The 54,088-nt window shown below is 64.4% G+C and carries 52 protein-coding genes; 24 read left to right on the top strand and 28 right to left on the bottom strand.

Going from position 1 to position 54,088, the window contains the following annotated elements:
* Positions 1-124 precede the first annotated feature (124 nt).
* Positions 125-370 (bottom strand): hypothetical protein, encoded by a 246-nt coding sequence (locus LB568_RS30305; protein WP_013892302.1) that lies wholly within the window; start codon positions 368-370, stop codon positions 125-127.
* 165 nt (positions 371-535) lie between these two features.
* Between LB568_RS30305 and gcvA the strand changes: the two genes are divergently transcribed.
* A complete protein-coding gene (gene gcvA, locus LB568_RS30300) occupies positions 536-1,468 on the top strand; it encodes a transcriptional regulator GcvA (RefSeq protein ID WP_140572935.1) in 933 nt (310 codons plus the stop codon).
* A gap of 21 nt (positions 1,469-1,489) precedes the next feature.
* Here gcvA and LB568_RS30295 read toward each other — a convergent pair whose 3' ends face one another.
* The 7 genes from LB568_RS30295 to tsaD all read right to left on the bottom strand — a co-directional run bounded on the left by LB568_RS30295 (position 1,490) and on the right by tsaD (position 6,370).
* Complete coding sequence (locus tag LB568_RS30295; protein ID WP_224732081.1) at positions 1,490-2,233, bottom strand: glycosyltransferase family 25 protein; 744 nt, start codon at positions 2,231-2,233, stop codon at positions 1,490-1,492.
* A 15-nt stretch (positions 2,234-2,248) separates the two neighbouring features.
* The gene (locus LB568_RS30290; protein ID WP_023765937.1) at positions 2,249-2,665 is read right to left on the bottom strand and encodes a DUF1761 domain-containing protein; all 417 of its coding nucleotides are present in this window, start codon (positions 2,663-2,665) and stop codon (positions 2,249-2,251) included.
* A 125-nt stretch (positions 2,666-2,790) separates the two neighbouring features.
* Positions 2,791-3,516 carry a class I SAM-dependent methyltransferase gene (locus LB568_RS30285; RefSeq protein ID WP_263497324.1) on the bottom strand — a complete coding sequence of 242 codons (726 nt, stop codon included), beginning with the start codon at positions 3,514-3,516 and terminating at the stop codon, positions 2,791-2,793.
* A complete protein-coding gene (locus LB568_RS30280; RefSeq protein WP_013892308.1) occupies positions 3,471-3,896 on the bottom strand; it encodes an EVE domain-containing protein in 426 nt (141 codons plus the stop codon). The genes LB568_RS30285 and LB568_RS30280 overlap by 46 nt, the downstream gene beginning before the upstream one ends.
* Before the next feature lie 35 nt (positions 3,897-3,931).
* Positions 3,932-4,228: a YciI-like protein gene (locus tag LB568_RS30275; RefSeq protein WP_224732079.1), complete on the bottom strand. Its 297-nt coding sequence runs from the start codon at positions 4,226-4,228 to the stop codon at positions 3,932-3,934.
* A gap of 22 nt (positions 4,229-4,250) precedes the next feature.
* Complete coding sequence (locus LB568_RS30270; protein WP_224732078.1) at positions 4,251-5,288, bottom strand: NAD(P)H-dependent glycerol-3-phosphate dehydrogenase; 1,038 nt, start codon at positions 5,286-5,288, stop codon at positions 4,251-4,253.
* Positions 5,285-6,370 carry a tRNA (adenosine(37)-N6)-threonylcarbamoyltransferase complex transferase subunit TsaD gene (gene tsaD, locus LB568_RS30265; RefSeq protein WP_224732083.1) on the bottom strand — a complete coding sequence of 362 codons (1,086 nt, stop codon included), beginning with the start codon at positions 6,368-6,370 and terminating at the stop codon, positions 5,285-5,287. The genes LB568_RS30270 and tsaD overlap by 4 nt, the downstream gene beginning before the upstream one ends.
* Before the next feature lie 156 nt (positions 6,371-6,526).
* On the opposite strand from tsaD, the gene hemC reads away from it, so the two are divergent.
* The 6 genes from hemC to LB568_RS30235 all read left to right on the top strand — a co-directional run bounded on the left by hemC (position 6,527) and on the right by LB568_RS30235 (position 12,680).
* Positions 6,527-7,453, top strand: coding sequence for a hydroxymethylbilane synthase (gene hemC / locus LB568_RS30260; protein ID WP_140572940.1), 927 nt, complete (start codon positions 6,527-6,529; stop codon positions 7,451-7,453).
* 2 nt (positions 7,454-7,455) lie between these two features.
* Positions 7,456-8,172, top strand: a complete 717-nt coding sequence (locus LB568_RS30255; RefSeq protein ID WP_224732077.1) for a uroporphyrinogen-III synthase — start codon at positions 7,456-7,458, stop codon at positions 8,170-8,172.
* 109 nt (positions 8,173-8,281) lie between these two features.
* Complete coding sequence (locus LB568_RS30250; protein WP_224732076.1) at positions 8,282-9,802, top strand: COG4223 family protein; 1,521 nt, start codon at positions 8,282-8,284, stop codon at positions 9,800-9,802.
* 10 nt (positions 9,803-9,812) lie between these two features.
* Positions 9,813-11,414 carry a heme biosynthesis protein HemY gene (locus LB568_RS30245; protein WP_224732075.1) on the top strand — a complete coding sequence of 534 codons (1,602 nt, stop codon included), beginning with the start codon at positions 9,813-9,815 and terminating at the stop codon, positions 11,412-11,414.
* Positions 11,415-11,444: 30 nt separating this feature from the next.
* Positions 11,445-11,924 (top strand): TerB family tellurite resistance protein, encoded by a 480-nt coding sequence (locus LB568_RS30240; RefSeq protein WP_023765947.1) that lies wholly within the window; start codon positions 11,445-11,447, stop codon positions 11,922-11,924.
* 18 nt (positions 11,925-11,942) lie between these two features.
* Positions 11,943-12,680 (top strand): glutamine amidotransferase, encoded by a 738-nt coding sequence (locus tag LB568_RS30235; protein WP_224732074.1) that lies wholly within the window; start codon positions 11,943-11,945, stop codon positions 12,678-12,680.
* A 176-nt stretch (positions 12,681-12,856) separates the two neighbouring features.
* Here LB568_RS30235 and LB568_RS30230 read toward each other — a convergent pair whose 3' ends face one another.
* A complete protein-coding gene (locus LB568_RS30230; protein WP_224732073.1) occupies positions 12,857-13,450 on the bottom strand; it encodes a hypothetical protein in 594 nt (197 codons plus the stop codon).
* A 24-nt stretch (positions 13,451-13,474) separates the two neighbouring features.
* Entirely contained in the window at positions 13,475-14,431 is a 957-nt protein-coding gene (locus LB568_RS30225) for a toll/interleukin-1 receptor domain-containing protein (RefSeq protein WP_224732072.1), read from the bottom strand.
* 50 nt (positions 14,432-14,481) lie between these two features.
* Here LB568_RS30225 and LB568_RS30220 point away from each other — a divergent pair, with 50 nt between their 5' ends.
* Positions 14,482-15,339 carry a TIR domain-containing protein gene (locus LB568_RS30220; RefSeq protein ID WP_224732071.1) on the top strand — a complete coding sequence of 286 codons (858 nt, stop codon included), beginning with the start codon at positions 14,482-14,484 and terminating at the stop codon, positions 15,337-15,339.
* Between the two features lie 335 nt (positions 15,340-15,674).
* On the opposite strand, the gene LB568_RS30215 is transcribed toward LB568_RS30220, so the two are convergent.
* The 8 genes from LB568_RS30215 to LB568_RS30180 all read right to left on the bottom strand — a co-directional run bounded on the left by LB568_RS30215 (position 15,675) and on the right by LB568_RS30180 (position 24,564).
* Positions 15,675-16,913: an MFS transporter gene (locus tag LB568_RS30215; protein ID WP_224732070.1), complete on the bottom strand. Its 1,239-nt coding sequence runs from the start codon at positions 16,911-16,913 to the stop codon at positions 15,675-15,677.
* Between the two features lie 158 nt (positions 16,914-17,071).
* Positions 17,072-17,356, bottom strand: a complete 285-nt coding sequence (locus tag LB568_RS30210) for a hypothetical protein (protein ID WP_224732069.1) — start codon at positions 17,354-17,356, stop codon at positions 17,072-17,074.
* Positions 17,305-18,171, bottom strand: coding sequence for a pyridoxal phosphate-dependent aminotransferase (locus LB568_RS30205; protein ID WP_224732068.1), 867 nt, complete (start codon positions 18,169-18,171; stop codon positions 17,305-17,307). Before LB568_RS30205 ends, LB568_RS30210 begins: the two co-directional genes overlap by 52 nt.
* Before the next feature lie 121 nt (positions 18,172-18,292).
* Positions 18,293-18,757, bottom strand: a complete 465-nt coding sequence (locus LB568_RS30200) for a MucR family transcriptional regulator (protein ID WP_140572946.1) — start codon at positions 18,755-18,757, stop codon at positions 18,293-18,295.
* Positions 18,758-18,969: 212 nt separating this feature from the next.
* Positions 18,970-19,668 (bottom strand): ROK family protein, encoded by a 699-nt coding sequence (locus LB568_RS30195; RefSeq protein ID WP_140572947.1) that lies wholly within the window; start codon positions 19,666-19,668, stop codon positions 18,970-18,972.
* 14 nt (positions 19,669-19,682) lie between these two features.
* The gene (zwf, locus tag LB568_RS30190) at positions 19,683-21,059 is read right to left on the bottom strand and encodes a glucose-6-phosphate dehydrogenase (protein ID WP_224732067.1); all 1,377 of its coding nucleotides are present in this window, start codon (positions 21,057-21,059) and stop codon (positions 19,683-19,685) included.
* A gap of 22 nt (positions 21,060-21,081) precedes the next feature.
* Positions 21,082-22,098, bottom strand: a complete 1,017-nt coding sequence (gene gnd / locus LB568_RS30185; RefSeq protein ID WP_224732066.1) for a phosphogluconate dehydrogenase (NAD(+)-dependent, decarboxylating) — start codon at positions 22,096-22,098, stop codon at positions 21,082-21,084.
* 48 nt (positions 22,099-22,146) lie between these two features.
* Entirely contained in the window at positions 22,147-24,564 is a 2,418-nt protein-coding gene (locus LB568_RS30180; RefSeq protein ID WP_224732065.1) for a glucan 1,4-alpha-glucosidase, read from the bottom strand.
* 209 nt (positions 24,565-24,773) lie between these two features.
* Between LB568_RS30180 and LB568_RS30175 the strand changes: the two genes are divergently transcribed.
* The 5 genes from LB568_RS30175 to LB568_RS30155 all read left to right on the top strand — a co-directional run bounded on the left by LB568_RS30175 (position 24,774) and on the right by LB568_RS30155 (position 31,431).
* Positions 24,774-25,787 carry an ABC transporter substrate-binding protein gene (locus LB568_RS30175; RefSeq protein ID WP_013892327.1) on the top strand — a complete coding sequence of 338 codons (1,014 nt, stop codon included), beginning with the start codon at positions 24,774-24,776 and terminating at the stop codon, positions 25,785-25,787.
* 43 nt (positions 25,788-25,830) lie between these two features.
* Positions 25,831-27,300 (top strand): sugar ABC transporter ATP-binding protein, encoded by a 1,470-nt coding sequence (locus tag LB568_RS30170; RefSeq protein ID WP_224732064.1) that lies wholly within the window; start codon positions 25,831-25,833, stop codon positions 27,298-27,300.
* Position 27,301: 1 nt separating this feature from the next.
* Complete coding sequence (locus LB568_RS30165) at positions 27,302-28,282, top strand: ABC transporter permease (protein ID WP_181176872.1); 981 nt, start codon at positions 27,302-27,304, stop codon at positions 28,280-28,282.
* A gap of 3 nt (positions 28,283-28,285) precedes the next feature.
* The gene (locus LB568_RS30160; protein ID WP_140572953.1) at positions 28,286-29,233 is read left to right on the top strand and encodes an ABC transporter permease; all 948 of its coding nucleotides are present in this window, start codon (positions 28,286-28,288) and stop codon (positions 29,231-29,233) included.
* A gap of 125 nt (positions 29,234-29,358) precedes the next feature.
* Positions 29,359-31,431, top strand: coding sequence for a 3-hydroxyacyl-CoA dehydrogenase NAD-binding domain-containing protein (locus tag LB568_RS30155; RefSeq protein WP_224732063.1), 2,073 nt, complete (start codon positions 29,359-29,361; stop codon positions 31,429-31,431).
* Positions 31,432-31,536: 105 nt separating this feature from the next.
* On the opposite strand, the gene LB568_RS30150 is transcribed toward LB568_RS30155, so the two are convergent.
* From LB568_RS30150 to LB568_RS30110, 9 genes are all read right to left on the bottom strand, one after another.
* Positions 31,537-33,045, bottom strand: coding sequence for an aldehyde dehydrogenase family protein (locus tag LB568_RS30150; RefSeq protein ID WP_224732062.1), 1,509 nt, complete (start codon positions 33,043-33,045; stop codon positions 31,537-31,539).
* A gap of 20 nt (positions 33,046-33,065) precedes the next feature.
* The gene (locus LB568_RS30145; protein WP_013892333.1) at positions 33,066-33,410 is read right to left on the bottom strand and encodes a cupin domain-containing protein; all 345 of its coding nucleotides are present in this window, start codon (positions 33,408-33,410) and stop codon (positions 33,066-33,068) included.
* Positions 33,411-33,432: 22 nt separating this feature from the next.
* Positions 33,433-33,774 (bottom strand): cupin domain-containing protein, encoded by a 342-nt coding sequence (locus LB568_RS30140; protein ID WP_224732061.1) that lies wholly within the window; start codon positions 33,772-33,774, stop codon positions 33,433-33,435.
* 101 nt (positions 33,775-33,875) lie between these two features.
* The gene (locus tag LB568_RS30135) at positions 33,876-34,226 is read right to left on the bottom strand and encodes a cupin domain-containing protein (protein WP_224732060.1); all 351 of its coding nucleotides are present in this window, start codon (positions 34,224-34,226) and stop codon (positions 33,876-33,878) included.
* Between the two features lie 227 nt (positions 34,227-34,453).
* Positions 34,454-35,728 carry a glycosyltransferase gene (locus LB568_RS30130; RefSeq protein WP_224732059.1) on the bottom strand — a complete coding sequence of 425 codons (1,275 nt, stop codon included), beginning with the start codon at positions 35,726-35,728 and terminating at the stop codon, positions 34,454-34,456.
* A 13-nt stretch (positions 35,729-35,741) separates the two neighbouring features.
* A complete protein-coding gene (locus LB568_RS30125) occupies positions 35,742-36,815 on the bottom strand; it encodes an ABC transporter ATP-binding protein (RefSeq protein ID WP_224732058.1) in 1,074 nt (357 codons plus the stop codon).
* Positions 36,812-37,603: an ABC transporter permease gene (locus tag LB568_RS30120; RefSeq protein ID WP_224732057.1), complete on the bottom strand. Its 792-nt coding sequence runs from the start codon at positions 37,601-37,603 to the stop codon at positions 36,812-36,814. Before LB568_RS30120 ends, LB568_RS30125 begins: the two co-directional genes overlap by 4 nt.
* Before the next feature lie 186 nt (positions 37,604-37,789).
* Positions 37,790-38,632, bottom strand: a complete 843-nt coding sequence (locus LB568_RS30115; protein ID WP_224689351.1) for an ABC transporter permease — start codon at positions 38,630-38,632, stop codon at positions 37,790-37,792.
* A 226-nt stretch (positions 38,633-38,858) separates the two neighbouring features.
* Positions 38,859-39,923 carry a spermidine/putrescine ABC transporter substrate-binding protein gene (locus LB568_RS30110; RefSeq protein ID WP_224732056.1) on the bottom strand — a complete coding sequence of 355 codons (1,065 nt, stop codon included), beginning with the start codon at positions 39,921-39,923 and terminating at the stop codon, positions 38,859-38,861.
* A gap of 250 nt (positions 39,924-40,173) precedes the next feature.
* Between LB568_RS30110 and LB568_RS30105 the strand changes: the two genes are divergently transcribed.
* The 4 genes from LB568_RS30105 to LB568_RS30090 are packed head-to-tail and all read left to right on the top strand — an operon-like array spanning position 40,174 to position 45,086.
* Complete coding sequence (locus LB568_RS30105; protein WP_140572963.1) at positions 40,174-41,112, top strand: GntR family transcriptional regulator; 939 nt, start codon at positions 40,174-40,176, stop codon at positions 41,110-41,112.
* Positions 41,113-41,122: 10 nt separating this feature from the next.
* Positions 41,123-42,406, top strand: coding sequence for a nucleotide disphospho-sugar-binding domain-containing protein (locus LB568_RS30100; RefSeq protein ID WP_224732055.1), 1,284 nt, complete (start codon positions 41,123-41,125; stop codon positions 42,404-42,406).
* A 5-nt stretch (positions 42,407-42,411) separates the two neighbouring features.
* Entirely contained in the window at positions 42,412-43,782 is a 1,371-nt protein-coding gene (locus LB568_RS30095; protein ID WP_224732054.1) for a glutamine synthetase family protein, read from the top strand.
* Positions 43,783-43,784: 2 nt separating this feature from the next.
* The gene (locus LB568_RS30090) at positions 43,785-45,086 is read left to right on the top strand and encodes an NAD(P)/FAD-dependent oxidoreductase (RefSeq protein ID WP_224732053.1); all 1,302 of its coding nucleotides are present in this window, start codon (positions 43,785-43,787) and stop codon (positions 45,084-45,086) included.
* A 213-nt stretch (positions 45,087-45,299) separates the two neighbouring features.
* Here the strand turns inward: LB568_RS30090 and LB568_RS30085 are convergent, their stop codons facing one another.
* Entirely contained in the window at positions 45,300-46,070 is a 771-nt protein-coding gene (locus tag LB568_RS30085) for an IclR family transcriptional regulator (protein WP_224732052.1), read from the bottom strand.
* Positions 46,071-46,188: 118 nt separating this feature from the next.
* Between LB568_RS30085 and LB568_RS30080 the strand changes: the two genes are divergently transcribed.
* The 7 genes from LB568_RS30080 (at position 46,189) to LB568_RS30050 (ending at position 53,999) form a co-directional block, all read left to right on the top strand.
* The gene (locus LB568_RS30080; protein ID WP_224732051.1) at positions 46,189-47,046 is read left to right on the top strand and encodes a CoA transferase subunit A; all 858 of its coding nucleotides are present in this window, start codon (positions 46,189-46,191) and stop codon (positions 47,044-47,046) included.
* Positions 47,043-47,849 (top strand): CoA-transferase subunit beta, encoded by an 807-nt coding sequence (locus LB568_RS30075; RefSeq protein ID WP_224732050.1) that lies wholly within the window; start codon positions 47,043-47,045, stop codon positions 47,847-47,849. The genes LB568_RS30080 and LB568_RS30075 overlap by 4 nt, the downstream gene beginning before the upstream one ends.
* Before the next feature lies 1 nt (position 47,850).
* Complete coding sequence (gene pcaF / locus LB568_RS30070; RefSeq protein ID WP_224732082.1) at positions 47,851-49,056, top strand: 3-oxoadipyl-CoA thiolase; 1,206 nt, start codon at positions 47,851-47,853, stop codon at positions 49,054-49,056.
* 151 nt (positions 49,057-49,207) lie between these two features.
* Complete coding sequence (locus LB568_RS30065; RefSeq protein ID WP_140572970.1) at positions 49,208-50,239, top strand: BMP family protein; 1,032 nt, start codon at positions 49,208-49,210, stop codon at positions 50,237-50,239.
* A gap of 252 nt (positions 50,240-50,491) precedes the next feature.
* Positions 50,492-52,003 carry an ABC transporter ATP-binding protein gene (locus tag LB568_RS30060; RefSeq protein ID WP_224732049.1) on the top strand — a complete coding sequence of 504 codons (1,512 nt, stop codon included), beginning with the start codon at positions 50,492-50,494 and terminating at the stop codon, positions 52,001-52,003.
* A complete protein-coding gene (locus LB568_RS30055) occupies positions 52,003-53,058 on the top strand; it encodes an ABC transporter permease (protein WP_224732048.1) in 1,056 nt (351 codons plus the stop codon). Before LB568_RS30060 ends, LB568_RS30055 begins: the two co-directional genes overlap by 1 nt.
* Positions 53,055-53,999, top strand: a complete 945-nt coding sequence (locus tag LB568_RS30050) for an ABC transporter permease (RefSeq protein ID WP_224732047.1) — start codon at positions 53,055-53,057, stop codon at positions 53,997-53,999. The genes LB568_RS30055 and LB568_RS30050 overlap by 4 nt, the downstream gene beginning before the upstream one ends.
* Positions 54,000-54,088: the final 89 nt, after the last annotated feature.

Genomic DNA, 54,088 nt, shown 5'->3' with positions numbered 1-54,088 from the left:
AGTAGGCAGTAGGCAGTAGGCAGTAGGCAGTAGGCAGTAGGCAGTAGGCAGTAGGCAGTAGGCAGTAGGCAGTAGGGTTACGCGTCGATGCCGTCTAATTTCCCTACTCCCTACTCCCTACTCCCTACTCCTTTCGCCTGGGCTGTTGCCAGCCGATGTCGAGAAGGCCCAGCCGGCCCATCTCGCGGTCCATTGCCCGGGCGACGTCCTTGCGGCCGGCGCCGATATCGCGCAGTTGGCGATCGGACAGGTCCTCGACGTTCTGGTGCGGAAGATTGACGGCTACCCTGGCTTGACGCAGCCAGGCACGGATCGCCGCCAGCCGGGCCGGGCGGGCGGCATATGCAGGATGAAAAGCGGTGTGAGACATGATGGCATCCGTTCGTCCGGACATCAAATCTGGTTTGATGGTGTTTCGATGTCCCCATCATGCCTGATTGAAATCTTGGGAGGAAACGAGTAGTTTTTGCTCGATCATCAAGTTTTCTTTGAGGATTGAGAGCGCCATGGACCGCTTCGCCGAGATCCCCCGCTGATGGCGACCCTGCTGCCGGGAACGCGGGCGCTGAGGACGCTGGAGGCGGCGGCCAGGCACCTCAATTTCACCCGTGCCGCCGACGAGCTTGGCCTGACGCCGGCCGCGGTCAGCCATCAGATCAAGGAAATCGAGGATCAGCTCGGCATCGTGCTGTTCACGCGCACCAGCCGCACGATCCGGCTGACGGAGGCCGGCGCGGTGCTGTTCGAGGCCGCGACCGATGCGCTCGACCTGCTTGGCCGGGCCGCCATGCGGGCGCGCAAGATAGCGCGTGGGACGGAATTTCTGAAGGTGACGCTGGACGCCCAGTTCGCGACAAAATGGCTGATGCGGCGGGTCGAGGATTTTCGCAAGCAGCGGCCGGGCATCGAGCTCCGGTTCGACATCGCCTACGGGCTGCGCGATTTCGATCTCGACGATGTCGATGTCGGCATCCGTTTCGGCGCCGGCAAATATCCGGGGCTGTGCGCGCACCGCCTGTTCGACAACGTCATCATTCCAGTGTGCAGCCCGGGCCTTTTGGCGTCCGGGCCGCCCTTGCGCGAGCCGCGCGATCTCTTCCACCACACGCTTGCCCATATCGAGTGGGCGCGCCAGGGCGTGACATGGCCGAACTGGCGCATGTGGATGGCGGCGGCCGGTGTCGACGACTTCGACAACAGCCGGACAATCGTCTTCGTCAATTCCTCGGATGCCATCCAGGCGGCGATCGACGGCAACGCCGTCGCGCTCGCCGATTTCGCCATGGTGGCCAACGACCTGTCCGAGGGCCGGCTGGTGCGGCCTTTCGAGCTTGGCATCAAGGTCGCGCCCGAATTCGCCTATTTCCTGGTCTATCCCCAGGCCATGGCCGACGACCCGCGCATCGTCGCCTTTCGCGACTGGATCCTGGAGGAAGTGGCTAGGACGCGCACGACGGACAGGGTATAGGCCGTTACGGCCGATTTTCGCTCACGACCGGGCGTTGTGGCCGAAGATCATGCGGGTGTATTTCTTCCACTTCCATTTCAGTTTCTTGTAGAGAAGCGGATGCGGTTTGCCGGCGACGGAGGTGTGGAAAGCTCCGTTTTCGCTGCCCTGCTCGACAATGGGGCGTTCGAACCACAGCATTTCAACACCCAATTCCTCATCCATCTGTTCGGCCAGATGGTCGATCACCGTGGATATCTTGTTGCGGGCGATCCAGGCGCAACGCGCTTCGGCGGCCGGGCGGGTGATGAGGTAGGAATCCGCGCATCTGGCATGCAGCGCGGGGTAGAGCCTTTGACCCTTCCGCAATTTCCAGCTCGGCGTGTAGTAGTTGCTGCCATTGCCGAGATAGATGACGGCCTTGCGGTCGGGGCCGCCGAGTTCGGCCAGTCCCTGGCGGAACTTGGCGACAAAGTCGCGAGCGAGGAAAACGTCGTCCTCGAACACTAGGCAATAGGGCAGGTCGGTTTCGAGGAAATCGCGCCAGATGCCGACATGCTTCAGCGCCAGCGAGACGGCAGGCGGGTGGACAAAGCCGGGAGCGACCAGTTCGGCGCGGATCTCCGGGGTGACGTCTGGGCGGTCCCATTCGGTGTAGAAGTAGACCGGCACGCCGCGCCGCTCGAACTCGCGCACGATGTGCCGGCGCCGGTCGTCATAGCCTTGCTTGACGTGACAGACGCGGGTGAACACCAGGTCGCGCGGAAATCCGGACTCATCCGCCATCGTCAACCCGTCGTCTCAGCTTGCCACGGCGCCGAACCAGCCGATCACCGCACCGATGATCAGCAAGACACCCAGCCAATGGCCGCCGTCGATGAGGGTCAGGTCCCAGCCGAAATTCTCGTAGCGATGGTTGACCGAAAGCGTCGTGGCGACGAAACCCAGCCAAAGCACGAAGCCGAAGACAAGGCCGGCAAGCCATGTCGGCTCACCACCGGTCATCGCGCCGACGACCAGGGCCATGATGGTGGCCATGACCAGTTCGGCGATGAAGCTGACGACGAAGGGCAGCGGTGATTTCTTAATCGTCGCCGGATCGAGCTTGGCGGCTTTGAGCCACGGCTTGCTCAACGTCATGTACCAGGCCGCGCCGAACAACCAGGCAACGATAGCGGCCACGATCACCGCCAGCCAGTTCACTGCCGAAAAATCCATGAGCTTCCCCCTCCAGAGCGTTTCACCGTTTCATGGAAACGGCGAACCGCTCCAACTCTTTATTCTGACGCAATTCCAGACGGAAAACCGCTCACACTTTTCCTGGAATTGCTCCAGATACAAATTCATGGAAACGCCTGTTCGGCGACGGCGTCAAGCAGTCGCCAGACAGTCGTGCGCTTTACCTCGGCATCCTCGAGCGCCCGCGTCACCGGCACTTCGTAGACGCCAAGCGGGTCCAGCCCCGATCGCGGCAGATAGGAGCGGCCGGGATCGCCGATCAGGATATCGGCACCGCGCCGCTTGAGAGCCGAGAACCAAGGCATCAGCCGGTCGGCGAAAGGCTTGTCGTAGAAGACGTCGCCGGCGAGGATCACGTCCCAGCCCGCATCGGTGCCGACGCAGTCCATGCCGAGGAATTGGACCTGGACATCGTTGGCCTCGCTGTTGAGACGGATCGCGGTGGCGCAGAACGGATCGATGTCGGCGGCCATCACCTTCGCGGCGCCCGCCTTGGCGGCGGCGATGGCGACGAGGCCCGAGCCCGAGGCAAAGTCGAGCACGCGCTTGCCCCGCACGGTACCGGGACTGTCAATGACATGGCGGGCGAGGCCCTGGCCGCCGGCCCAGGCAAATGCCCAGAAGGGCGGCGGCAGGCCGATCTCGACCAGTTCGTCCTCGGTCCGCTGCCAGAGGTCGTGCGCCTCGTCGGCGAGGTGCAGAAGAATCTCCGGCACATGCGGCGGCGCCATCAGCGCCGTATTGTCGAGGATGAATTTTTGCGCGCTGTTTGGCGTGAGAACCGTCACGGAGCAGGCGTCAGGCCGCCCATGCGGCAGACTTCCTTCCATTCGGCCGGGGTCACCGGCTGCACCGAAAGCCGTCCGAGCCGCACCAGCGCCATGTCGGCGAGTTTTGGGTTGGCCTTCACCTCCTCGAGCGTCGGCGGGTTCGGCATGTCCCTGACCGCACGGATGTCGACGCATTCCCAGCGCGGGTCGTCGGTGGTGCTGTCGGGATGGGCGAGCGCGCAGACTTCCGCGATGCCGACCACGTTCAGCCCTTCGTTGGAATGGTAGAAGAAGCCGAGATCGCCGATCTGCATGGCCTTCATATTGTTGCGGGCGGCATAGTTGCGCACGCCGTCCCATTGCGTGCCGGCCTTGCCCTTGGCCTTCAACGCCTCGAAGGAGAAGACCGAGGGTTCGGATTTGAACAGCCAGTAGTTCATTCTTTTTGCTCCTCCTTGCGCACCAGCGAGCAGGATTAACTAACCGCAGGCTTGTTGAAGGTCCAGTTCCACTGGCGGATTTCGACGCTTTCGAACAGCCCGGCCTTGGCGTAGGGATCGGCTGCCGACAAAGCCTGCGCTCCCGCCAAATCCGGCGCCTCGACGACGACGAGGCTGCCATTGGGCTTGCCGTCGGCATCGAGGAACGGGCCGGCAAAGGCCAGCTTTTTTTCAGCATTCAATCCTTCGAGAAAAGCGACATGCTCGGGCCGCGTGTCGAGGCGCACCTGCAGGCTTCCCGGTTTGTCCTTGCAAACAAAAGCAAACAGCATGGTCTTCTCCCTTGTCGTCAGATCAATCGTTGGTTTCAGTCTTCAGCGGCCGGGTCATCAGCGCCGTCACGGCCTGCCGCACGGTGATGGTGCCGTCCAGTATGGCGGCGACGGCGGCGATGATCGGCGCATCGATGTTGCGCTCGGCGGCGATGCGCGCGGCGATGGCCGCCGTCGGCACGCCCTCGGCCAGCGGCAGTCCGGAAAGTTCCTTGCCTTGCCCGAGCGCCAGCCCATAGGCGAAGTTGCGCGATTGGGCGGACGCGCAGGTGAGCAGCAGGTCCCCAAGGCCGGAAAGCCCCATCAAGGTCTCCGGACGGGCGCCGAAGGCGGCACCGATGCGGCGCAGTTCGACAAAGCCGCGCGTCACCATGGCGGCCTGGGCGCTGGCGCCGAGCCCGGCGCCGGTAACGGCACCCGCGGCGATGGCAAAGACGTTCTTCAAGGCGCCGCCGATCTCGACGCCGATCAGGTCATCGTTCGAATAGCAGCGCAGGTTCTCGGCCGAGAAGCGGGCGGCAAGGTCGGCCGCCAGCGCCTCGTCGCGGGCCGCCACCACCACCGCTGTCGGCAGACCGCGGGCAACGTCGGTGGCGAAGCTCGGGCCGGACAGAGCCGCGACGGGGTTTCCAGGGAGGATCTCCTCGACAATCGCAGACAGCAGGGCGCCGGTGTCGCGCTCGATGCCCTTGGCACAGAGAACAAGCGGAATGCCGGCCGGCATATGCGGCCTGGCGGCTGTCAGCATGGCACGAAGCGATTGCGCCGGCGTCACCGCCAGCACGCAATCGGCACCGTCGAGCGCCGCTTGGATGTTATTGGTCGCCACGATGCCGGCCTGGAGCGCGATGCCCGGCAGATAGCGTGGATTTTCGCCGCGGTCGATCGCGGCGACGGTCTCCGGGTCGCGTGCATAGAGGCGGACGAAATGGCCGGCGCGCAGCATGGCCAGCGCCAAAGCGGTGCCCCAGGCCCCGCCGCCGAGCACGGCAACGCGCCAGCCGCTTGGCACAGGGTCGCTGCCGCCTATGCTCTCTTCGATCATGCCCTCCTTAATCATGCCTTGGCTCCCCGCCGGCCGGAGCCGACCATCGGCGCCGAGATGCTGTCCAGCGGCCAGCGCGAACGAGGCACGAAATCGAAGCCGTTCTCCTGTGCCATGCCTTGGCGCAGCCGCTCGATACCGGCCCAGGCGATCATCGCCGCATTGTCGGTGCAAAGCTTCAGCGGCGGCGCGACGAAGGTGAAGCCGGCCTGAGAGCACAGCCGTTCCAGCGCCGCCTTGATGGTGCGGTTGGCGGCGACGCCGCCGGCGACAACCAAAGCCGGACTTTTCGTGCCGGGAAATGTCTCGCTGAATCTCGCCAGCGCACGAGAAACACGGTCGACCAGCGCATCGGCGACCGCGGCCTGGAACGAGGCGCAGACGTCGGCGACGTCCCGGTCGCTCAGCGGCTCGATGGCCGTCGCTGTCTGGCGCACGGCGGTCTTGAGGCCGGAGAAGGAGAAATCGGGCTGCGCCGATCCCTTCATCGGACGGGGAAAGGCAAAGCGTGTGGCGTCGCCGGCCTGCGCGGCCTTCTCGACGTTCGGACCGCCGGGATAGGGCAGGCCGAGCATCTTGGCGGTCTTGTCGAAGGCTTCGCCGAGCGCATCGTCGATGGTGGTCGCCCAACGCTGATAATCGCCAACGCCGCGCACGGCCAGGATCTGCGTATGGCCGCCGGAAACCAGCAGCAGCAGATAAGGGAAATCGAGCCCGTCGGTCAGCCGCGCCGTCAGGGCATGGCCTTCGAGGTGGTTTACGGCGATCAGCGGCTTGCCCGCCGCCGCGGCGATCGCCTTGGCCGTCATCAAGCCGACGATCAGGCCGCCGACGAGACCGGGACCGGCGGTGGCGGCGATGGCGTCGATATCGGCCAGCGCCACACCCGAATCGGCAAGGGCGGCCTCGACGATGCCGTCCAGCGCCTCGACATGGGCGCGCGCGGCGATCTCGGGCACGACACCGCCGAAGGCGGCATGCTCCTCGATCTGGCTGAGCACGATGTTGGACAGGATTTTCGGCGCGTCATTGCCGTCAAGGGCCACGACGCTGGCGGCGGTCTCATCGCAACTCGTCTCAATGCCCAGAACGCGGATCAATTCGTCGCTGTCTCCGAAGATTGTATCGTGAAGCTTTCCCCGTTAGGAGAAAGCCCGGAAGGCCTCGGTTATTCTAGCCGCATTTCTGCGACGCCAAGTGACTCCACTTGGCTGCAAAATGCACTGGCCGGGGGTTATCACGGACCGCGCGCCATGCAAACAACCTTGAAAATCGGAACACGCGGCAGCCCGCTGGCGCTGGCCCAGGCCCATGAAACGCAGGCGCGGCTGATGGCCGCGCATGGCTTGCCGGCGGAAGCGTTCGAGGTGGTCGTCATCTCGACCAGCGGCGACCGCATCCAGGACCGGCCGTTGTCGGAGGCCGGCGGCAAGGGCCTGTTCACCAAGGAGATCGAGGAGGCGCTGCTGGCGGGCGCCATCGACATCGCCGTGCATTCGTCGAAGGACATGCCGACGCAACTGCCCGACGGCCTTGAACTCTCGGCCTTCCTGCCGCGCGAGGACGCGCGCGACGCCTATGTCGGCAAGGCGGCGAGGACGATCGCCGACCTGCCGCGCGGCGCAAAAGTCGGTTCGTCGTCGCTCAGGCGGCAGGCGCTGATCCGCCGCATGCGGCCGGATCTCGACGTGGTGATGTTCCGCGGCAATGTGCAGACGCGGCTGCGCAAGCTGGACGAAGGGATCGCCGCCGGCACCATCCTTGCCTATGCCGGGCTGAAGCGGCTCGGGCTCGACCATGTCGTCACCGACCTGATCCCGCTCGACGTCTTTCCGCCGGCGCCGGGCCAGGGCGCGATCGGCATCGAGACGCGCATCGGCGATCGCGCCGTCGAAAAGATGCTGGTGGCGATCCATGACGTGCCGACCGGACAGGCACTCGCCTGCGAGCGCGCCTTCCTGGCGGCGCTCGACGGCTCCTGCCGCACGCCGATCGCCGGCTACGCGGCGATCGAGGCCGGAACGCTCTCTTTCGCCGGCCTGATCATCTCGCCCGACGGCACGCAGTCGCACACGATCGACCTGCAAGGGCCGGCGCAGGATGCCGCTCTCATCGGCACGGAAGCCGCCAGGACCGTGCGGGCCAAGGCCGGTGAAAAGTTCTTCGACGGCTGGCTGTGAAAATGCCCAGCGTGCTGGTGACCAGGCCGGAACCGGGCGCTTCGCGTACGGCGCGGCGGGTTCTGGAGGCGGGTTTCCAGCCGATTCTCCTGCCTTTGACCGAAACGGCGGCTTTGCCTGCCGATGCCGGTCAGATTCCGGCTGATGCTCTCGCCGTTGCCATCACCAGCGCCAACGCCGTGCGTCATGCTTCGGAAGAAATCATCGCGGCGCTCGCGGCCCTGCCTTGCCATGCCGTTGGAAAGCGGACAGCCGAAGCCGCGCGCGACGCAGGGTTCCTGTCGGTGCGCGAGGGTCCGGGCGATGCCGAGGCGCTGGCCGAAAACATGGGCGATACCTTTTCCGGCAAGACGATCGTCTATCTCTGCGGACGCGTGCGGTTCCCGGTGTTCGAACAGCGGCTGGAAGCCGCTGGCGTCCAGGTCCACGCCGTCGAGACCTACGACACTTCGGCGGTGCGTTGTTCCGACAAGGACGTCCTTGAGCTGACGTCAGGCCAACCCGTCGATGCGGTGCTGCTCTATTCGGCCAAGGCGGCTGGCGCGATGCAGATTTTGGCCGCAAGGCCCGCCTTGAAACTACTCTTTGAAAAAACACGGTTTTTGGTGCTTTCCCAGCGCATCGCCGCTGCTCTTGACTATAGCGCTGGCAAAGCAATCGAGATTGCCGCGACGCCCGACGAGGAGGCGCTGCTGGCACTTTTGCGGGCGCCCCGCTGACCCGCGTCATCACACCGCCCCTTTTCACCGCTTGGTGATGTGCTAGACCCTTCTGAACCATCACGCGCCGCCAGGCGTTGAGACGAAGCGAATTTTGCGGAGCCCAGGCATGGTCAAGACGCCGAAGATGCGACACTCGAAAGGCCGCCGCGACCCGGTGACCATCGATCTCGATCCGGGTGCCGTCTCGCGCATCGTCGACGAGGATGCCGGCAAGAATGCAGCAGCGGGGGACGCAGCAGCTGGGAATGCGGCCCAGACCGATGAGGCGAAGGCGGAGGAAGCCGCGAACGCCTCGCAGCCGGAGGCTCCCGAAGAGCCGGTGCATGCCGACCAGGTCGATCTCGAGCCCTGGGAACATGCCGATGCCGCCGCGGGGCAATCCGGGGCGGATACGGCGGCAAGGGCCAAGGCCGCCGAGCCGGAAATGCCTTATCCTGGCTCGGACACGCCATCCGACCGCGCCAAGCCTTCTTCCGACTACAATTTTGAGGACGCAACCACCAAGATTGGTGAAACCAAGACTGGTGAAACCAACGCAGGCGCGGGAAAAACCGACGCAAGGAGCGGACCGATGGCAGCGCAGCCGAAGCGCGGCGGCCTCAACGGCCTCGCCGCCGGCATCATCGGCGGTGTCATCGCGCTGATCGGCGCCGGCGGCCTGCAATTCGCCGGTCTGCTCGGCGCGCCGGGTTCCGGCGCCGGCGTCTCGCTCGATGGCGTCAATAGCGACATCGCCTCGCTGAAGAGCGAAATCTCCGGCCTGAAAGAAGCCGGCGGCAACAACGATGCAGCGGCCAAGCTGGTCGGGCTTTCTTCGGGCCTGGAGCAGGTTAGGGCCGATGTCGCGGCGCTGAAATCGGCGGTTGAATCCGGCGGCGCCGGCGACAATGCCGGGCTCGCCGCACTCGGTGACAAGGTCAAGCAGATCGAAACCGCGGTCGCGGCTCTCGGCAAGGCCGGCAGCGCGGCGCCGGTCGATCTCGGCCCGCTCAACGAAAAGCTGGCCGATCTCGATGCGCTGGTGAAATCGGCAGGCGAGGCGGCGAAGGCCCAGGACGGACGGCTCGCCGCGCTCGAACAGTCGGTGTCGCAGCTCTCCGGCAAGGTCGACGCCCAGGCTTCGCAGCCGAAGATCGCGCTCGCCATCGCCGCCTCGGCGCTGAAGGCGGCGCTCGACCGTGGCGCGCCGTTCTCGGCCGAACTCGATACGCTGGCCGCGATTTCGCCCAACGCGCCTGAACTCGCGACCTTGCGGCCCTATGCCGAAAAGGGCGTCCCGACCCGTGCCGAGATCGCATCGCAGATGGATGCCGCCGCCAATTCCATGGTCGCCGCCGCAACGCCGGTCGACCAGAATGCCGGCTTCCTCGACAATTTGATGTCGAGCGCCGAATCGTTGGTCAAGGTCCGGCCGATTGGCGCCGTGGAAGGGGCCGGCGCGCCGGAAACGGTCGCGCGCATGGAGGTGGCGGTCAACCAGGGTGACTACGCCAAGGCACTCAGCGAATACGACACGCTGCCGGCAGCGGTGAAGACCGCCGGCGCTGACTTTGCCGGCAAACTGAAGGCCCGCGTCGAGGTCGAAACCCAGGTCGACGCGCTGATCTCCAGCGCGATGAAGGCATGAGGGCAACACAATGATCCGCCTGCTCGCCTTCCTCGTCGTCGTCTTCGCGCTAGGGCTGGGCTTTGCCTGGCTGGCCGACCGGCCGGGCGACATGGTCATCACCTTCAACGGCTACCAGTACCAGGTCAGCCTGATGGTCGCGGCGGTGGCCGTCGTGGCGGTCGTGGCCGCGGTGATGATCGCGTGGTGGCTCGTCAAGTCGCTGTGGAACAGCCCCTACACCATCTCGCGCTATTTCCGCGTGCGCCGCCGCGACCGCGGCTATCAGGCGCTGTCGACCGGCATGATCGCCGCCGGCGCCGGCGACGGCGCACTGGCCCGCAAGAAGACCAAGGAAGCGGCCAAGCTGATCCGCTCCGACCAGGAACCGCTGATCCATCTCCTGGAGGCGCAAGCGTCGCTGCTCGAAGGCGACCACGAAGGCGCGCGGCAGAAATTCGAGAGCATGCTGGACGATCCCGAAATGCGGCTGCTCGGCCTGCGAGGGCTTTATCTCGAAGCCGAGCGCCTGGGCGACCGCAACGCGGCGCGCCATTATGCCGGCCGTGCCGCTGTGATGGCGCCGCAGCTCGCCTGGGCCGCCGAATCGACGCTGGAGGAGCTGACCGCGCGCGGCGACTGGGACGGCGCCCTGAAGTTGGTCGATGCGCAGAAGTCGACACGGCAGATCGAACGCGACGCCGCCAACCGCCGCCGTGCCGTGCTGCTGACCGCCAAGGCGCAGTCGCTCGCCGACAGCGACCCCAACGCGGCAAGGACAGCGGCGCTGGAGGCCAACAAGCTGCGGCCGGACTTTGCCCCCGCTGCCGTCGCCGCCGCCGCCGCACTGTTCAAGCAGAACGACGTGCGCAGGGGCTCGAAGATCCTGGAGACCGCATGGAAGGCCGAGCCGCATCCGGAGGTCGCCGAGCTCTATACCCATGCAAGGCCGGGCGACGCCGTGCTCGACCGCCTCAACCGGGCGAAGAAGCTGCAGGAGATGAAGAAGAACCACGCCGAATCGTCGATGACGGTGGCGCGCGCCGCGCTCGACGCGCAGGATTTTTCGACCGCGCGCCGCGAGGCCGAGGCGGCGATCCGGATGGACCGCCGAGAGGGCGCCTATCTGCTGCTCGCCGACATCGAGGAAGCCGAGACCGGAGACCAGGGCAAGGTCAGGCAGCTGCTCGCCAAGGCGGTACGGGCGCCGCGCGATCCGGCCTGGGTCGCCGACGGCGTGGTTTCGGAACGCTGGGCGCCGGTATCGCCGGTCACCGGCCGGCTCGATGCCTTCGAGTGGCGTGCGCCGATGGAGCGGCTTGGCCAGCTCATCGACAGCCGGGATGAGACGCCGGGTGCCGCCGTGCCGGTCATCGAGGCGCTGGCGAAGCCGGTCAGCGAAACGCCGGTCGACGTGATCGAACACGCCGCCGCGAGCAGCGAGGCGACGGGCAAGGGAGCTGAAAGCCGCGAGGACCACGTCAGGCCGGTTACGGCCGCGGCGTTCGCGGCGGTGCCGGCCGATGCCGAGGGCGTGGAGCCGGCGGAAGAATTGACGCGCTTGCCGGACGATCCCGGCGTCGATCCGGACGACGAGGCGGAGAAGTCGCCGCGCCGCTTCCGGCTGTTTTGATTTGGCCATCGGGCGGTTGGGAATGAATTGATGTTCGAACGTGTTCTGTCGTTTCTCAGGGACTTGCCGGCCAGTTCCGGCACGCATGCCAGCACTGACGATCCGCGCGTCGCCGCCTCGGCGCTGCTCTACCATGTGATGAATGCCGACGGCGTGCGGCAGGATGTCGAATGGGAGCGGTTCAAGGCTGTGCTGGCGCAGAGCTACTCGATCAGCGGTGCCGAACTCGAGGCGCTCGCCGCCGCCGGCGAGCGCGCCGACAACGAGGCGATCGACCTCTATGCCTTCACCAGCGTGCTCAAGCGCCACCTCGACGCGGATGGGCGCAAGGCCTTCATCGGCCTGATGTGGGAGATCGTCTATGCCGATGGCGAGCTGCATGAACTCGAGGACAACACGGTGTGGCGCGTCGCCGAACTGATCGGCGTCGAGCGCCACGACCGGGTCGAGGCGCGCCGCAAGGCGGCGGCGCAAGCGCCCGGCGCGCGCGGAACCTCCAGCGACGAATAGACGGGATCCCGCCTGCCGATGCCGCGCCAAACGAGCCCGAAGCCAAAAATCCTGATCGTGCTGCATCAGGAGAATTCGAGCCCCGGACGCGTCGGCCACATGCTCATCGAAGAGGGTTTCGACCTCGATATCCGCCGGCCGCCACTGGGTGACGCCTTGCCGGAAACGCTCGACGGCCATGCAGGCACGGTAGTGTTCGGCGGACCGATGAGCGCCAATGACGAGGACGAGTTCGTCCGCCGCGAGACCAGCTGGCTGGACATCCCGCTCAAGGAAAACCGGCCGCTGCTTGGCATCTGCCTTGGTGCGCAGATGCTGGTCAATCATCTCGGCGGCAAAGTCGAGGGTCACGGCGAAGGGCTGGTCGAGATCGGCTGGTATCCGCTCAAGGCGACCGAAGCCGGCAAGAAGCTGATGCACTGGCCCGAGATGGTCTACCAGTTCCATCGCGAAGGCTTTTCGCTGCCGAGCGACGCGATCTTGCTGGCGACGGCGGAGACCTATCCCAACCAAGCCTTCCGCTATGGCGACAATGCCTGGGGCATCCAGTTCCATGGCGAATTGACCCGGGTGATGATGCAGCGCTGGGTGGTGCGCGGCGCGCATCGCTTCGAGCTGCCCGGCGCGCAGCCCGGCCGCGATCATTTGGGGGGCCGGCTGATCTGGGATTTACATCTGAAGCGCTGGCTGGACGAGTTCTTGCGCATGGTGTTCGGCAGGCCAGCCGTGAGACAGAGTAAGACCCAATTGCTCTGAAAGTCGAGCTTGACCGCCGACGCGTGGACGACCGCTTTGCGCCCTATGTCGGACATTTGGGATGCCGCGTCTAGTGCGCAGAAAGCTGACTTTGGCGACGACGGGCCGTAGCAACCATTCGAAAGGAAGCGCTTGTCTGAGCTTCTGAAGGCGGCGAGATACCGGAGGCGCTGTTATCAAATCTTGCCTGCTCGCCGGGCATCTACCATCTCGACATTTGCTTCCGCGACCATCCCTATGTGCCAGTGGGCGACTGCCAAGCCCTCCAAATCCATCTTTGTAAATAGGAAACGCTTGTGGTCCTTATCCGTAGGGTAGCGAAACCGCTCGCCATCAGGATCAACGTCATGGATGTGCTGGATGAGGCGGCCGCAATGGTTAGTCCAATCTTCATCGCTCGTGAAACCGTGGTCCCTCACCAACGCCTGAAGCCGGCTCCACAGCTGCAGCAGGCTATGGCCATTCAAATCTGGCAGCTCAGGCTCCGAGCAGCCAAGAATTGCGTTCTTCAGCGACAATTCGAGCGAGTGCCTGCATAGGTAGAACAGTACTTCGTGCGCGACCTCTGAGCTGGGCCAGTTTGCCAGCGCTTCCGTGGCAAGCTTGTCAAATATCCGACTGTAGGCCGAGGCAAAATACTCCCACGTCTTGTTGTACTCTGGCCCATTCGGATGGGACTGGAGGAATTTCTTCAGCTTTCCGGGGATGGCATCCAGCTCATCGCTGAATATGGAGTGCGGATCCCGATATGGCCGTTCCTGCTTTGTCATGTGACAGCTGCTGTCAGTTTGGAGTTACTTTTCTTTCTTGCCGGTCACTGCCGAGACGATCTGAACCACCATGTTCACAATCTGCGGATCGATCTGAGAGGCGTCCAGCGACGAAAATGTTGAAGTTCGGTCGATATTCCAGTGTTGGAACACCTCCCGAATTTCGGAACTATTTGCCTTGCTGCCGTAGGCGCGAAGGAAGAACTTCCCGAATTGTATAGCGTGGATACGGTCTGACGATTTTAGGGACTCGCTCATATAGGATTTGCCAAGTGAATACGCATAACGGGCTAGCGCCGTCAATATTGCGATGACAATGACGTTCAGAAGAGAAATGGAAATCGCTCGTGGGTAGTCTGGCACAGGAGATGTTGACTGTATAAGTTTGTAAGCTAGGTAAGCAGTTGAAAAGAGCCCGAGAACTAAGCTGCCATATCCAATGATATACCAACTTGTCGCAGCGTCCTTATGCTGCTTTTCGTACTCTTGCTGGGTTTTGATGGCTTCATCGACGAATTCCGCGAGGTTACCTTGCACCGCCTGTGCGATCTCTTTTTGCTCCACTTCTTGAGCAGCGCGCCGCCCCTCAAATGCCGAAATCGCGGTGTTAATGTCTGGAACAAGCTCTTCAGGCTGCCGTCCTTGAGCAAATATCACCTGGATGTCTTGGACAATCGTGGGAAGGGAGAGTTCTCCAAGTACGATAGGGAGAATGAGCATCTTTCCGGAGGTTTCTGCATATGCCCTAGCAGTTCCTAGTTCCATCATTGGGTATTGCGAATGCATGGTGCTTTCGGAAATAAGTATGATGAAAACCTCAGCGGCTTTAAGACCCTCATTGAGTTCAGCCCGCCAATTGATGCCCGGCGTGAGCTTTGTACCTTCAATGGTGATGTCATGCCCCGCTTCCCGGAGACCGAACATGAGCCCTTGGGCGAAGTCATCGTCACGCCTAGTGTACGACACATAGATTTTTGACATTAGCCCCCCCAACTGTCCGGTTGAGACCCTTACACGGAATGGTTCAGCAAATGAAGCAATGGGATGTATTCATCTCTCACGCCTCGGAAGATAAAAAGGCCTTTGTGGAGCCCTTAGCGATTGCGCTGGCAAATGCGGGTGTGGCTATTTGGTACGACAAGTTCACTATGACGCTAGGCGACTCGCTCTCTCGTTCTATCGACCAGGGTTTAGCCAACTCGAAATTTGGAGTTGTCGTCCTTAGCCCGTCTTTCCTCGATAAATTCTGGACGGACTATGAACTCACGGGCCTCGTATCCCGTGAGGTGACCAGTGGGAAAACCATTCTGCCCATATGGCACGGTGTGACGAGAGGCCAGATCGTCGCTCGCAGCCCAACGCTCGCCGACAAACTGGCGGTGCGCACTTCCGACCTCAGCGTGAACGATATCGCGATGCAGGTGCTGCAGGTGGTGCGACCTGATTTGTACGGCGCGACGCAAAGGGCGCAACTGATCCGTCGAATGAACGGCGAAGCAATTCAAGAGATGGAAGCTCAAATTGGTACGATACGGGCCGAGTTGGACGGTTACCATTGCCCCGATTGCGGCGCTCCAATCACAGAAGCGCGGGATGTTCAAGTGAAAGGCGACCCGGTGGAGCACTACAAGGCATTCGCATGCGGAAGGAAACAACTCGAAGACGAAATCGAGGATCTTTGTCCGTCCAGCCCAATCTTCCCGCGTTTCGAGGATCTTCCAATTTCAATCACGACGAAGGACGACGAAAAAGGTTGCCTAGTTTTTGTCGACCCCCGCGGCAGGCCGGGACTGTGGCTCGATCCGATCATTGGTCGAGATGAGGAGCATGCCTGTCAGCTGCTCCGTGCAGCGTACGACAAACGGGCTGCCCGATGGCAGAACACCTAGCTGCACCGCATCGATTCGTGCCGTTCCTAAGCAGGATTGTATTCCAACCAAAAGTGCTGGCGGTACGTTCTGTGCCCTGAGCCATTCGGACGCAAGTGATGCGCGCGCGGTCATCGTAAGAGGCCGCAGGCATCCGGGTGTCCGGATGCGGTGCATCACCTCGTTTGGAACTCGCGTCAATGACGCGGTAACCGATGGCAGACGGCAGCGGAATATCTGTTTCCTGATGAGTTCGGCCGGAGAACGGTCATTCCGCTCCGGCCCCATCTCAGCCGTTGCAGGCGCAAACCGATTGGCCCCGGCGTCGGATCCAGCGGTTTAGGTTCAGCGCTCAATCAATTTCGTCCGTTGAGATGCCGCACCCGCCGCAGCGCCGGAAACAGCCAGGCCCACAGGCCGGCAACCGCGATGGCGCCGACGCCGCCGATCACTACCGCCGGAACCGTGCCGATCAATGCCGCCATGGTGCCGGCACGGAATTCGCCGACCTCGTTGGAGGCGCCGACGAAGACCTGGTTGACGGCGTTGACGCGGCCGCGCACCTCGTCCGGCGTCCACAACTGGATCAGCGTTTCCCTGATGTAGACGCTGAACATGTCGGTGGCGCCCAGCAAGGCAAGGGCGACGATGGACAGCCAGGTGATGGTCGACAGGCCGAACAGCACGGTGCAGGCGCCGAATGCGGCGACGAAGCCGAGCATGATCTTGCCGGCGTTGTCGCGAAGCGGGTGCCCGGCCAGCCAGACCGCAACGCAGATGGCGCCGATGCCGGGCGCCGAGCGCAACAGGCCGAGGCCCCAGGGGCCGAGTTCAAGAATATCGCGCGCATAGACCGGCAGCAGCGCCGAGGCACCGGACAGGAGCACGGCGAAGAGGTCAAGCGAGATGGCGCCGAGCACGATCTTCTCGCTCCAGATGTAGCGGAAGCCGGCAAACAGCGTTTCCATCGTCGGCTTGTCGGTTGCGGTCTGCTGAGCGGGCTTGGGAATGGTGAAGATCAGCAGGCCCGCCACCAGCATCAGCGCGGAGGCGACGGCGTAGGCGGCTTCCGGCGAGACGCCATAGAGCAGGCCGCCGGCGACCGGGCCGACGATCGTCGCCGTCTGCCAGGCGGACGAGTTCCACGCAATCGCGTTGCCGAAATCTTCCGGCGGCACCAGATTGGCGAACAGCGACGAGGAGGCCGGTCCGTAAAAGGCGCGCGCCATGCCGAACAGCGCCAGAACGACGAAGATCGGCAGCGGACTGACGAGACCGCGCAGCGTGAAGTACAGGAGAACGAGCGCACAGCTTGCCTCGACCACCGTTGCCAGGGCCATGATCAGGCGGCGGCCGAAGCGATCCGCGACGACGCCGGTGACCAGCACCAACAGCAGCGACGGCAGGAACTGGACGATGCCGACAATGCCGAGGTCGAAGGGATCGCGCGTCAAATCATAGATCTGCCAGCCGACGGCGACGGACACGATCATGGTGGCGAAGGTGGTGAGGAAACGGGCCGTCCAGTAGCTGAGGAAGGCTTTGTGCCGGAAGGCGGCGTAACGCTGCTCCGGGGAAGTTTGCAGAGATGTCATCGAGTGAGGCCCCGTTGCTATGACATTGACCGGCGGGGCACTTCCCGGATGGGCGCTGTTCCGATCAATGAAACTTATCAAAGTTCGGCGGGCATATGCGTCAAAATCAGGCCTGGATCAAGGGACTTTCGCCTTGGTCGATCCATCGCACAAGGAAGTTATTGTCGCAGCGCGGCCGAAATGGCATCGAGTCCACCCCTCAACTCGGCCTCGGTCGGCCAGCCGAAACCAACGCGAAAGAAGCGCTTCGGCATCTCGAACCAGTGACCGGGTCCGACATAGGTGCCGTGGTTTTCCAGCAGGTTCACATAGAACCGGTCGAGGTCGAAGCCGGGTTCGACATTGAGGCGCGGGAAGCCGACGACACCGCCTTCGGGCCGCACCCAGTCGATCAGCGGCTCGCGGTCGATCCAGGCCTGGACGATGTCGCGTCGCCCTGCCATTTCGGGCAGCAGCGTCGCCAGGAAGGCGTCCCGGCGCTCCAGCATGCCGCGTGCGATGCCTTCGTCGATGACGCTGCGCAAATGCCGATCTGCTCCTTGGCGGCAAGGAACATCTCCTGAAGGGCCGCATCCCTGGTGATCAGCCAGCCAATACGGATGCCGGGAATGCCGAAGGCTTTCGACAGCGACGAGACGCTGATGGCCTTGCTGCTCAGCGAGGCCGCCGAAGGCAGCCGTCTGCCATAGGAGAGATCGCGATAGGTCTCGTCGACCAGCAAATGGCAGTTGCTGGCTTCGGCCAAAGCCACCAGTGCGTCGAGTTCGGCGCGGCTCATCATCGTGCCGGTCGGATTGTGCGGGCAGGTGACGCTGATCAGCTTCGTGTTCGGCCGCATCGCCGCCTTGACGGCCTCGACATCGATGGCAAAGCCGTCGTCGAAGGCGAGGTCAACAAAGCCGATGGCGCAGCCGATCGCCCTCGGGGTTTCGATGTTGGTGGCATAGTTGGGCCTGACGACGACAAGGTGATCGTCCGCCGACAGAAGCGCGGTCGAGATGATGAACAGCGCGCCGGCGGCGCCGGCGGTGACCAGCACATCGTCGGGCGAAACACCGGCGTCCTGCGCCGCTATCAGCGCACGCAACTCCTTGTCGCCGCGATGCTCGCCATAGAAGAGCGTCAGGTCGGGCAGCGACAGGCCGATGTCGGAGAGCTTCTGGTCGGCAATCGAACTTTCGGAGAGATTGTAACGGATACGGTCGTAGCCGTATTCCTCCGGCGCCTCTTTCTCGATCACCATCCTGGTGTAGTTCATGGCTTCCCCCAGATCATCCTGTCTGGTCTATCCAAGCCACAAAAGCACGAAGCCTGCCAAGGCGAATTCGCCGGCAGGCTTCTGTTCCAGTCGTCCTAACGTTTGGCTCAGCTTTGAATGGTCAGGCCGAAACCTTGGCCTTCCGGGCCTTGCCCTTGACGGGCGCCACTACGGCCGCCTTGCGGCCGAGGCCGATCGACTTCGCCAGCAGCGAACGCGAGGCGGCGTAGTTGGGGGCGACCATCGGGTAGTCGGACGGCAGACCCCATTTGGCGCGATAGGCGTCCGGGCTCAGGCCGAAATGCACGCCGAGATGGCGCTTCAGCGATTTGAACTTCTTGCCGTCCTCGAGGCAGATGATGAAATCCGGCATCACCGACTTCTTGGGGTTGACCGCGGGGACCAGGGGTGCCGCCACCGGAACGGCCGGCTTGCCGAGGCCGCTGATCGAGGTGGCGACGCTGGCAATGAGGTCGGCCAGGCCGGAGGCGGGCAAGCGGTTCTTCTCGACGTAGGCGGACACAATATGGGCGGTCAGTTCGAGAAGGTCGATGTCTTTGCGCGCGTCGTTGCTATCGTCGGTCAATCTTTCCTCCGTCTATGGCGCGCAGCCTCGAAAATCGGGCTCGTTTTCGAAAGGACAGTGCGCAAACTCTAAGTGCTGAAGCGACTTTCGCGGACCCCTTGGTCGCGCCGCAGTGTAGTTCGGCGAAACTCCTAGTCGGCAAATCTGCTTAATGCAATGACTGACGTGGCGTCACACGTGATTTTGAACAACTATACTAAAACGTAATAATATCAGACGATCAAGGCCTTGTCTCGCCACAGACGAAACCCGCCTTCGAAAGCGCGTGTGTTGTCGCCGCGCCTGCTGTCGGTGGGCAGCTCGTCGAGCTTGTCGACATTGCCGCCGCCGATGACGATATAGTCGGGCTGCAAGGCGGCGCGGAGCCGGCCGACGACGTCGAACACATATTTGCGCCACTTCTTCTTGCCGTGCTTTTCCAGGCCGCGTTCGCCGACATAGTCTTCGAAGCTCCTGCCTTTCCTGTAAGGAAGATGGGCGAGTTCCATCGGCTGGCCGACATTGTCGAGGACCATCGCCGCGCCAAGGCCGGTGCCGAGGCCCAGGAACAGCATGCGCCCGCCTTCATAGCTGCCGATGGCCTGCATGAGCGCATCATTGACCACCTTGACCGGCTTGCCGAACTGCGCGTCGAAATCGAAGCCGGCCCAACCCTTGCCGAGGTTCATGGGGTCGAGCACCGGCTTGTTGTGACGCACCGGGCCTGGATAGCCCATCGAGATGACGTCGTAGGACAGGCCCTCGGCGAGCTTTTTCACGATGTCGATCATCTGTCGTGGTGTCAGGTCCGGGCCGGAATCGGCCCGGCGTTCCGCTTCGCCGGCGCTGGTCAGGATCTTGATGTGCGAGCCGCCGATATCGATCGAAAGCACGATCTTGCCGGTGTCCGTCTGCTTCGCCGCCTTCGCCATCGCTTCCCCTCCGCTCATGCTACCGGGTCGATCCAGCCATTTGGCGGACCGAAGTTGGCCATGGCGTCCGCCGGTCCCCATGTCCTGGGCTCGTAAAGGTGCGGCGGGGTGGTGTCGCCGAGCACCGGGCCGACGATGCGCCAGGCAAGCTCGGCCGCGTCCTGGCGCGTGAAGAGCTGGCCATTGCCGTTCATGGCGTCGCCGATCAGCCGTTCGTAAGGCGGCATATCGCCCTTGCTGTCGTCGAGCGCGGTGAGTTCCACCTGCTCGCCGACCATGTCGTCGCCAGGCGCCTTGCGTTGCGCGCCGATGGCGATCACCACCTGCGGGTCGATACGGAAGCGCACGTAGTTCTGGTCGGCGGGCTTGATCGGGTCGAAGACGTCGAGCGGCGGCCGCTTCAGCCGCACCACCACCTCGGTGACATGCACCGGCATGTTCTTGCCGGCGCGGATGAAGAACGGCACGTCCTGCCAGCGCCAGGTGTCGACGAAGAAACGCACCGCCGCGAAACTCTCGACCGGCGAGTTCGGCGCCACGCCGGGCTCGGCCAGATAGCCGGTGAACTGGCCGCGCACGACATCGTCCTTCGTCAGCGTCCTGATCGCCCGTAGCACCTGCACTTTTTCGTCGATCAGGTCGTCGGCCGAGCGGCCGACGGGCGGCTCCATAGCCAGCAGCAAGAGGATGTTGAGCAGATGGTTCTCGATAACGTCCCTGATGCAGCCGACGTCGTCATAGAAGCGACCGCGCCCTTCGACGCCGAAATCTTCGGCCATGGTGATCTGCACGCTTTCGACGTAGTTGCGGTTCCAGATCGGCTCGAGCAGCGAATTGGCGAAGCGGAAATAGAGCAGGTTCTGGATCGCTTCCTTGCCGAGATAGTGGTCGATGCGGAAGATCGACTGTTCGTCGAACACCAGGTGCAGGACCCGGTTCAGCCAGCGCGCCGACTGCAAATCGTGGCCGAAGGGTTTTTCCACCATCAGCCGCGCGCCGTGTGCCGTGCCCGACTGCTCCAACCCTTGCACGACCGTCTCGAACATGGTCGGCGGCACCGCCATGTAGTGCAGCGGCCGCTGGGCGCTGCCAAGCGCGCTCTTCAGCTTCTCGAACGTCGCGCCGTCGCGGTAGTCGCCGCTGACATAGCGCAGCAAATTGGCGAATTTGGCGAAGATTTTTTCGTCGATCTTGCCGAGCGCGTTGACGATGCCGTCGCGGGCGCGGGCCTGCAACTGCTTCAAATCCCAGGCGTCGAATGCCACGCCGATCACCGGTTCGGTGAGTGTACCCTTGGCGACCATCTGGTAAAGCGCTGGAAATATCTTCTTGTGGGCGAGGTCGCCGGTCGCCCCGAAGAGCACCAGTGTGTCGGACCGTTCGTGGCTCATGCCTGTGTCTCCCCTGCCGCCGTCACTTGCCGGCCTTCGGCTTCTCGACATGGCCGCCGAAGGCATAGCGCATGGCGGACAACAATTTGTCGGAGAACTCGGATTCGCCTTGCGAGGAGAAGCGGTCGAACAGCGCCGAGGACAGCACCGGGGCGGGCACGCCGGTGTCGATCGCCGCCTTCAGCGTCCAGCGGCCCTCGCCGGAATCCGAGACCCGGCCGCCGAACTGCGCCAGGCCGGGATCGCTCTTCAGCGCCCCGGCAGTGAGATCGAGCAGCCAGGAGCCAATGACGCTGCCATGGCGCCAGACCTCGGCGACCTGGGGAAGGTCGATGTCGAACTGGTAGTATTGCGGATTTTCCAGCGGGCTGGTCTCGGCGTCGGCCGTACGCTGCCGCTTGCCGGCATTGGCCGATTTCAGGATGTTCATGCCTTCTGCATAAGCGGCCATGACGCCATATTCGATGCCGTTGTGCACCATCTTGACGAAGTGGCCGGCGCCGCTCGGCCCGCAATGCAGGTAACCGAACGGTGCCGTGCCGGCAGCCTTGTCCGGTGAAGGCGCGCCGGCATCGGCGCCCGGCGCCAGCGTGGCAAAGACCGAATCGAGGTGCTGGACGGCGACGTCGGGGCCGCCGATCATCAGGCAGTAGCCACGCTCCAGGCCCCAGACACCGCCGCTGGTGCCGACATCGACGAGATGGATACCCTTGGCGGCCAGCTTCGCGGCTTGGTCGACGGCGTCGTGATAGTAGGAATTGCCGCCATCGATGACGATGTCGCCGGGCTCCATCAGGGCCGAGACCTGATCGATGATCTTGCCGGTGATGGCTGCCGGCAGCATCAGCCAGACGCAGCGCGGCTTGGCGAGCTTGCCGACGAATTCCGCCATCGACGCCGCCCCCAGGGCGCCGTCACCGACCAGGGCCGCGACGCTGGCGGGGTTGATGTCGTAGACGACGCATTCGTGGCCGTCGCGCATCAGGCGGCGGACCATGTTGGCGCCCATCCGGCCCAGTCCCATCATTCCGATCTGCATGGTTTCGTCCCTGTTTGCTGGAGATTTGGGGTTTGTCGAGGAAGGATTTTAGCGGCTATCCTGCTCGCCCGATGTGACGGAGAAGTCGACATTCTCCCAATCGCCGGTCCCGGGCCAGAAAAAAGTGAAGGTCAGCGTGCTTCCGCTGGGGAGGCCGGCGACGGGCAGATCGACAAGGTGGATGCCGAAAGCATTCTCTTCGGTCTTGCTGTCCTGGACGGTCGTCCAGTTGTCGATGCTCCAATGCACCGTGGCCGGAGCCAGCAGCTCGACGTGCAACGTCTTGCCCCCAGGCAGCGCACGGATCTTGTTGTTGAAGCGCCATGTCCTGAACGGCGATACGGTCCTGTCCTCGATGTAGCGCTTCACGCCTTGCGGCGGCATGTCGAAGACCGCGCCGTCGCGCAGCGAGCGCAACAGCTTGATGTGCTCCGAATGGGCCCAGACCAGCGGCATGGCGCTGCCCGATGGCCTGCCGCGCAACAGTTCGCGCTCGGGCATGTCGACGCCGTCCCAGACCTGTTCCGGCAACAGGCCGCAGGTTCCGGCGGATCGTTCCAGCGTGTCGAGCAAGCCGGCGGCCTTGTCCTTGCGACCCGCCGCCAGTTCGTAATGGGCGCGCTCACCGGCGAGCAGCGGCCACGGCCGGCCTTGGCCGGTGCCGTCGAAGGGCGAGCCGTCCTCGTGCTCGCCATAGCCGTCGCCATTGTAGCGGTACCAGAGCGGCCCTTGCGGCAATGCGCAGCGCAATTGCGCGTCGATGACCTTGACGGTGTCGACGATGCGCGGATCGTCGGCGGCCCGGAGGCCAAAGCGGACCAGCGCCAGCGCATCCGGGCTGACGATCTCTTGCGCCGGCCGATCGGTGTCGCCAGGTGGCCGGTTCTTGATCGGGACAAAGCCATCCTTCGGCGAGCCGGCCTCGGCGCTGTCGGGCGGCGAGATGCGGACATAGTAGCCGTCGACGCCGGCGACCTCGCAGGTGGCCGTGGCGGTGACATAGGTCCAGCGCTCGACCTGGTCGTTCCAGACGTCCGCGGTCTCGCGTAGATAAATTGCCGCGTCCGCCTTGCCGCAGGCGTCGAGCAGGTCGGCGGCGGCAAGCAATGCGGCGATCTCGACGGCGAGCGTGAACGGGCTGTAGCCGGCGTCCTCTTCCCAGCGGTCCTCGCCAGTCACGGGTCCATTGCGCACGACATAGGTTGCGGCGCGCTCGATCATCGGCTGGAAGGTGGCGAGCCTGGTGCGCGGCAGGTGCCCGGCGCGGTGCAAGGCATCGGCCAGCAGCAGCGGAAAGGCGCATTCGTCCATCTGGATGCCGGGCCAATAGGCGGATCCGTCGAGCCAGGCGTTCTGCGGCCAATGACCGTCCGGCTGCTGGATGGAGGCGAGATAGTCGAGGATCTGCAGCGCCGAGGCGGCATCGCCTGCCGCGAGAAATCCGCCCGCCGTCTCGACAAGGTCGCGGGGCCAGACCAGATGGTAGCCGCCGAGGTCGTCGTCACCTTTGTCGAAGCCCCAGGGGATGGACAGGCTGGCGACCGCCGCGCCCGGCTCCGTGATCGAGCGGTGCGTCGCCAGGACAGCGGTGCTGGTTCGATAGCTGTTGACCCCGGACGCCGCGTGCCGATCCAGAGGCAGCAGCCCGGCCTGCCATTTGCGCCAGTTCTGGACGTAGGATTTCGCGGCAGGCTCGAAGCCCCACTTCAGGCTGGCGAAGGCGTTTTCCGCGGCCTCATCCGGTGTCGCGCCAAAACCCAGCGCCAGCACGGCCCTTGTCCTGGCCGATGTGAAGCCGATCTCGCCGGTCAGCGCGACATTGCCGTTCTCGGCGCGCTGGCAGGCTGGATCGAACTTGCCGGCATGGGTCAGTTGCTGCCAGCCGTCGGAGAAGCCGACATAGCCAGCCGAACAGTCTCGCCAGGGCAGCGACGAAGCCAATGCCAGACAAGAGCCGCGTCCTGAGGCGAACAGCATGGATTTTCCGTCGTGGGCGCCGATCCAGGCGGTGTTGCCTATGCCGGCATTGACCAGATGCGGCGCCAGCAAGGCGTAGATGCGGTAGTCGCCAGCCGTGCCCTTGAGCGGCGTGAAGGTAATTTCCTGCAGCAGTGCGGCGCGTGCCGGGTCGGCAAGGATGCGCTTTTCGATGCGGTAGGCGCCATCGGTGGCGGTGTTGACCAGCCTGTAGGCCGGCACGCCGTCCTCGAACGGCTCGATGGTATGCGCGGCATCGCGCTTTTCTTCCGAGAAGTAGCCGTCGGGACCGGTGACGAGCAGGCCGAGGTCGCGGGTGCAGGCGCTGTCGAGCCGCGGATAGTAGACTTCGTTGAGGATGCCGTGGCTGATGGTGAACCAGATCTGGCCGGTCGGCGAAAGCGAAGTGCCGACGCCACTCTTGGCGCTTGACGTCCAGCGCGCCGGAATTCCCGGGGCGCCCGGGGCATTTTTTGGCGTCACTGGCATTCCGTTTCGGTCTCCTGACCTACTCCGTAGACAGGACCCGGAGCCATTTCAATCATTGCACCGCAAGTTGATCGGCACGCCGTCGCTGATTGCAGTTGACAGCTCGCCGGCCTTCTGCACTTTTGTCTGACAATAGATAAAAAACAGGTGCGCAAGCGCGATAGTCACCAACAGCCCTCAAGACCAGCAACTCTCGGGAGGAGTATGATATGAAGAAGCTATTTGTCCTCGGCACGCTCGCAGCGGTGCTCACCGCCGGTACGGCCCTCGCCGATACCAGCGGCAAGAAGATCGCATTCTCCAACAACTACGCCGGCAATTCATGGCGGCAGGCGATGCTCGACAGCTATGGCATCGTCACCAAGAAGGCGGTCGACGACAAGGTGGTCGGCGCGGCCGACATCTTCACCACCGCCGACAAGGAAGTGCCGACGCAGGCAGCCCAGGTGCAGAACCTGATCCTGCAGGGCTATGACGCCATCGTCATCAACGCGGCTTCGCCCGACGCGCTCAACGGCGCCATCAAGCAGGCCTGCGACGCCGGCATCGTCGTCGTCTCCTTCGACGGCATCGTCACCGAGCCTTGCGCCTACCGTGTCGTGGTCGACTTCAAGGACATGGGCAAGCAGGAAGTAGAGCAGATGGCGAAGTTCCAGCCCAAGGGCGGGAACCTTCTGGAAATCCGCGGCCTGGCCGGCACTTCGATCGACGATGCCATCCATGCCGGCATCCTCGAAGGCGTCGCCGCTCATCCCGAGTTCAAGATCGTCGGTTCGGTGACCGGCGACTGGGACCAGACCACGGCGCAGAAGGCGGTGGCGACCATCCTGCCGTCGCTGCCCGATGTCGTCGGCATCGTCGACCAGGGCGGTGACGGCTATGGTGCCGCGCAAGCCTTCGCCGCCGCCAACAAGCCGCGCCCGACCATCATCATGGGCAACCGGCAGGACGAGCTGAAGTGGTGGAAGGAACAGAAGGAAAAGGACGGCTACCAGACCTGGTCGGCATCGATCGCGCCAGGTGTGTCGACGCTCGCTTTCTGGGTGGCGCAGCAGGTGCTCGACGGCCGCAAGGATATTCCGCACGATCTCCTGGTGCCCTATCTCGCCTTCACTCAGGACGATTTCGAGGCCGCGCTGCCGAAGATCAAGGAGGGCGGCGTCGCCACCCACGAATACACGCAGGAAGAAGCCATCGCGGCCATCAAAGCCAACATCAAGTGAATGTGGCGTTGGCATCCATGCCGGCAAGCGGATATCGTTGAGCATGCCTGAAGGAAACGCCGACATCATCAGACTGAACGGCGCCGAAAAACAATTCGGCGCCGTTCGCGCGCTGGGCGGGGTGGATTTCCATGTCGGGCCCGGCGAGTGCGTCGGCCTGGTCGGCCACAATGGCGCGGGCAAATCGACGCTCATGCACATGGTGGCGGGCACGTTGACGCCCGACAGCGGCAAGATCGGCGTGCATGGCGCCGTCGAGGACAATTACTCGGTGTCGCGCGCGCAGCAGCTCGGCATACGCTGCGTGTTCCAGGAACTGTCGCTGTGCCCCAATCTCAGCGTCGCCGAGAATACGCGCATCAACCACGCTTCGCTCTCCGGCTTCGGCTGGCGGCGCAAGGCGGCCGAGCTGATCTCCGCAAAGCTGGACGAGATTTTTCCCGGCCATAGCATTTCGGCGTCGGATATCGTTGCCGACCTGTCGATCGGCCGGCGCCAGATGGTCGAGGTGGCCCGTGCCTTCACGGTCACCCAGGACCGGCTCGACCTCGTCATCCTCGACGAACCGACATCCTCGCTCGACGCGCATACGGCCGGCCAGCTGCTCGCCTTCGTGCGCCGTTTCGTCGCCGGCGGCAAAAGCTGCATACTGATCTCGCACGTCTTGGGCGAGGTGCTGCGCAATGCCGACCGCATCGTGGTGATGCGCGACGGCAAGGTGGTGGCGTCGGACGCGGCGGATGCCTTCGATCGCGACCGGCTGGTGACGGTGATGGGCGGGGCGGAGGCGCGCCGCAAGATCGCGGCGCAAACCGCTGCCGCCAAATCCGCCGCCAGACCATTGCGGGTGCGGGCGCGGCCCGCCGCGCAGAAGGACGGCACCGACCTTGTCGCCTGCGCCGGCGAAATCATCGGCCTTGCCGGGCTGGCCGGACACGGGCAGACCGACCTGCTGCTGTCGATCTTCAGCGCGGCCTCACGCGCCAGGAAGGGCATCGAGGTGACAGCGCCGGTGGCGCTGGTGGCCGGCGACCGCCAGTCGGACGGCATCTTTCCACAATGGTCGATCGCTGAGAACATCGGCATCGGCTCGCTGGCACGCCTGCGCAACGGACTTTTGATTTCGCCGCAACGCGAGGCCGAACTGGCGCGGTCCTGGCAAAAGAAGATCGGCATTCGCACGCCCGACATGAACAACAACATCTTTTCGCTGTCGGGCGGCAACCAGCAGAAGGCGCTGTTTGCCCGCGTGCTCGGCTCGGATGCACAGATCGTGCTGATGGATGATCCGATGCGCGGCGTCGACATCGGCACCAAGCTCGAAGTCTACGACCTCGTGCGCGAAGAGGCCGGCCGCGGCCGCACCTTTCTCTGGTACACGACCGAAACCGAAGAGCTCGACAATTGCGATCACATCTACGTCTTCAAGAACGGCCGCATCGTCGCCAATCTGCGCCGCGACGAGCTGACCGAAGAGAAGATCATCCAGTCATCCTTCGGCGATGCGGCCTGAGATGACGGCGGCAACACTCGAAAACGGTCTCAAGGCGTCCGCGGCGCGCGGCAGCGCGGCACGCGCGCGCCTGCTGCGCGGGTTGCTGCCGGCGCTGTCGCTGGCGCTGGTGCTCATCGCCATCGCCTGGCTCAACCCGCGCGCCATCAGCTATTTCGGGTTCAGCCTGATGCTGAACCTGGCGATCCCGATCGCGCTGGCGACGATCGCGCAGATGTTCGTCATCGCGGGCAACGAACTCGACCTGTCGATCGGCACCTTCGTCGGTTTCGTCGGCTGCGTCACCGCGACCTGGCTGAAGGACGCGCCGCTGATCGGCGTCGCCATACTGCTCGGCTCGATCTGCATCTATGCGCTGCTCGGGGCGCTGATCCATCTGCGCAACCTGCCGTCGATCGTGGTGACGCTCGGCATGAGCTTCGTCTGGCAAGGGCTGGCCATTCTCGTGCTGCCCAAGCCGGGCGGCAAGGCGCCGGACTGGCTGCTGGCGATCATGTCGTTCAAGCCGCCGTTGGTGCCGTTTCCGATCATCGCGGCACTGCTGATCGGGCTCATCGTCCATTTCGGCCTGATGCGGACCTCCTATGGCGTGATCCTGCGCGGCTCCGGCGGCAATCCGGCTGCGCTCAAGCGCGCCGGCTGGTCGCTGCTCAAGACCAAGATCGTGCTGTTCGCGCTGGCCGGCCTGTTCGGCGTGCTGTCCGGCATGGCGCTGATCGGCATCACCACCTCGGCCGATGCCAATATCGGCAATGGCTACACGCTGCTGGCGATCGCCGGCGTCATCCTCGGCGGCGGCGAATTCGTCGGCGGCCGGGTGTCTCCGATCGGCGCGGTGATCGGCGCGCTGACGCTGGCGCTGGCCGCTTCGCCGTTGCTCACCTTCATGCACATTCCGCCCGACTGGCAGGTGGCGGCCAACGGCGCCATCCTCATCATCGTGCTGGCGGCGCGGGTGCTGATCAGCCGCAAAGAGAGGTAAGCGATGACGCTGGTGAAATCGCTGGCCGGCAAACCGTGGATATGGTCGTTCGTCGGCGCGCTCGTGGTGTGGCTGGCGACGATCGCCTTCACCGGCGGCTACGGCGGTGGCGGCATGGTCACGGCGGCACTGTCGCTCGCCGTGTTCACCGTCATCGTCGGTGTCGGCCAGATGTTCGTCATCACGCTCGGCCCGGGCAATGTCGACCTGTCGCTGCCGGCCAATATCGGTCTTGCCAGCGCGGTCGCCATGAAGGTGATGGGCGGCAGTGATTCCATGATCGTGGTCGGGCTGCTGGCGGCGCTCGCCTGCGGGGCGGCGATCGGCGCGGCCAACTACCTGCTGATCTGGGCGCTGCGCATTCCACCGATCATCGCCACGCTGTCGGCGAGTTTCATCATCCAGTCGATCGACATCAGCTATGGGCGCGGGCTGCAGATCAAGCCGCCGCCGGGCTTCGCCAATTTCGCCAACTGGCAGATCCTGGGCGTTCCGGTGCTGGCGATCCTCACCGTGCTGTTCACCATCGGTGCGGCCATTGCGCTGCAGCGCATGATCTATGGCCGCTCGGTGCTGGCGATCGGCCAGAACATCCGCGCCGCCTGGCTCGCCGGCGTCAATGTCGGCCGCATCCGCTTTCTCACCTACACGCTGTCGGGAGCGCTTGGCGGCATCGACGGCGCGCTGCTCGCCGGTTATTTCCGCGGCGCCAATGTCGATATCGGCAACGAATATCTGCTGGCCTCGATCGCAGTGGTGGTCATCGGCGGCACGTCGGTCGCCGGCGGCAAGGCCAACGTGCCGGGCGTCTGGGGCGCGGCGCTGTTTTTGGTACTTCTGTTGACCATGCTCAACACCTTTGGGGTCAGTGCCGGCGTGCGGCTGCTGCTGACGGGGCTGATTATCGTTGGCGTGATCACGGCGGCGGGTGGGGAGAGGGCGGTTCGGTAGTATTTCGCGCCTTCGCCGCGTTATAGCCCTTCCGGACAAGCATTGTGCCAGTGCGACGCGCGGTTCCCATTCGCGGCGCGGCCTAGTAAACCCTCCCGATCGCAGCCGGTCTCGGGAGGTTCAGCTTGTCCAATTTTGTCAGCGTTACCAGGGACAATGATGTCGCAGTCGTCACCATCGACAATCCGCCGGTCAACGCGCTGAGTTTTCATGTCCGCGAACCGCTGATGCAGGCGCTGGTTGCCTTGCGCGACGATGCTTCGGTCGCGGCAATCGTCATCGCCTGCGCCGGCCGGACGTTCGTCGCCGGCGCCGATATCACGGAGTTCGGCAAGCCGATGCAGCCGCCGGAGCTGCGCGCTATCGTGGCCATGCTGGAAACCATCGCCAAGCCGACCGTTGCCGCCATCCACGGCACCGCGCTCGGCGGTGGCCTGGAACTGGCGCTCGGCTGCCATTTCCGTGTGGCCGATGCGCACGCCAAGCTTGGCCTTCCCGAAGTGAAGCTCGGCCTCTTGCCGGGTGGCGGTGGCACGGTGCGGCTGCCGCGCCTGGTCGGCCCGGTGAAGGCCTTGAAGATGATCGTCTCGGGCACGCCGATCGGTGCGGAGGAAGCGCACGGAGCCGGTCTCGTCGATGCCGTCTTCGAAGGCGATCTGAGCACACATGCCGTGAACTTTGCCAGGGAGTTGGCCCGCAAGGGTGGTCCCTTTACGCCGGCGCGTGATCGCGATGACCGCCTCAAGGAAACCGACCTGGCGGCCTTCGATGCCGAAGCGGCGGATCTTGCCAGGAAGGCGCGGGGCCTGGAGGCGCCGATCGCCTGTGCGCAAGCGGTGCGCAATGCGATCACGCTGCCCTTCGACGAAGCGCTGGCGGCGGAACGGGCGCTATTCGCTGGACTGGTCGCCAGCGATCAGTCGCGCGCGCAGCGGCACCTGTTCTTCGCCGAACGTGAGGCGGCAAAGGTTCCCGGCAAGAACACGCCCAAGCGCAGGCTCGCGCGCGTCGGCGTCATCGGCGCCGGCACGATGGGCGGCGGCATCGCCATGGCCTTCGCCAATGGCGGTTTTTCCGTCACCTTGCTGGAGACCAGCGAGGAAGCGCTGCAACGCGGGCTGGCTACGATCGAGAAGAACTATGCCGCCTCCGTTTCACGCGGCTCCCTGGCCGAGGACGCCAAGCGTCAGCGGCTCGCCCACTTCAAGGGCTCCACCGACTATGCCGACCTCGCAGACTGCGATCTGATCGTCGAGGCGGTGTTCGAGGACATGGCGGTGAAGAAGGAGGTGTTCGGCAAGGTCGATGCGGTGGCCCGGCCAGGCGCCATCCTCGCCACCAACACCTCCTATCTCGACATCGACGAAATCGCCGCCTCGATCTCGCGGCCGCAGGACGTTGTCGGCCTGCACTTCTTCTCGCCGGCCAACGTCATGAAACTGCTGGAGGTCGTGCGGGCCGACAAGACCGCGCCGGATGCGCTGGCGACCGTCGTCGATCTGGCGCGGCGGATCGGCAAGGTAGCCGTCGTCGTCGGCGTCTGCCACGGCTTCGTCGGCAACCGCATGCTGGCGGCACGGGGTTCGGAGTCGGAAGCGCTTCTCCTGGAGGGTGCGACACCCAGCCAGATCGACAAGGCCTTCACCGATTTCGGCTGGCCGATGGGGCCGTTCCAGATGGGCGATCTCGCCGGCCTCGACATTGGCTGGCGCAACCGCAAGGCGCGCGGCCAGACGGCCGTCATCGCCGACACGCTGTGCGAGCAAGGGCGCTTCGGCCAAAAGACCGGCCGAGGCTTCTATCTCTACGAGGCCGGCGCGCGGTCGGGCATTCCCGATCCCGAGGTGGAGGCGCTGATCCGCGACAAGGCGGCCGAGCGCGGCATCGAACCGCGCGCGATCGGTGCGGACGAAATCATCGAGCGCACGCTTTATCCGTTGGTCAACGAGGGCGCGAAGATTCTTGAGGAAGGCATAGCCGCCCGTGCATCCGACATCGATGTCGTCTGGGTCAATGGCTACGGTTTTCCAATCGGCAAGGGCGGCCCGATGTTCTGGGCCGGTCTCGAAGGGCCGGCCAGGATCGTCGAGCGGCTCGAGTATTGGCGCCAACGCACCGGCAAGGATGTGTTCAAGCCGGCCCCGCGGTTTAAAGCGATGGCCGAGACCGGTTCCTGGGAGGCCGGCGCGACGGGCTGATCACACGGCGGTCGATGAGCGATTTCGTCCGCGCGACTGCCCTGATCTCACGGGTATTGGTCGAAGCGTAAATGCGCTTGGCGCATTCTTGCCACGCCGTAGCCTTCACACATGCTTGCGGCCGCCGGCCTCGCGGAACCAACTGTCGGGATAGGGATACCACCATTCCTGGATCGCCGGCTTGTGGTCGATGATGACCATCTTGGAGCGGCGGAAGGCATCGAGCCCCTGGCGTCCGAGCTCGCGGCCGAGGCCGGAAGCCTTCCAGCCGCCGAAGGGCAGGGCGTCATTGTCGATCAGCGGATTGTTGACCCAGACCATGCCGGCCTCGAGCCGCTCGGCCGCCTCATGCGCTTCGGCGAGATCGGTGGTGAAGACGGAAGCGCCAAGCCCAAACGGGCTGTCATTGGCAAGCCGGATCGCCTCGTCGAAATTTTTCACGCGGCAGATGGCGGCGACCGGGCCAAAGCATTCTTCGCGCACGATCGCCATGTCAGGGGTGACGCCGGTCAGGATCGTCGGTTCGTAGAACCAGCCGGTGTTGTGCGCCGGCGGAATGCGCCCGCCGGTTACGGCCTTGGCGCCGTGGGCGATGGCATCGTCGACCAGACGCATGACCTTGGCCCGGGCCGCTTCGCTGACCAGCGGGCCGATCTCGGTCTTGTCCATGCCGTTGCCGATGCGCAGCGCGCGGGTCCTTTCGGCAAACAATTCGACGAAGCGGTCATGCACGGCGTCGACGACGAAGAAGCGCTCGGCCGAGGTGCAGACCTGGCCGGTGAGGTGGAAGGCCGCGGTGACGCTGCCGGCCGCCGCGACCTCCAGCGGCGCGTGCTCGCTGATGATCAGCGGGTCGCTGCCGCCGGCCTCGATGACACAAGGCTTCATGCGCTCGGCGCAGGCGACCGCGACGGCCTTGCCGGCGGCGACCGAGCCGGTGAAGGCAACGGCATGGGTGCGGTCGGAGGCGATCAGCGCCTGCGCCGTGGCCGCCCCGCCCGGCAGGCAGGAGACCAGACCTTCGGGCAGCGCGCGGAACACGGTCATGTAGTCCAACGTCGACAGCGTCGTCGCCTCGGCCGGCTTAATGATGCAGGCGTTGCCGGCGGCGAGCGAAGCCGCCACCGTCCAGCACATCAGCAGGATAGGGAAATTGTAGGGCATGATGTGGACGGACACGCCGTAAGGTTCGTAGCGCGCATACTGGAACGAACCGGCCTGCGTCGTGCCGGCGATCTTGCCGGCATCGTCGCGCGCCATCTCGGCATAGTAGCGGAAGATCGGCGCGCAATTGGCGATCTCGCCGATGGCTTCCGGATAGGGCTTGCCCATCTCGCGCACCATCAGCTCGGCGCAGCGGGTGAAGTCAGCCGCCTCGATGGCATTGGCGACGGCGTGCAGGTGCTTGGCCCTGCTTTTGGCGTCGAGCGTCTTCCAGACTGCCTGCGCCGTGGTCGCGGCGGTGAGCACGGCGTCGATCTCACCATCGCTGGCCGCAGCGATCGCGCCGACGGTTTCCAGCGTCGCGGGGTCGATCACCGGTTTTGACGCGCCGGTCATCGGCCGGTAGTCCGGATTGACGAAGAAGGTTGGCCGGTCAGGGGAGAAGTTCATGGACATCCTCTCGGATACGATCAGCGGATCATGTAGACCTTCTTGATGGTCTCATGGACGGTGCAGACGCCCTTCCAGTCCTGCGGGAAGAAGGCCGCCGTGTCCGGCTCGATCTCGATCACCTCGCCGGATTCATGGACATAGGTGCAGCTTCCTTCGAGGAAGTGGCAGAATTCGTCGCGGGTGACGTGGCAGTGCCATTTGCCGGGTGTGCAGACCCACAGCCCGCATTCGGAGCGGCCTTCCGGCCCTTTGTAGAGCAGCTTGCCCGAAGTGTGGGATTGCCCCTCGATCATGGTCGGGATGACGCCCCAGTCGACGAGGTCGGTGACGGCGAGCGGCGATTGCATGATTGGCGTGGTCATAGGGATGTCCTCGAAAGAGTGCTCAGCGGCACATGAAAGCCTTGGTCAGCGTTTGGGTGATGATGGAAATGCCGGTCCAGCCGGCGGGAAAGAACACCAGCGTGCCGGCCTCGACCGGAATCTGTTCGCCGTTGTCATGGACATAGCTGCCGTGCCCCGACAGGAAGTGGCAGAACTCGTCCGACGCAAACGTCACCTTGCGGGTGCCCGGCGTGCAGGACCACAAGCCGCATTCGCTCGATCCGTCCGGGTTCTGCGACAGGATCCTGCCCGACGCGCGCGGCGCGCCAGCGAGCGTGTTGGCGCCCGCGCCCCAATCCTCCAGTTCCACGCTCGAGGCCTTCGGCCAATGCGGTGTCGGCATGTCTTGCTCCTGTGCAGCGGATTCTTGCTTGAGCATGATCTTGTCCGAAAACCGGTTCCCACTTTTCGCTGTCGCGGTCCTTCGGTTCGGGACCATGCTTCTCACGCCAGCATATAGACGTTGCGCATGGTCTCATGCACCGTGCACTCGCCCGTCCAGCCGGCGGGAAACATGACCACGGTTCCCCTGGAGACTTCTATCATTTCGCCGACATCCGACCGGTAGGTCGCGCGGCCGGCGACGAAATGGCACAATTCATCGCGCGGGATCGAGAGCCGCCAGCGGCCGGGCGTGCAGACCCAGATGCCGGATTCCGGCTGGTTGTTCGGGCCCTTGTGCAGGAGTTTGCCGGTGGAGTGCGACGTGCCTGCCAATGCATCCGGTTGGAGGCCCCAGTCGACGAGGTCGGTGCGGGTGGAGGCTTGGTGTAGGTGCGGGGCGGAGGAGGTCATGAGTGTGCTCTGGTGGCGCGATGTTTAACGTTGATATGCCGAGCTAGGGCACCCCCCTCTGGCCTGCCGGCCATCTCCCCCCGCAAGGGGGGAGATCGGATGTTGTCTCGGCCTTCGCCAATCACCAAGGCTGCAGAGTGAGAATCGGCTGCGAAGCTGCCAATCTCCTCCCTTGCGGGGGAGATGTCCGGCAGGACAGAGGGGGGTGCTCAGGCGCGACATCTCACTCACAGCAGCGCCTCCAGCAAACCCGCCGCCTTCTCGGGCCCGTTTTGCGCGTGCATCTGCGCCGATGTCTTCGCCAGCTTCGCTTTCATGGCCGGATCGGTCAGGCAAGCCTCGATCTTCGCGACCAGCTCGGCATCGGTCCAGTCGTAGCGCGGCATGCCGAAGCCGTGGCCGGTTTCCTCGACGCGGGTGGCGTTGTCGTGGCCGTCCCAGACATAAGGCATGATGATCGCCGGTGTGCCGAAATAGAGGCACTCGGTGAACGAGTTGTTGCCGCCATGGTGAATGACGGCATCGACCTGCGGGATGACCGAGGGCTGCGGAAACCAGCTGTCGACGATGACGTTGCCGGGCACGTCCGTGTACTGGTCCTTGTAGCCGCCGACATTGACCAGAGCCCTGTAGCGCGTCTTGCCCAATGTCGCGATGATGCGCTTCAGCAGCTCGACATCGCCGGCGCCCAGGCTGCCGAAGGAGACGTAGAGCAGCGGCCCGTCATTGTTCCTGGAGAAGGTCGGCACCGTGTACGGCTTTTCGTGCCGCACGCAGCCTTCGAGATACTGGAATTTTGCCGGGTCGAGCGGATGGCGGCGCTTGAATTTTGCCGCTTCGGGGTAGAGCAGCAGGTTCAAATAGGGCGAGGCTTCGAAGAACTGGCCGATCGGATAGGGCGCCTCGCCGTTGGCGGTGAGAAAGCCGTTGAAGTCGTCATGGATCGGCTTGATCACCGCATTGAAGTGGTCGCGGTAGCGCTGGTGGCCGGCATGGTCGTTCTCGCCGCAGCCGGAGAGATGGGGCGGGATGTCCTCGTCCTCGATCTCGTTTTCCGAGCAGGAGATGACGCGCACCCACGGCTTGCCGTACTGCTTGATGGCCGGGAACAGGATGACGTTGTCGACGCAGATCACATCCGGCTTGATGGCTGAGAGAACGCGCGGCAGATCTTTCTGCGCCCATTTGGCGCTGTCGACGATCGCCGTCCAGCAATCCTTGACGTAGTTGTCGACCTGGTCGTAGGGCGATTTGCGGAAGTTCGGGATATGGCCGTTGATGAAATCCTCCCAGAATTTCGCCATCTGCTCGGGCGGCATCGGCTCCGACAGGTTCACCGGATGCGCCTCGAAGCCGTAGCCCTTGTAGACATCGACGAAGCCGGGGTCGGACAGGAACACCGCCTTGTGGCCGCGCGCTTCGACTGCCTGGGCGATGCCGACGGAATTGAGCGCCGGGCCGTAGGCGGCCTCTGGAAAGAACGCGATCGTCTTCTGCGCCATCAGGCTTCTCCTGTTATTCTGCGAAAATTCTGACATCGGCGGCATCCCAGCCGAGTTCGACCTGGTCGCCTGACGAAACCGGCCGGCGGTCGGCGGCATCGGCGGTGACGCGCACCAGGAACTGTTTGGACGACAGCGGCGTGCGGACATGTAGTTGCAAGTCGAGCCCCTGGTAGGCCAGCGCCTCGACCGTGCCGGTGGTGCGGTTGGCGGTGTCTGCCGACGGGAACAGTCGGATGCGTTCGGGCCGCACCGAGGCCACCGCTGCTGCGCCTGACGTGAGTGCGGCGGGGAGCTTGCCGGCGATGCGCGCGCCATTGGTGGCCATTACGCCGTCGGCGACTGCCTTGCCCGGCACGAAATTCATCACGCCGATGAAATCGGCGACGAAGCGATCCGCCGGATGTTCGTAAACCGCATGCGGCGTGTCGCATTGCAGCAACTTGCCGTCCTTCAGCACCGCCATGCGGTCGGCCATGACAAGCGATTCCTCCTGGTCGTGGGTGACGATGACGAAAGTGATGCCGACCTCGTGCTGCAGGCGCTTCAATTCCAATTGCATGGCGCCGCGCAGCTTCTTGTCGAGCGCACCGAGCGGCTCATCGAGCAGCAGCAGCCTTGGCCGCTTGACCAGGGCACGGGCGAGCGCGACGCGCTGCTTCTGGCCGCCGGACAATTGCTCCGGCTTGCGGTCGGCGAAGGGGACGAGTTCGGTAGTCGCCAGGATGGCGTCGACGCGGGAGCGGATCTCTCTAGCCGGCAAACGCTCCATCTCCAGGCCATAGGAGACATTGGCCCGAACGCTCATATGCGGGAACAGCGCGTAGGACTGGAACATTAGGTTGACGGGCCGCTTGTTCGGCGGCGTCCGGGCAATGTCGCGGCCGTCGAGCAGGATACGGCCGTCATTTGGCGTCTCGAAGCCGGCCAGCATGCGCAAGAGCGTGGTCTTGCCGCAGCCGGAGGGCCCGAGCAGCGCGAAGAACTCGTTCTCGCGGATTTCGAGCGAGATGCCGTCGACGGCGGTGACGCGGCCGAAATTCTTCGACACATGATCGATGGCCAGCAGCGTGCGCGCTTCGCTCATTGGCCGATCAATCCCCTGTTGAGCCGCTGCGACAGGGTGAGCGCGGTGATCGAGACCGCCATGACGATGGTGGCCAGCGCGTTGATCTCCGGAGTGATGCCGAAGCGGATCATGGCGTAGATCTGCATCGGCAATGTCGTCGAGGCGCGGCCGGCTCCGGCGGTGAAGAAGGCGATGATGAACTCGTCGACCGACAGCGTGAAGGCGAGCAGCGCGCCGGCGATCACCGCCGGCAGAATGACCGGCAAGGTCACCCGCCGGAACGTCGTGAGCGCGGAGGCGCCGAGATCGGCAGAGGCTTCGACGATCGACCAGTCGAAGCTCTTCAGCCTTGCGCGCACGACGGAGCAGACGAAGGCGAGGTTGAAGACGACATGGGCGAGGATGATGGTGTGCAGGCCCATGGTCAAATTGAGCATGGAGAAGAACGACAGCAGCGCGATCGCCAGCACGATGTCGGGGATGATCATCGGCGCGAAGATCAGCGCTTCGAGCCCCTTGCCGTACTGCCGGCGCATCTCGACGCCGATCGCCAGCAGCGTGCCAAGCAAGGTGGCGATGGCTGTCGAGACCAGCGCCACGATCAACGTGTTGAGCGCGGCGGACAGGATCGCGGAGTTGTGGGCTAGCGAGGCATACCATTTCAACGAGAAGCCCGACCATGCTGTCGGCAGCCCGCCTTCGTTGAAGGACAGCGCCACCAGCACGGCGATCGGGATGTAGAGGAAGGCGAAGACGAGAACGAGGACCGTCCGCATGCTGAGAGTGCGGGTAAAGGATTGATTCATCTCGAACCTCCGGTTGCTTGGAGCCGAGTGAACGAGCTGCGTCCTTCTCCCCGTTCACGGGGAGAAGATGCCGGCAGGCAGATGAGGGGCAGCGCTGAGCATGGCAAAGACAGGCGCCGCCCCTCATCCGCCCCTTCGGGGCACCTTCTCCCCGTAAACGGGGAGAAGGCAAGGATTGCGCCGCGCTCAGCCATCGGAATTGCCTTTCGCCTCAGCCGCACGCCCCGAGGCGCGGTCGGCGGCGAGCGCCTGTGCCATCAGCACGAGAAGCATGATGGCGATCAGCGCCATGGCGAGTGCGGCACCGAAGGGCCAGTCATTGGCGGTGAGGAACTGGTCGTAGACGAGGTTGCCGATCATCTGGAAGCGGCCGCCGCCGAGCAGGGCCGGGGTGACGAAATTGCCGATCGACAGCACGAAGACGAAGACCGCGCCGGCGGCAATGCCGGGCACTGTCAGCGGCAAGATGACACGGCGGAATGTGGTGACGGCGGAAGCGCCAAGATCGCGCGAGGCTTCGGCGAGTTCGGGGTTGAGGCGCGACAAAGGTGCGTAGCAGGCGAGAATGACGAAGGGCAAATAGTTGTAGACAAGGCCGGCGATGACGGCGCCTTCCGTGTAGAGCATCGATGGCGGTTCGCCGGTGTAGCCGAACCAGCGCAAGAGCTGCGTGATCAGCCCCTCGCGGTTGAGCAGCACGATCCAGGCATAGGTGCGGATCAGGTAGTTGGACCAGAATGGCAGCACGGCGAAGAACAGGAACACCGGCTGCCACCGGCGCGGTGCCGCCGCGATCGCGTAGGCGGCGGCATAGCCGATCACCACCGCGATGAGCGTCGCTGTGCCGGCGATGCGCGCCGATTTCAGGAAGATGCCGGCATAGAGCGGGTCGAAGACCAGCCCGAAATTCTCCAGCGTGAAAGTGTAGTCTATGCCGCCATAGATGCCGCGCCGAAAGAAGGCGAGCGCCAGCACCAGCGCGCAGGGAACCACCATCAGCGCGGTCAACCAGACCAGCGCCGGGGCCATCAGCAGGGCGCTGCGGGAGGGGAAGTGTTTCACGAAGCGCCCCCCTCTGCCCTGCCGGGCATCTCCCCCTCAAGGGGGGAGATTGGCTGTGGCATCGCCTTCGTCAATCTCCAATGCTTAAGGGCGAGCGGAACATCAGAACTGCTGATCTCCCCCCTTGAGGGGGAGATGGCCGGCAGGCCAGAGGGGGGCGCCATGGAACGCACGCCTAATTCAAGACTAACGCCTACTGCGCGGCCTTGATCTCGCTGACGATCTTGGAATAGTCGCGCTGGGCTTCGCCGACGTCGCGCAGCTGCTCGAACTTGACGAGGTCGGCCACCGGCATCGCGATGTTGGGGAACTTTGCCAGGAAGTCTGCCGGCAGGCTCTCCATCGCCGGCTTGTTCGGCACCTTGTAGTCGATGTTCTGCGCCGCCCAGGCGTGGTTCTTGGCATCGAGCATGAAGTTGATGAACTGGAAGGCGGCGTCCTTGTTGGCGGAAGCCTTCATCACCACCATCGTGTCGACCCAGAGATCCGAACCTTCCTTGGGAATGACGTATTTGATCTCGGGCTTGTCGGCGATGCCGTAGTTGCACCAGCCGTCCCAGGCCTGCACCATCAAGGCCTCGCCGGACACCAGCTTGGAATAGAAGGTGGTGTCGTCATAGGCGAGCAGGGTCTTCTTGGCCGAGATCAAGAGGTCCTTGACCTCGGCCATCTTGGCCGGGTCGGTCTCGTTGACGGAAAACCCCTTGTCGAGCTGACCGGCGGCGAGCAGCCAGCGATCAGTCGCCAGCATGGTGGTCTTGCCCTTCAACTCGTCGGAGGGCGCCAACAGGTCGCTCCAGCTCGTCGGCGCCACCTTCATCAGGTCCGAGCGGTAGCAAAGGCCCGTCGTGCCCCAGGTGTAAGGCACGGAGAAAGTGTTGCCGACATCGTGCGGCAGCTTGGTCGCTTCCGGGTAGAGGTTCGCGAGGTTCGGGATCTTGGCGTGGTCCATCGGCTCGGTCAGGCCAAGCTTGTTCAGCACTTCGGCGAAGGGCGAGGAGACGAAGACCACGTCATAGCCCTTGCCGCCGGCGGCGATGAGCTTGCCCATGATTTCTTCATTGGTGGCGTGCACCACCACTTCGCCGGAAACGCCGGTCGCGGTCTTGAAGGCGGCCATGGCGTCGGGCGCCATGTAGCCGTCCCAGTTGGAAATGACGAGGTCGGCGGCGACAGCCGGCACCGACAGTGCCAGGGCAAGGCCGAGTGCGATTGAAGAGACCTTGAGCGCACGGCGCCGCGGGCTGGTAGCGGTCATGGCAGACTCCCATTCGGGTTGATCGTCGAATTCTGTGTTGGACCCGGCGCGATCCGTCTCGCGGCTCCGATCCTGTTCCCTCGGTCTTTTTCCTGCCGATTGCCTTCACAGTACTATTGCAGAAAAAAGTACGTCAATCCATAATTTGACAAGTGACCGAGGAATCTGGGCGACCGAGCAATCCAGCCGATTGCGTCCGGGAAGCCGATCGGTCAAACCATGTGGTCACGTCCGCCCATCGAGACTAGTCATGCAAGCCGCAACCCGACGACCTCGCACCAACCACCTCGACCTGGCGCAGCGCATCCTGGATGTGGCCCGCCAGCGCGGCTTCGAACCGGGCGCACGGCTGCCCGAACAGCAAATCGCCTCGCTGTGCAATGTCTCGCGCACGCCGGTGCGGGCGGCACTCAGCCTGCTCGCGGAGCGGGGTGTCGTGCGCTGGCAGGCCGATACCGGCTATCATCTGGCCGTCGACCTCGCCGCGCAGCCGGCCATATCGGCCGAGCTGCCCATTACCGAGGAAGACGAGCTTGCCGAAGCGATCCTGCGCGACCGGTCGGCGCGCAGGCTGGACCAGACGGTGACCGCCGCCGGGTTGATGCGACGGTACAGCGCCGAGAGAAAGACGGTACTAAAAGCGCTTAATAAACTGACGGAAGAGAATCTGCTCGATCGTGCGCCGGGCCAGTCCTGGCTTTTCCGCCGCACGCCGGATGATCCGGAGGCGCAAGGCGAAAGCTACGAGTTCCGCCTGCTGCTGGAGCCGGCGGCGATCCTGACGCCCGGCTTCCGGCTCGACGGCGCGCGGGCGGCGGCGTTGCGCCAGGGCATGGACGCGCTGTCGGCGCTGCCGGATGCCGCGTTCGATACGCGCGAGTTCCAGCGGCTGGACATCGATTTCCATGGCATGATCGCCGAGGGCAGCGCCAACCGCTTCGTCGCCGATGCGCTGGCCGATCATCTAAGGCTGCGCCGGCTGCCCGGCATCTATGCCGGCGTCAACGTGTTTAGGCTGCGGCAATCGTTGGTGGAACATTTGAACATACTCGACCATCTCGAAAGCCGGCAGTATGAGGTGGCTGCCGATCTGCTTCGCATTCACCTGCGGCTATCCCGCAACCAGCGACCGCAAGCGGCCAGCCGCGGGGCGCCCGCACTGTTCGGCATGATCAGCCGGCCGGAATGACGAGGATTAATTGACGCGCAAAGCCAGCCCGACCATCGCGCTGTTTCCCGAAGCAAGCTTCGGCGCCGCATTGAATTGCGTCGGTATCGCGCAGGCATTGCGTGCCAAGGGTGCCCGGCCCGTCTTCATCTGCCATGCCGGCTTCTCCGGCGTCTTTGCCGACTATGGTTTCCAGGAATACCAGCTGCCGACCGACGAGCCGCTGAGCGACAGCGAGCGCCAGAGCTACTGGCAGGCCTTCGTGCGCCGGCACCTGCCGCATTTCCGGCTGAGCCCGATCGACCAGCTCGAAACCTATGTCGCGCCGACATGGCAGGCGATCGTCGACACCGCTGTCAATGCCGAGGCGCCTTTGCGCCAACTGCTGGGGCGGCTGAAGCCGGACGCGATCGTGCTCGACAATGTCATCATGTTCCCGGCCATTGCCGCCGCCGGTTGTCCATGGGTGCGTGTCGTCTCCTGCGCCGAGACGGAACTGCCGGACGCTGAAGTGCCGCCCTACCTTTCGGGAATGGGTGCCGATGACCCGCAACGCGCGGCGTTCGAGGCGCGCTATCTCGCCGCCTCGGCGCCGGCGCATGATCGGTTCAACCGTTTTCGCGTGGATTCCGGCCTGGCACCGCTGCCGAAAGGCCTGTTCCTGGAGACGTCGCCCGATCTCAATCTGCTGCTGACGCCGGCAATCGTGCGCCGCGAGCGCGCCGCGCCGCTCGATCCGGAGCGCTTCGTCTATCTCGAAGGCTGCGTGCGTTCGGAAGGGCCGTTCGAAGTGCCGGTGTTCCCGCGCAACAAGGGGCCGCTGGTCTATGTCAGCTTCGGCAGCCTCGGCGCCATGGATGTCGGGCTGATCGAGCGCATGCTCGCCGTCTTCGACAGGCTGCCGGCGCGCTTCATCGTCAATGTCGGCGGGTTGCGCGACGCCTATCGCGCGGTGCCGGACAATGTCTATCTCGACGCCTGGTTTCCGCAGCCCTCGGTGGTGGCGAAGTCCGACCTGTTCATCCACCATGGCGGCAACAACAGCTTTTGCGAGGCGCTGCGCTTCGGCGTGCCGTCGCTGATCATGCCCTATTGCTGGGACGGACACGACAATGCACGCCGTGCCGAGGAGACCGGCACCGGCGACCATATCGGCCGTGACGGCTGGACCGAAGGAGTATTGGAGAGAGCCATTCTCGGCCTGCTGGCCGATGACGCCATGCGCGCCCGCCTGAAGGAAAATGCAGCCCAGATGGCGCTGAAACCCGGAACGGACGTGGCCGCGCAAGCCATACTCTCCCTGATACGGACGTGAACGAAATGCCTGACAAGAACATGAATACCGCGGCCAACGATCCCAAGGCCTGGTTGGTCCAGCACCGCATCAATGAGGTCGAATGCCTGGTGCCCGACATGAACGGCGTGCTGCGCGGCAAGGCCGTGCCGACGACAAAATTCCTCAAGGCGCTGGAAGACCGTGCGCTCTATCTGCCGAGCAGTGCCTTCCTGGTCAGCATCGACGGCCGCTATTCCGGCTCGATCGACGAGGGTTTTGCCTATTCGGACCCGGACATGCGCATGGTGCCCGACGTTTCGACGCTCAGCCTGGCGCCGGGTGCCGCCGCAGGAAAGGCCTATGTCTTCGCCGACGCCTTCCACATGGACGGCAGGCCGTGGATGGCCTCGCCACGCCATGTGCTGCGGGCCGTTCTCGACCTCTACCGCCAGCGCGGCTGGCGCGCGGTGGTGGCGCCGGAGCTTGAATTCTATCTCACCGCGCCCAACCCCGATCCGGACAAGCCGCTGACCGCCCCGATCGGCAGCAATGGCCGCGCGGAGGGCGTGCAGCATCCCTATGACATGGCCGCACTCGAGGAGTTCGAGCCGGTGATCCGCCGCATCTACGATTATGCGGCCGCCGCCGGACTGCCGCTCGACACGCTGATCCACGAATCGGGCACGGCACAGCTGGAGATCAACTTCCTGCATGGCGACGCACTGCCGTTGGCCGACAAGGTGCTTTTGTTCAAGCGGCTGACGCGGCAAGCCGCGCAGCAATGCGGCATGCACGCCACTTTCATGGCCAAGCCGATCGCCGCGCAGGCCGGCAGCTCGATGCATCTGCACATGTCCGTCATCGACGAGGCCGGCAACACGCTGTTTGCCGGCAAGGACGATGCCGACACCGAGATGTTCGGCCATTTCATAGGTGGCCTGCAGAAATACGTGCCGGAGATCATGCCGCTGTTCGCGCCCAACGTGAATTCGTTCCGCCGCATAAGGCCGAACCACAGCGCGCCGGCCAACATCGAGTGGTCGCACGACAACCGCTCCTGCGGCCTGCGCGTGCCGGCCGGCGGGCGCGCCGCGCGGCGGGTTGAGAACCGCTTGCCGGGTGCGGATTCAAACCCTTACCTGGCGATCGCCGGTTCGCTGCTTGCCGGCTATCTCGGCATCGAACAGAAACTCGCGCGCTCGGCCGAAGCGTCGGGCAATGCTTACAAGATCAAAAGCACGCTGCCGAAAACCATGGAGGAGGCGCTGGATCGTTTCGAGGCCTGTGATCCGGTGCGGAAGCTGCTCGGGGAGGACTTTTTCCAGACCTACCTGCGCGTCAAGAGCGTCGAACTCGACCTGTTCCAGGGCGTGGTGACGAGCTGGGAACGCGACCACCTTCTGCTGAAGGTGTGATCATGGCGTCCAGTTCGACGGGTTTCAATTCGGGTCTCGATATCGGCAAATCCTATTATGTCGCCACCGCCAACCCGGCGCCGGACCACCCGGCACTGGTCGGCGACGTTGATGCCGACCTGGTGGTCGTCGGCGGCGGCTGCACCGGCCTGTCGGCGGCCCTTCACGCCGCTGAGCGCGGCCTGAAGGTGGTGCTGCTCGAAGGCGGCAAGATCGGCTGGGGCGCGTCTGGCCGCAATGGCGGCCAGATGATCCCGGGCCTGCGCAAGGGCGCCAAGGGGCTGGTCAAGCTCTATGGCCCCGAACGGGCGAAAGTACTGTTCGATCTCGCCTTCGAGGCCCGGGGCCTGGTGCTCGACATCATCGAGCGCCATGCCATCGATTGCGATCTCAGGCTGACCGGCCATCTGGTCGGCGCGGTCAACGGTTCCGACCTCAGGGATCTGGAAGAAGAAGCCAAGTGCCTCGACAGTGTGATGAAGTTCCGCGATGTCGAGATCCTGTCGGCTGCGGAGGCCCGGGCCAAGGTCGACACGCCCTATCACGGCGCGATGTACGAGCCGCTCGGCGGCCACATGCATCCGCTGAACTACACGCTCGGCCTTGCCCGCGCAGCCCTGGCCGCCGGCGTCGTCATCCATGAGAATTCGGTGGCCGTGAAGCTGGAGCGCGAACCTTCGATCCGGGTCTCGACATCGAAGGGATCGGTGCGGGCCAAGCATGTCGTGCTGGCGGGCGATGCGCTGCTCAACGGGCTGGAGCCGCGCGTCAACAGCCGCATCATGCCTGTCGGAAACTACATCGTCGCCACCGAGCCGCTGGAAGGCGCGCGCAACGTCATTCCGACCAATGTCGCGGTGTCCGACACACGCTTCGTCGTCAACTATTACCGCATGTCGGCGGATGGCCGGCTGCTGTTCGGCGGCGGCGAGCGCTATACGCCATCGCCGCCGGCCGACATTGCCGGCTTCGTACGGCCGCACATGGAAGCCACGTTCCCGCAGCTCAAGGGCTGCCGCATTGACCATGCCTGGGGCGGGCTGGTGTCGGTGACCACATCGCGACTGCCGCATGTCGGGCATTATGGCGAGGTCTATTTCGCGCACGGCTATTCCGGCAAGGGCGTCATCCTGTCGACGCTGTCGGGCAAGCTTTTGGCCGAAGCGATCACTGGCGATGCGTCACGGCTCGATTTGTTCTCGACGCTGACCCCGATGCCGTTCCCCGGCGGCACGGCGCTGCGCGGGCCGCTCTATGTGCTGGGCATGCTGTGGTACGCGATGCGGGACCGGATCAAGCATTGAGGCTTGTGAGATGGCGGGCCAGCACCCCCCTCTGTCCTGCCGGACATCTCCCCCGCAAAGGGGGAGATCAGCTGTTATCTCGGGTTTCGCCAATCTAAACTGTTGTAAGGTGAGCGCAGCGCCGAACCTGCCAATCTCCCCCTTTGCGGGGGAGATGGCCGGCAGGCCAGAGGGGGGTGCTGGCCCGCCGACGTTGAAGGTTGGCAAGTCCTCTTAAACGACGAAAAAATCTTCAATCCGCTGCCTGGCCTCAAGCAGCGCCGGCAGGATCTCCCGTTCCATCTCGGCGACAGAAAATCGCGCCGATTGCGTCGACACGTTGATGGCCGCGACCATGCTCTCTGAGCGGTCGCGGATGGGCACGGCTATCGAGCGCAGGCCGAGTTCCAGTTCCTCGTCGACGATGGCAAAGCCCTCGGCCTTCGCCTTGCCGATTGCCTCGGCCAGCAATTTCTTGTCGGTGATCGTCTTCGGCGTGCGTCTCTCGACGGTTGCCTGGCGGAGGAACGCGTCCAATTCCCCTGGTGTCAGGCCGCCCAGCAGGATGCGTCCCATCGAGGTGCAATAGGCCGGCAGCCTGGTGCCGACATCGAGCGACACGCTGAGGATGCGGCGGCCGGGAATGCGGGCGACATAGACGACATCCGGGCCCGACAGGATCGCCGCTGAGCAGGCCTCGTTCAGCTGTGCCGCAACAGCACGCATGATGGGCGCGGCGAAGCTCCACAGCGAGCCACCGCCGAGCCAGGTGCGGGCGACGGTCAGCAGGCGCGGCGACAGAGAGAACACGCGGCCATCCTGGGTGGCGTAGCCGGTCGCAACCAGCGTCAGCAGGAAGCGGCGGGCGCCGGCACGGGTCAGGCCGGCCTCCTCCGCCATTTCGGTCAGCGTCATGCCCTGGGGGTGACGCGCCAGGATCTCCATGACGGCAAGGCCGCGCTCGAGCGAGCCGACATGGTCACGAGAAACAGTTTCTTCGTCCATCAGGCCTCCACGGAAGGTACCGTTGCCGAGCTTGACTCCGCATCTTCAACCAGCTTAGAAAGTATCACATATTAAACATATGTTCGCAATACGAACTTTTCGAACCGGAGCCGATGCGATGGTCAAGTTCCTGCCGCTCAAACAGGCCGTTGCGGAGAACCTCAACAATGGCGACTCCGTCGCCTTCGAGGGCTTCACCCATCTGATCCCGACGGCTGCGGCGCATGAGGCGATCCGCCAGGGTTTTTCCGACCTGACCCTGATCCGCATGACGCCGGATCTGATCTATGACCAGATGATCGGCATGGGCATGGCCAAGAAGATCATCTTCTCCTATGTCGGCAATCCCGGCGTCGGTCTGCTGCGGCGCGCCCGTGACGCCATCGAGAACAGTTTTCCGAGACCCATTGAGGTCGAGGAGCACAGCCATGCCGGCATGGCCAATGCCTATGAGGCGGGTGCTGCCGGTCTGCCCTGCGCGGTGTTCCGCGGCTATCGCGGCGCGGGCCTTGCGGCGGTCAATCCGAACATCAAATCGGTCACGTGCCCGTTCACAGGCGAGGTGCTGGCCGCCGTTCCCTCGATCCGGCCCGACGTCACCTTCATCCATGCGCAAAAGGCCGACCGGAAAGGCAATGTGCTGGTCGAGGGTATCATCGGCATCCAGAAGGAAGCGGTGTTGGCGGCTGGCCGAGCGGTGGTGACGGTGGAGGAGGTGGTGGACAATTTCGACGACCTGCACCCCAATCTGACCGTGCTGCCGCGCTGGACCATCGAGGCGATTTCCGTCGTGCCCGGCGGATCGCATCCATCCTACGCGCATGGTTATTATGCGCGCGACAATGCCGCCTATCTCGAATGGGACGAGATCGCCGCCGATCGGGAAAAGTTCCAAGCCTGGATGCAGGCGAACGTCATTGAGAAAAGCGCCGACGATTTCGCCGGACGTGTCGAGCATCTGAGGAAAGCGGCATGAGCGACACTCCATTGGGCTTGGGCTTCACCCCGAACGAGATGATGACCATTGCCGCCAGCCGTGCGCTCACAAATGACGATGTCTGCTTCGTCGGCATCGGCGCGCCGTCGGCCGCCTGCAATGTGGCGCGGCTGACGCATGCGCCTGATATCACGCTGATCTACGAAAGCGGCACGATCGGCACCGCGCCCGACGTTCTGCCGCTCTCGATCGGCGATGGCGAATTGTGCGAGACCGCGGTCACCACGGTCGCGGTGCCGGAGATGTTCCGCTACTGGCTGCAGGGCGGCCGCATTTCGATCGGCTTCCTCGGTGCGGCGCAGCTCGACAAGTTCGGCAACATCAACACCACGGTCATCGGCGATTATTTCCACCCGAAGACCCGGCTGCCCGGCGGCGGCGGGGCACCGGAGATCGCGACCTCGTCGAAGGAGATCTACATCACCATGGCGCAGAGCAAGCGCGGCATGGTCGAGAAGATCGACTTCTTCACTTCCTTCGGCCATGGCGAGGGCGGCGATCATCGCAAGCGCTTCGGCATCGACACGGCTGGGCCAACCTTGCTGATCACCGATCTCGCCATCTGGAAGCCGGACCCGGTGACCAAGGAGTTCACCGTCGTTTCGCTGCATCCGGGTGTCTCGCGCCAGCAGGTGCAGGAGAGCTGTGGCTGGGTGGTTAAGTTCGCGGAGGCGCTTGACGAAACCCCAGCGCCAAGCGAACTCGAACTCAAGACATTGCGCGACCTGCAGGCCCGCACCAAGGCGGCGCATGAAGGAACCGGAAAAACAAAGGCTGCATGACATGGCCGAGGCCTATATCTGCGATTACATCCGCACGCCGATCGGCCGCTTCGGCGGTTCGCTGTCCTCGGTGCGATCAGACGATCTCGGCGCCATTCCGCTGAAGGCGTTGGTCGCGCGCAACACCGGCATCGACTGGCAGGCTGTCGACGATGTCGTCTATGGCTGCGCCAACCAGGCCGGCGAGGACAACCGCAACGTGGCGCGTATGGCGCTGCTCTTGGCCGGGCTGCCGAAGGAAATCCCGGGCTCGACCGTCAACCGGCTGTGCGGCTCCGGCATGGATGCGCTGACCATCGCGGCGCGAGCCATCAAGGCCGGCGAGGCGGAATTGATGATCGCCGGCGGTGTCGAATCGATGAGCCGCGCCCCCTTCGTCATGCCGAAGGCCGACACGGCGTTTTCGCGCAACGCGGAGATCTACGACACCACCATCGGCTGGCGCTTCGTCAACCCGGTGATGAAGAAGCAGTATGGCGTCGATTCCATGCCGGAGACCGGCGAGAATGTGGCGGAAGACTTCGCCATCTCCCGCGCGGAACAGGATGCTTTTGCCGTGCGCAGCCAGGACAAGGCGGTCGCCGCACAGGCCAATGGCCGGCTGGCCAAGGAGATCACGGAGGTGACGATCCCGCAGCGCAAGGGCGATGCACTCATTGTCAGCAAAGACGAGCATCCCCGTGCCGGCACCACGGTCGAGACGCTGGCCAAATTGCCGACGCCGTTTCGCCAAGGCGGCACGGTGACGGCCGGCAATGCGTCCGGCGTCAATGACGGGGCAGCGGCGCTGATCGTCGCCTCCGAGACCGCTGCAAAAAAATACGGCCTGACGCCGATCGCCCGCATCCTTGGCGGGGCCGCTGCCGGTGTGGCACCACGCATCATGGGCATCGGCCCGGTGCCGGCGACGCAAAAGCTTTGCGCGCGGCTCGGGCTGACGCCGCAACAGTTCGACGTCATCGAGCTCAACGAGGCTTTTGCTTCGCAAGGCATTGCCGTGCTGCGTGAGCTCGGCATCGCCGAGGATGCAGCGCACGTCAACCCGAATGGCGGCGCCATCGCGCTCGGCCATCCCCTGGGCATGTCCGGCGCCCGCATCTCCGGTACCGCTGCGCTGGAGCTGCGCGAACGCGGCGGCCGCTACGGCCTGGCCACCATGTGCATCGGCGTCGGCCAGGGCATCGCCATCGCGCTCGAACGGGCTTGACCGCAGGTTTCTCGGCTGGCCAGGATCAAGACCGGATTGGGCACGCCATCAAATTTGACCATGTGGACAAAAGTCCGGACCCGTTCCATAGTTCCCCGTCTGATTTTTAGAACAGCCGGCTCGACACGGCTGTCGAACAGAGGGGACTGCAATGGATAACCGGAAGAACAAATCTCATTCCGCCCGCGAAGGTCTGTCGCGACGCAATGTGCTTGAGCTCGGCGCGCTTGGCCTGGCCGCGGCCATGCTGCCGGGTGCCGCCTTCGCCAAGGACAAAAAACTGAAGGTGGCGGCGATCTTCGCCACGCCGATCGAGGAGCCGTGGGACAACCAGATCCACGTCGCCCTGCAGAAGGCCGAGAAGGAACTCGGCATCGAATACAAATGGTCCGAGAAAGTGCAGACCGCCGATTTCAGCCGCGTCATGCGCGAATATGCGCAAGGCGGCTATCAGCTGGTGCTGGGCGATGCCTTCGCCGCCGAGCGCGAATCGCGCCGCACCGCCAAGCAATTCCCGAAGACCGCCTGGCTGTTCGGCTCGGGCGCCGGTCCCGCCGATCCCAATTTCGGCGTCTTCGACAACTGGATCCACGAGCCGGCCTATCTGTCAGGCATGATCGCCGGCAAGATGTCGAAGTCGGGCACCATCGGCGCCGTCGCGGCGATGGGCATCCCGGAGGTGAACCGCCTGGTCAACGCCTTCTTCGCCGGCGCCAAGGAGGTCAATCCGAACATCAAGAAGAAGGTCGCCTTCATTGGTTCCTTCTTCGACCCGCCGAAGGCCAAGGAAGCGGCTGTCGCGCAGATCGATGCTGGCGCCGACGTTATCTACGCCGAGCGCTTCGGTGTCATCGAAGCGGCGGTGGAGAAGAAGGTGTTCGCCATCTCCAACATGTCCGACCAGTCGAGCCTCGGCCCGGACACGGTCATCACCGGCCCGGTCTGGGACATGTATCCGACGGTCGAACAGGCGATCAAGCTGGTCAAGGCCGGCGTCTTCACCGCGCAGGACTATGGCGACTTCTCGCGCATGGCCAAGGGTGGATCGTTCCTGGCGCCCTACCACAAGTTCGACAAGACGCTGCCTGCGGAGGTGAAAGACCTAGTCGAGAAGAAGAAGGCCGAGATCCTCGAAGGCAATTTCCGGGTGGATGTCGACGAGAACACGCCGGTTTCGGATTGAGTTCTGGTCTTTAGGGGTTGGTGCTAGGCGCCCCCCTCTGTCCTGCCGGACATCTCCCCCTCAAGGGGGGAGATTGGCAGCTTTGTCGGCGGCACCCTTATTCGGCGTGGAAAATTGGCGAAAGCCGAAAGTGACATCCGATCTCCCCCCTTGAGGGGGAGATGGCCGGCAGGCCAGAGGGGGGCGCCTCGCGCATCCCCATCAATCAAAGCTGGATCACAAAGCCAAGTCCGATCAGGAGTATCCTTGTCCTTGCCCGCCCCACTCATCGAAATGCGCGGCATCACCAAGAGCTTCGGCGCCGTCAAGGCGAACGAGGCTGTCGACCTCAGCGTGGCGCCCGGTGAGATCCTTGGGCTGCTGGGCGAGAACGGCGCCGGCAAGACGACGCTGATGAACGTGCTGTTCGGCGCCTATGCGCCGGATGCCGGGGAGATCCTCATCCAGGGCCGGCCGGTGCGGATCACCAGTTCGGCCGATGCGCTGGCCGTCGGCATCGGTATGGTGCACCAGCATTTTCATCTGGCGCCAAGGCTGACTGTGCTTGAGAACCTGCTGATCGGCATTCCCGGCAAGGCGGGGCGGATCGACCGAGCCGGCGGGCTGGCGCGGCTCGCCGAAATCGGCCGCCAGCACGGGCTGACGCTTAATCCCGACCTGCCGGTCTCGGCGCTGTCGGTCGGCGAGCAGCAGCGGCTCGAAATCGTCAAGGCGCTGTTTCGCGGCGCCAGGCTTTTGATCCTCGACGAACCGACCGCGGTGCTGGCGCCCAGCGAGGTCGACGGGCTGTTTTCGGCGCTGCGCTCGATGGCGGCGCAAGGGCTCGGCATCATCTTCATCTCGCACAAGCTCAACGAGGTGCGCGCGCTCACTCACCGCTGCACGGTGCTGCGGCATGGCCGTGTCGCCGGGCGCGTCGACGATCCCGCCAACACGACGTCGGCCGCCATGGCGCAACTGATGTGCGGCCACGAGATCGTGCCGCCGGCGCGGGGGCCATCGACGCCCGGTGCGGCGGTGCTGACGCTCGACGGCATTTCCACCGCGCGGCATTCGGGCACGGCGCTGCGCGGCGTATCGCTTGCCGTGCGCGGCGGCGAGATCCTCGGCATCGCCGGCGTGTCGGGCAATGGCCAACGAGCGCTGGCCGAGGTGATTTCCGGCACACGGGCGCCCGAGACCGGGCGGATGACGATAGCCGGCAAACCAGTAACACGGTTCTCCCCGCGCGAGGTGCAGTCGCTTGGCCTCGGCCGCATCCCGGAAGACCGCATGACCACCGGGCTGGTCACCAATTTGCCGCTTGCCGATTCCATGGTGCTGCCGCGCATCGGTACGGCTGCCTTCAGCAGCAAGGGCCTGCTTAAGCCGGATGCGATCCGCGCCTTTGCCGAGGCCCAGATCAAGGCCTACGATATCAGGTGTCCCGGGCCGATGACGCGCGCCGGCGTGCTGTCCGGCGGCAATCTGCAGAAGGCGCTTTTGGCGCGCGAGCTCGCTTTCGACCCGAAGGTCTTGATCGTGTCGCAACCGACGCGCGGTCTCGACATCGGTGCGGCTCGATTCATCCACGAAAAATTCCTCGACATGCGGGCCAAGGGCTGCGGCATCATCGTCATCGGCGAGGATCTCGAAGAATTGCTGGTGCTCTGCGACCGCATCGCGGTGATGTATGAGGGGCGCATCGCCGGCACGCTCGACAGCGCCGATGCGACGATCGCGCGGCTTGGGCTGATGATGACCGGGGCGGAGGGGCATAGCTGATGTTTCGCCTGGAAGTCCGCACCTCGACGCCCGCATGGTTCAATCTCGCTTTGCCGCTGCTGGCTATCGGCGCGACGCTCGTCCTGTGCAGCGGCCTGATCGCGCTGGCCGGCGCCGGCGTGATCGAGGCCTATGGCGTGATGTTCACCGCCTCGCTCGGCGACAGCTACGCGATCACCGAAACCATGGTGCGCGCGGCGCCGATGATCTTCACCGGGCTGGCGGTGGCCGTCGCCTTCCGGGCCAAATTCTGGAACATCGGCGCCGAAGGGCAATTGCTCGCCGGCGCGGTCGCCAGTTGCTTCGTCGGCGCGATCCCGATGCCGGGGCCACTCGCCATGGTCTTGATGGCGGTGGCGGGCGCCGCGGCAGGTGCTGCGGTCGCGCTGGTGCCGGCGACGCTGCGGGTCAAATTCAAGGTCGACGATGTCGTTTCCTCGCTGCTGCTCAACTCGGTCATCTACTACGCGCTGATGGCGCTGATCGAGGGGCCGTGGAAGGATAGTTTCAGCGGCTATCCGATCTCGCCGCCGATCGAGGATTCGGCTAACTTTCCGGTGCTGATAGAGGGCACGCGGCTGCATCTCGGCGTCATCGTGGCGCTGATCGCCGCGCCTTTGATCTGGTTCCTGATCGTGCGCACGACGCTCGGCTTCCGCATCCGGGTCACCGGCGAAAACCCGGAAGCGGCCCGCTATGGCGGCATCCATGTCGAGCGGGTGCTGATCTCGACGGCGCTGCTGTCGGGCGCGCTGGCCGGGCTCGCCGGCGTCGGCGAGGTTGGCGGCGTGCATTTCCAGGTGATGAGCGACATCTCGCCGGGCTATGGCTATTCCGGTATCGTCGTCGCCATGCTGGCGCGGCTCAACCCGCTCGGCGTCGTGCCGGCGGCGATCTTCCTGGCTGCCGTGATGACCGGGGCCGAGGCGATGTCGCGCTCGACCGGCGTGCCGGCCTTCCTCAGCGACGTCATCCAGGGCACCGCGCTGCTGGCCATGCTGGTGGCGCTGCTGTTCACCGCCTACCGCATCCGCCGCGTCGGAGTTGTCCGATGAGCGCGGTGTTCGAACAGATTTTTCAGGTCGGCTTCCTGGCCGCGATCATCCGCATTGCCACGCCTCTGGCCTTTGCCACGCTCGGCGAAATGTTCTCCGAGCGGGCCGGCGTGCTCAATCTCGGTATCGAGGGCATCATGCTGCTCTGCGCCATGACCGGCTTCACCGCCACCAGCCTCAGCGGCAGCCTGTGGCTCGGCGTGCTGGTGGCGGTGCTGACCGGCATGCTGATAGGCGCGCTGCACGCGCTGTTCACCGTGGCGCTGGGCTTGAGCCAGCATGTCTGCGGCATCGGCGTCACGCTGTTCTCGTCCGGCCTTGCCTATTTCCTCTACCGGCTGATCTTCGGCCAGCAATCGGTACCGCCCAGCATCAAGGGTTTCCAGACGCTGCCGATCCCGCTGCTGTCTGATATTCCGGTGATCGGGACGGCGGTGTTCAACCAGTTCGCTCTGGTCTACATGGCGATCCTTGCCATCCCGCTCGCCGCCTTCGTGCTCTACCGTACGCCATGGGGCCTGTCGGTGCGCATGGTCGGCGAGAACCCGCGTGCCGCCGATTCGGCCGGCGTCAGCGTCATCGCCACCCGCTTCCAGGCGGTCATCCTCGGCGGGGCGCTGATGGGACTGGCCGGCGCCTTCCTGTCGATGGCGCAGTTCAACGCCTTCACCTTCGGCGTGGTGTCAGGACGGGGCTGGGTTGCGATCGCACTGGTCGTCTTCGGCCGCTGGGATCCGTGGCGCTCGGCGGGCGCGGCGCTGCTGTTCGCCTTCGTCGATGCCTTGCAACTGCGCATGCAGGCGAGCGGCCTCGGGCACATCCCCTACGAGGCGTTCCTGATGCTGCCCTTCATCTTCACCATCGTTGCCATGGCCGTGATGTCGCGCAACGCGGTGGCGCCGTCGGCGCTGTTGAAGCCGTTTCGGCGGGAAGAGCGGTAGACGAGTAGGGCGTCCTTTCCTCTCCCTCCGGAGGGGGGAGAGGTGGCTCGGCGAAGCCGAGACGGAGTGGGGGAACCACGTGGCAAGCG

Source organism: Mesorhizobium sp. B263B2A, assembly GCF_020165775.1.
Lineage (GTDB): Bacteria > Pseudomonadota > Alphaproteobacteria > Rhizobiales > Rhizobiaceae > Mesorhizobium > Mesorhizobium opportunistum.
This window is presented reverse-complemented; position numbering and strand designations above follow the sequence as displayed.

What these genes read in the sequence shown, in the direction of transcription:
- LB568_RS30135 (WP_224732060.1), bottom strand. Translation starts at nt 34,226, where the DNA reads ATGACCTCCTCCGCCCCGCACCTACACCAAGCCTCCACCCGCACCGAC.
- LB568_RS30205 (WP_224732068.1), bottom strand. Translation starts at nt 18,171, where the DNA reads ATGAACTACACCAGGATGGTGATCGAGAAAGAGGCGCCGGAGGAATAC.
- LB568_RS30275 (WP_224732079.1), bottom strand. Translation starts at nt 4,228, where the DNA reads ATGCTGTTTGCTTTTGTTTGCAAGGACAAACCGGGAAGCCTGCAGGTG.
- LB568_RS30105 (WP_140572963.1), top strand. Translation starts at nt 40,174, where the DNA reads ATGCAAGCCGCAACCCGACGACCTCGCACCAACCACCTCGACCTGGCG.
- LB568_RS30095 (WP_224732054.1), top strand. Translation starts at nt 42,412, where the DNA reads ATGCCTGACAAGAACATGAATACCGCGGCCAACGATCCCAAGGCCTGG.
- LB568_RS30235 (WP_224732074.1), top strand. Translation starts at nt 11,943, where the DNA reads ATGCCGCGCCAAACGAGCCCGAAGCCAAAAATCCTGATCGTGCTGCAT.
- LB568_RS30165 (WP_181176872.1), top strand. Translation starts at nt 27,302, where the DNA reads ATGACGGCGGCAACACTCGAAAACGGTCTCAAGGCGTCCGCGGCGCGC.
- LB568_RS30065 (WP_140572970.1), top strand. Translation starts at nt 49,208, where the DNA reads ATGGATAACCGGAAGAACAAATCTCATTCCGCCCGCGAAGGTCTGTCG.
- LB568_RS30170 (WP_224732064.1), top strand. Translation starts at nt 25,831, where the DNA reads ATGCCTGAAGGAAACGCCGACATCATCAGACTGAACGGCGCCGAAAAA.
- LB568_RS30130 (WP_224732059.1), bottom strand. Translation starts at nt 35,728, where the DNA reads ATGGCGCAGAAGACGATCGCGTTCTTTCCAGAGGCCGCCTACGGCCCG.
- LB568_RS30150 (WP_224732062.1), bottom strand. Translation starts at nt 33,045, where the DNA reads ATGAACTTCTCCCCTGACCGGCCAACCTTCTTCGTCAATCCGGACTAC.
- LB568_RS30180 (WP_224732065.1), bottom strand. Translation starts at nt 24,564, where the DNA reads ATGCCAGTGACGCCAAAAAATGCCCCGGGCGCCCCGGGAATTCCGGCG.
- gcvA (WP_140572935.1), top strand. Translation starts at nt 536, where the DNA reads ATGGCGACCCTGCTGCCGGGAACGCGGGCGCTGAGGACGCTGGAGGCG.
- LB568_RS30245 (WP_224732075.1), top strand. Translation starts at nt 9,813, where the DNA reads ATGATCCGCCTGCTCGCCTTCCTCGTCGTCGTCTTCGCGCTAGGGCTG.
- zwf (WP_224732067.1), bottom strand. Translation starts at nt 21,059, where the DNA reads ATGAGCCACGAACGGTCCGACACACTGGTGCTCTTCGGGGCGACCGGC.
- LB568_RS30160 (WP_140572953.1), top strand. Translation starts at nt 28,286, where the DNA reads ATGACGCTGGTGAAATCGCTGGCCGGCAAACCGTGGATATGGTCGTTC.
- LB568_RS30290 (WP_023765937.1), bottom strand. Translation starts at nt 2,665, where the DNA reads ATGGATTTTTCGGCAGTGAACTGGCTGGCGGTGATCGTGGCCGCTATC.
- LB568_RS30145 (WP_013892333.1), bottom strand. Translation starts at nt 33,410, where the DNA reads ATGACCACGCCAATCATGCAATCGCCGCTCGCCGTCACCGACCTCGTC.
- LB568_RS30230 (WP_224732073.1), bottom strand. Translation starts at nt 13,450, where the DNA reads ATGACAAAGCAGGAACGGCCATATCGGGATCCGCACTCCATATTCAGC.
- LB568_RS30120 (WP_224732057.1), bottom strand. Translation starts at nt 37,603, where the DNA reads ATGAATCAATCCTTTACCCGCACTCTCAGCATGCGGACGGTCCTCGTT.
- LB568_RS30220 (WP_224732071.1), top strand. Translation starts at nt 14,482, where the DNA reads ATGAAGCAATGGGATGTATTCATCTCTCACGCCTCGGAAGATAAAAAG.
- LB568_RS30225 (WP_224732072.1), bottom strand. Translation starts at nt 14,431, where the DNA reads ATGTCAAAAATCTATGTGTCGTACACTAGGCGTGACGATGACTTCGCC.
- LB568_RS30140 (WP_224732061.1), bottom strand. Translation starts at nt 33,774, where the DNA reads ATGCCGACACCGCATTGGCCGAAGGCCTCGAGCGTGGAACTGGAGGAT.
- LB568_RS30080 (WP_224732051.1), top strand. Translation starts at nt 46,189, where the DNA reads ATGGTCAAGTTCCTGCCGCTCAAACAGGCCGTTGCGGAGAACCTCAAC.
- LB568_RS30305 (WP_013892302.1), bottom strand. Translation starts at nt 370, where the DNA reads ATGTCTCACACCGCTTTTCATCCTGCATATGCCGCCCGCCCGGCCCGG.
- pcaF (WP_224732082.1), top strand. Translation starts at nt 47,851, where the DNA reads ATGGCCGAGGCCTATATCTGCGATTACATCCGCACGCCGATCGGCCGC.
- LB568_RS30215 (WP_224732070.1), bottom strand. Translation starts at nt 16,913, where the DNA reads ATGACATCTCTGCAAACTTCCCCGGAGCAGCGTTACGCCGCCTTCCGG.
- LB568_RS30280 (WP_013892308.1), bottom strand. Translation starts at nt 3,896, where the DNA reads ATGAACTACTGGCTGTTCAAATCCGAACCCTCGGTCTTCTCCTTCGAG.
- LB568_RS30090 (WP_224732053.1), top strand. Translation starts at nt 43,785, where the DNA reads ATGGCGTCCAGTTCGACGGGTTTCAATTCGGGTCTCGATATCGGCAAA.
- LB568_RS30270 (WP_224732078.1), bottom strand. Translation starts at nt 5,288, where the DNA reads ATGATTAAGGAGGGCATGATCGAAGAGAGCATAGGCGGCAGCGACCCT.
- hemC (WP_140572940.1), top strand. Translation starts at nt 6,527, where the DNA reads ATGCAAACAACCTTGAAAATCGGAACACGCGGCAGCCCGCTGGCGCTG.
- LB568_RS30110 (WP_224732056.1), bottom strand. Translation starts at nt 39,923, where the DNA reads ATGACCGCTACCAGCCCGCGGCGCCGTGCGCTCAAGGTCTCTTCAATC.
- LB568_RS30125 (WP_224732058.1), bottom strand. Translation starts at nt 36,815, where the DNA reads ATGAGCGAAGCGCGCACGCTGCTGGCCATCGATCATGTGTCGAAGAAT.
- LB568_RS30050 (WP_224732047.1), top strand. Translation starts at nt 53,055, where the DNA reads ATGAGCGCGGTGTTCGAACAGATTTTTCAGGTCGGCTTCCTGGCCGCG.
- LB568_RS30055 (WP_224732048.1), top strand. Translation starts at nt 52,003, where the DNA reads ATGTTTCGCCTGGAAGTCCGCACCTCGACGCCCGCATGGTTCAATCTC.
- LB568_RS30255 (WP_224732077.1), top strand. Translation starts at nt 7,456, where the DNA reads ATGCCCAGCGTGCTGGTGACCAGGCCGGAACCGGGCGCTTCGCGTACG.
- LB568_RS30195 (WP_140572947.1), bottom strand. Translation starts at nt 19,668, where the DNA reads ATGGCGAAGGCGGCGAAGCAGACGGACACCGGCAAGATCGTGCTTTCG.
- LB568_RS30295 (WP_224732081.1), bottom strand. Translation starts at nt 2,233, where the DNA reads ATGGCGGATGAGTCCGGATTTCCGCGCGACCTGGTGTTCACCCGCGTC.
- LB568_RS30085 (WP_224732052.1), bottom strand. Translation starts at nt 46,070, where the DNA reads ATGGACGAAGAAACTGTTTCTCGTGACCATGTCGGCTCGCTCGAGCGC.
- LB568_RS30250 (WP_224732076.1), top strand. Translation starts at nt 8,282, where the DNA reads ATGGTCAAGACGCCGAAGATGCGACACTCGAAAGGCCGCCGCGACCCG.
- LB568_RS30285 (WP_263497324.1), bottom strand. Translation starts at nt 3,516, where the DNA reads ATGGAAGGAAGTCTGCCGCATGGGCGGCCTGACGCCTGCTCCGTGACG.
- LB568_RS30075 (WP_224732050.1), top strand. Translation starts at nt 47,043, where the DNA reads ATGAGCGACACTCCATTGGGCTTGGGCTTCACCCCGAACGAGATGATG.
- LB568_RS30210 (WP_224732069.1), bottom strand. Translation starts at nt 17,356, where the DNA reads ATGGCAGGGCGACGCGACATCGTCCAGGCCTGGATCGACCGCGAGCCG.
- LB568_RS30240 (WP_023765947.1), top strand. Translation starts at nt 11,445, where the DNA reads ATGTTCGAACGTGTTCTGTCGTTTCTCAGGGACTTGCCGGCCAGTTCC.
- LB568_RS30175 (WP_013892327.1), top strand. Translation starts at nt 24,774, where the DNA reads ATGAAGAAGCTATTTGTCCTCGGCACGCTCGCAGCGGTGCTCACCGCC.
- LB568_RS30115 (WP_224689351.1), bottom strand. Translation starts at nt 38,632, where the DNA reads ATGGCCCCGGCGCTGGTCTGGTTGACCGCGCTGATGGTGGTTCCCTGC.
- gnd (WP_224732066.1), bottom strand. Translation starts at nt 22,098, where the DNA reads ATGCAGATCGGAATGATGGGACTGGGCCGGATGGGCGCCAACATGGTC.